The organism is Siccibacter colletis, from assembly GCF_000696575.1.
Classification (GTDB): domain Bacteria; phylum Pseudomonadota; class Gammaproteobacteria; order Enterobacterales; family Enterobacteriaceae; genus Siccibacter; species Siccibacter colletis.
In genome coordinates this window covers 228,318-285,988 of record NZ_JMSQ01000005.1, presented here as the reverse complement: position 1 = coordinate 285,988, position 57,671 = coordinate 228,318, and the positions used below count along the sequence as shown (strand labels likewise).

46 protein-coding genes and 1 pseudogene (1 of these 47 only partly in view) are annotated in these 57,671 nt (G+C 58.0%); 30 read left to right on the top strand and 17 right to left on the bottom strand.

All coding sequences use genetic code 11. From position 1 onward, the window contains the following. Positions 1–66 precede the first annotated feature (66 nt). The 11 genes from aroA to ET34_RS0105605 all read left to right on the top strand — a co-directional run bounded on the left by aroA (position 67) and on the right by ET34_RS0105605 (position 12,908). Positions 67–1,353, top strand: coding sequence for a 3-phosphoshikimate 1-carboxyvinyltransferase (aroA, locus tag ET34_RS0105660; RefSeq protein ID WP_031520206.1), 1,287 nt, complete (start codon positions 67–69; stop codon positions 1,351–1,353). A 166-nt stretch (positions 1,354–1,519) separates the two neighbouring features. Continuing rightward, entirely contained in the window at positions 1,520–2,203 is a 684-nt protein-coding gene (gene cmk / locus ET34_RS0105655) for a (d)CMP kinase (protein WP_031520204.1), read from the top strand. Positions 2,204–2,319: 116 nt separating this feature from the next. Continuing rightward, positions 2,320–3,993 carry a 30S ribosomal protein S1 gene (gene rpsA / locus ET34_RS0105650; protein ID WP_031520202.1) on the top strand — a complete coding sequence of 558 codons (1,674 nt, stop codon included), beginning with the start codon at positions 2,320–2,322 and terminating at the stop codon, positions 3,991–3,993. A gap of 115 nt (positions 3,994–4,108) precedes the next feature. Next, entirely contained in the window at positions 4,109–4,393 is a 285-nt protein-coding gene (ihfB, locus tag ET34_RS0105645; protein ID WP_031520200.1) for an integration host factor subunit beta, read from the top strand. Positions 4,394–4,598: 205 nt separating this feature from the next. Beyond that, positions 4,599–6,860 carry a ComEC family protein gene (locus ET34_RS0105635; RefSeq protein ID WP_031520199.1) on the top strand — a complete coding sequence of 754 codons (2,262 nt, stop codon included), beginning with the start codon at positions 4,599–4,601 and terminating at the stop codon, positions 6,858–6,860. Between the two features lie 36 nt (positions 6,861–6,896). Then, positions 6,897–8,645, top strand: a complete 1,749-nt coding sequence (gene msbA / locus ET34_RS0105630; protein WP_031520197.1) for a lipid A ABC transporter ATP-binding protein/permease MsbA — start codon at positions 6,897–6,899, stop codon at positions 8,643–8,645. Next, the gene (lpxK, locus tag ET34_RS0105625) at positions 8,642–9,619 is read left to right on the top strand and encodes a tetraacyldisaccharide 4'-kinase (protein WP_031520195.1); all 978 of its coding nucleotides are present in this window, start codon (positions 8,642–8,644) and stop codon (positions 9,617–9,619) included. The genes msbA and lpxK overlap by 4 nt, the downstream gene beginning before the upstream one ends. 36 nt (positions 9,620–9,655) lie before the next feature. Continuing rightward, complete coding sequence (locus tag ET34_RS0105620) at positions 9,656–10,897, top strand: winged helix-turn-helix domain-containing protein (protein WP_031520194.1); 1,242 nt, start codon at positions 9,656–9,658, stop codon at positions 10,895–10,897. A gap of 42 nt (positions 10,898–10,939) precedes the next feature. After that, positions 10,940–11,122: a protein YcaR gene (ycaR, locus tag ET34_RS0105615; protein ID WP_031520192.1), complete on the top strand. Its 183-nt coding sequence runs from the start codon at positions 10,940–10,942 to the stop codon at positions 11,120–11,122. Next, positions 11,119–11,865, top strand: a complete 747-nt coding sequence (gene kdsB / locus ET34_RS0105610; RefSeq protein ID WP_031520191.1) for a 3-deoxy-manno-octulosonate cytidylyltransferase — start codon at positions 11,119–11,121, stop codon at positions 11,863–11,865. Before ycaR ends, kdsB begins: the two co-directional genes overlap by 4 nt. 149 nt (positions 11,866–12,014) lie before the next feature. Further along, a complete protein-coding gene (locus ET34_RS0105605) occupies positions 12,015–12,908 on the top strand; it encodes a YcbJ family phosphotransferase (RefSeq protein ID WP_031520190.1) in 894 nt (297 codons plus the stop codon). Here the strand turns inward: ET34_RS0105605 and elyC are convergent. After that, entirely contained in the window at positions 12,885–13,664 is a 780-nt protein-coding gene (gene elyC / locus ET34_RS0105600) for an envelope biogenesis factor ElyC (protein WP_031520189.1), read from the bottom strand. The genes ET34_RS0105605 and elyC overlap by 24 nt on opposite strands. 135 nt (positions 13,665–13,799) lie before the next feature. On the opposite strand from elyC, the gene cmoM reads away from it, so the two are divergent. The 7 genes from cmoM to ET34_RS0105565 all read left to right on the top strand — a co-directional run bounded on the left by cmoM (position 13,800) and on the right by ET34_RS0105565 (position 24,509). Further along, positions 13,800–14,579 carry a tRNA uridine 5-oxyacetic acid(34) methyltransferase CmoM gene (cmoM, locus tag ET34_RS0105595; RefSeq protein ID WP_031520188.1) on the top strand — a complete coding sequence of 260 codons (780 nt, stop codon included), beginning with the start codon at positions 13,800–13,802 and terminating at the stop codon, positions 14,577–14,579. Positions 14,580–14,582: 3 nt separating this feature from the next. Beyond that, complete coding sequence (gene mukF, locus ET34_RS0105590) at positions 14,583–15,905, top strand: chromosome partition protein MukF (protein ID WP_031520187.1); 1,323 nt, start codon at positions 14,583–14,585, stop codon at positions 15,903–15,905. Beyond that, positions 15,886–16,596: a chromosome partition protein MukE gene (gene mukE, locus ET34_RS0105585; RefSeq protein ID WP_072001971.1), complete on the top strand. Its 711-nt coding sequence runs from the start codon at positions 15,886–15,888 to the stop codon at positions 16,594–16,596. Before mukF ends, mukE begins: the two co-directional genes overlap by 20 nt. Beyond that, positions 16,589–21,052 carry a chromosome partition protein MukB gene (gene mukB / locus ET34_RS0105580; protein ID WP_031520184.1) on the top strand — a complete coding sequence of 1,488 codons (4,464 nt, stop codon included), beginning with the start codon at positions 16,589–16,591 and terminating at the stop codon, positions 21,050–21,052. The genes mukE and mukB overlap by 8 nt, the downstream gene beginning before the upstream one ends. Before the next feature lie 201 nt (positions 21,053–21,253). After that, positions 21,254–23,098 (top strand): L,D-transpeptidase, encoded by a 1,845-nt coding sequence (ldtD, locus tag ET34_RS0105575; protein WP_031520182.1) that lies wholly within the window; start codon positions 21,254–21,256, stop codon positions 23,096–23,098. 178 nt (positions 23,099–23,276) lie between these two features. After that, positions 23,277–23,825, top strand: a complete 549-nt coding sequence (locus tag ET34_RS0105570) for a YcbK family protein (protein ID WP_031520180.1) — start codon at positions 23,277–23,279, stop codon at positions 23,823–23,825. Between the two features lie 36 nt (positions 23,826–23,861). Then, positions 23,862–24,509, top strand: coding sequence for an MBL fold metallo-hydrolase (locus ET34_RS0105565; RefSeq protein ID WP_031520178.1), 648 nt, complete (start codon positions 23,862–23,864; stop codon positions 24,507–24,509). 50 nt (positions 24,510–24,559) lie between these two features. Here the strand turns inward: ET34_RS0105565 and ET34_RS0105560 are convergent, their stop codons facing one another. From ET34_RS0105560 to pncB, 4 genes and pseudogenes are all read right to left on the bottom strand, one after another. Then, complete coding sequence (locus ET34_RS0105560) at positions 24,560–25,750, bottom strand: amino acid aminotransferase (protein WP_031520177.1); 1,191 nt, start codon at positions 25,748–25,750, stop codon at positions 24,560–24,562. A 173-nt stretch (positions 25,751–25,923) separates the two neighbouring features. After that, positions 25,924–27,058 (bottom strand): annotated as a pseudogene (gene ompF / locus ET34_RS20865) (porin OmpF). A 563-nt stretch (positions 27,059–27,621) separates the two neighbouring features. Next, a complete protein-coding gene (gene asnS / locus ET34_RS0105550; RefSeq protein WP_031520175.1) occupies positions 27,622–29,022 on the bottom strand; it encodes an asparagine--tRNA ligase in 1,401 nt (466 codons plus the stop codon). A gap of 160 nt (positions 29,023–29,182) precedes the next feature. Next, entirely contained in the window at positions 29,183–30,385 is a 1,203-nt protein-coding gene (gene pncB / locus ET34_RS0105545; RefSeq protein ID WP_031520173.1) for a nicotinate phosphoribosyltransferase, read from the bottom strand. Between the two features lie 325 nt (positions 30,386–30,710). Here pncB and pepN point away from each other — a divergent pair, with 325 nt between their 5' ends. Continuing rightward, on the top strand, positions 30,711–33,323 hold the full coding sequence (gene pepN, locus ET34_RS0105540; protein ID WP_031520171.1) for an aminopeptidase N: 2,613 nt from the start codon (positions 30,711–30,713) through the stop codon (positions 33,321–33,323). A 48-nt stretch (positions 33,324–33,371) separates the two neighbouring features. Here the strand turns inward: pepN and ssuB are convergent, their stop codons facing one another. Genes ssuB through ssuE form a run of 5 tightly spaced genes read right to left on the bottom strand, consistent with a single transcriptional unit; the run spans position 33,372 to position 37,621 of the window. Next, entirely contained in the window at positions 33,372–34,139 is a 768-nt protein-coding gene (ssuB, locus tag ET34_RS0105535; RefSeq protein WP_031520169.1) for an aliphatic sulfonates ABC transporter ATP-binding protein, read from the bottom strand. Then, complete coding sequence (gene ssuC, locus ET34_RS0105530) at positions 34,136–34,927, bottom strand: aliphatic sulfonate ABC transporter permease SsuC (protein WP_031520167.1); 792 nt, start codon at positions 34,925–34,927, stop codon at positions 34,136–34,138. The genes ssuB and ssuC overlap by 4 nt, the downstream gene beginning before the upstream one ends. 9 nt (positions 34,928–34,936) lie before the next feature. Then, complete coding sequence (gene ssuD, locus ET34_RS0105525) at positions 34,937–36,082, bottom strand: FMNH2-dependent alkanesulfonate monooxygenase (protein ID WP_031520165.1); 1,146 nt, start codon at positions 36,080–36,082, stop codon at positions 34,937–34,939. Then, entirely contained in the window at positions 36,079–37,056 is a 978-nt protein-coding gene (locus ET34_RS0105520; protein WP_031520163.1) for a sulfonate ABC transporter substrate-binding protein, read from the bottom strand. The genes ssuD and ET34_RS0105520 overlap by 4 nt, the downstream gene beginning before the upstream one ends. Beyond that, the gene (gene ssuE / locus ET34_RS0105515; RefSeq protein WP_031520161.1) at positions 37,049–37,621 is read right to left on the bottom strand and encodes an NADPH-dependent FMN reductase; all 573 of its coding nucleotides are present in this window, start codon (positions 37,619–37,621) and stop codon (positions 37,049–37,051) included. The genes ET34_RS0105520 and ssuE overlap by 8 nt, the downstream gene beginning before the upstream one ends. Before the next feature lie 248 nt (positions 37,622–37,869). Between ssuE and pyrD the strand changes: the two genes are divergently transcribed. Beyond that, entirely contained in the window at positions 37,870–38,880 is a 1,011-nt protein-coding gene (gene pyrD, locus ET34_RS0105510; protein ID WP_031520160.1) for a quinone-dependent dihydroorotate dehydrogenase, read from the top strand. Positions 38,881–39,205: 325 nt separating this feature from the next. Further along, the gene (locus tag ET34_RS0105505) at positions 39,206–39,748 is read left to right on the top strand and encodes a cell division protein ZapC (protein WP_031520158.1); all 543 of its coding nucleotides are present in this window, start codon (positions 39,206–39,208) and stop codon (positions 39,746–39,748) included. A 4-nt stretch (positions 39,749–39,752) separates the two neighbouring features. Here the strand turns inward: ET34_RS0105505 and ET34_RS0105500 are convergent, their stop codons facing one another. Continuing rightward, positions 39,753–40,862 (bottom strand): YcbX family protein, encoded by a 1,110-nt coding sequence (locus tag ET34_RS0105500; protein ID WP_031520156.1) that lies wholly within the window; start codon positions 40,860–40,862, stop codon positions 39,753–39,755. A gap of 102 nt (positions 40,863–40,964) precedes the next feature. Here ET34_RS0105500 and rlmKL point away from each other — a divergent pair, with 102 nt between their 5' ends. The 6 genes from rlmKL to rmf all read left to right on the top strand — a co-directional run bounded on the left by rlmKL (position 40,965) and on the right by rmf (position 48,886). Continuing rightward, the gene (rlmKL, locus tag ET34_RS0105495) at positions 40,965–43,082 is read left to right on the top strand and encodes a bifunctional 23S rRNA (guanine(2069)-N(7))-methyltransferase RlmK/23S rRNA (guanine(2445)-N(2))-methyltransferase RlmL (RefSeq protein WP_031520154.1); all 2,118 of its coding nucleotides are present in this window, start codon (positions 40,965–40,967) and stop codon (positions 43,080–43,082) included. A gap of 2 nt (positions 43,083–43,084) precedes the next feature. Then, positions 43,085–44,998, top strand: a complete 1,914-nt coding sequence (locus ET34_RS0105490; RefSeq protein WP_031520153.1) for an ABC transporter ATP-binding protein — start codon at positions 43,085–43,087, stop codon at positions 44,996–44,998. 15 nt (positions 44,999–45,013) lie between these two features. Continuing rightward, complete coding sequence (pqiA, locus tag ET34_RS0105485) at positions 45,014–46,282, top strand: membrane integrity-associated transporter subunit PqiA (RefSeq protein ID WP_031520151.1); 1,269 nt, start codon at positions 45,014–45,016, stop codon at positions 46,280–46,282. Beyond that, entirely contained in the window at positions 46,272–47,912 is a 1,641-nt protein-coding gene (pqiB, locus tag ET34_RS0105480) for an intermembrane transport protein PqiB (protein WP_031520149.1), read from the top strand. The genes pqiA and pqiB overlap by 11 nt, the downstream gene beginning before the upstream one ends. Next, a complete protein-coding gene (pqiC, locus tag ET34_RS0105475; protein WP_031520148.1) occupies positions 47,909–48,475 on the top strand; it encodes a membrane integrity-associated transporter subunit PqiC in 567 nt (188 codons plus the stop codon). The genes pqiB and pqiC overlap by 4 nt, the downstream gene beginning before the upstream one ends. Before the next feature lie 243 nt (positions 48,476–48,718). Beyond that, positions 48,719–48,886 (top strand): ribosome modulation factor, encoded by a 168-nt coding sequence (rmf, locus tag ET34_RS21595; protein ID WP_072001969.1) that lies wholly within the window; start codon positions 48,719–48,721, stop codon positions 48,884–48,886. 72 nt (positions 48,887–48,958) lie between these two features. On the opposite strand, the gene fabA is transcribed toward rmf, so the two are convergent. Both fabA and ET34_RS0105465 read right to left on the bottom strand, forming a co-directional pair. Then, positions 48,959–49,477: a bifunctional 3-hydroxydecanoyl-ACP dehydratase/trans-2-decenoyl-ACP isomerase gene (fabA, locus tag ET34_RS0105470; protein ID WP_031520146.1), complete on the bottom strand. Its 519-nt coding sequence runs from the start codon at positions 49,475–49,477 to the stop codon at positions 48,959–48,961. A 68-nt stretch (positions 49,478–49,545) separates the two neighbouring features. Further along, entirely contained in the window at positions 49,546–51,300 is a 1,755-nt protein-coding gene (locus tag ET34_RS0105465) for an AAA family ATPase (RefSeq protein ID WP_031520145.1), read from the bottom strand. A gap of 185 nt (positions 51,301–51,485) precedes the next feature. Between ET34_RS0105465 and matP the strand changes: the two genes are divergently transcribed. Continuing rightward, positions 51,486–51,944, top strand: a complete 459-nt coding sequence (matP, locus tag ET34_RS0105460) for a macrodomain Ter protein MatP (protein ID WP_031520143.1) — start codon at positions 51,486–51,488, stop codon at positions 51,942–51,944. A gap of 64 nt (positions 51,945–52,008) precedes the next feature. Here matP and ompA read toward each other — a convergent pair whose 3' ends face one another. Together ompA and sulA are read right to left on the bottom strand one after the other, a co-directional pair. Next, positions 52,009–53,085 (bottom strand): porin OmpA, encoded by a 1,077-nt coding sequence (ompA, locus tag ET34_RS0105455; RefSeq protein WP_152548355.1) that lies wholly within the window; start codon positions 53,083–53,085, stop codon positions 52,009–52,011. Between the two features lie 354 nt (positions 53,086–53,439). Next, positions 53,440–53,943 carry an SOS-induced cell division inhibitor SulA gene (gene sulA / locus ET34_RS0105450; RefSeq protein WP_031520140.1) on the bottom strand — a complete coding sequence of 168 codons (504 nt, stop codon included), beginning with the start codon at positions 53,941–53,943 and terminating at the stop codon, positions 53,440–53,442. Between the two features lie 194 nt (positions 53,944–54,137). Here sulA and ET34_RS0105445 point away from each other — a divergent pair, with 194 nt between their 5' ends. After that, positions 54,138–54,788, top strand: coding sequence for a TfoX/Sxy family DNA transformation protein (locus tag ET34_RS0105445; RefSeq protein ID WP_406678801.1), 651 nt, complete (start codon positions 54,138–54,140; stop codon positions 54,786–54,788). Here the strand turns inward: ET34_RS0105445 and yccS are convergent. Together yccS and ET34_RS0105435 are read right to left on the bottom strand one after the other, a co-directional pair. After that, on the bottom strand, positions 54,773–56,908 hold the full coding sequence (gene yccS, locus ET34_RS0105440; RefSeq protein WP_031520136.1) for a YccS family putative transporter: 2,136 nt from the start codon (positions 56,906–56,908) through the stop codon (positions 54,773–54,775). The two genes, ET34_RS0105445 and yccS, sit on opposite strands and share 16 nt — an antisense overlap. A gap of 18 nt (positions 56,909–56,926) precedes the next feature. Beyond that, positions 56,927–57,373: a YccF domain-containing protein gene (locus tag ET34_RS0105435; protein ID WP_031520134.1), complete on the bottom strand. Its 447-nt coding sequence runs from the start codon at positions 57,371–57,373 to the stop codon at positions 56,927–56,929. Positions 57,374–57,501: 128 nt separating this feature from the next. Here ET34_RS0105435 and helD point away from each other — a divergent pair, with 128 nt between their 5' ends. Further along, positions 57,502–57,671, top strand: partial view of a DNA helicase IV gene (gene helD, locus ET34_RS0105430; RefSeq protein ID WP_031520132.1) — the beginning only. Its footprint extends 1,885 nt past the window's final position; 170 of the gene's 2,055 nt are visible here — the first part of the coding sequence; the start codon lies at positions 57,502–57,504; the stop codon falls past the right edge of the window.

Genomic DNA, 57,671 nt, shown 5'->3' with positions numbered 1-57,671 from the left:
TTTTCTTTTTTCTCTCCCCGCGGCCCGGCTGCGGGGTTGTTATTTTGTTGAGTTGAGACATTTTTCATGCAGGAATCCCTGACGTTACACCCCATCGCGCTGGTCGACGGCACCATCAATCTTCCCGGTTCAAAAAGCGTATCTAACCGCGCGCTGCTGCTGGCGGCACTGGCCCACGGCACCACGGTGCTGACGAACCTGCTCGACAGCGATGACGTGCGTCATATGCTTACCGCACTCAGCGCGTTAGGCGTGCGCTATACCCTGTCTGAAGATCGCACCCGCTGTGAACTGACCGGCGTTGGCGGCCCGCTGCAGGCGCAGGGCAGCCTGGAGCTGTTCCTTGGTAACGCGGGTACCGCGATGCGTCCGCTTGCCGCCGCGCTGTGCCTCGGCCATAACGATATCGTGCTCACCGGCGAGCCGCGCATGAAAGAGCGCCCGATTGGGCATCTGGCTGACGCGCTGCGTCAGGGCGGCGCGCAGATCGACTATCTGGAGCAGGAAAACTATCCGCCGCTGCGGCTGCGCGGAGGCTTTACCGGTGGTGACGTGGAGGTCGACGGCAGCGTCTCCAGCCAGTTCCTCACGGCGCTGCTGATGACCGCACCGCTGGCGGAAAAAGATACCCGTATCGCCATCAAGGGCGAACTGGTGTCGAAACCCTATATCGACATCACGCTGCATCTGATGAAGACCTTCGGGGTTGAGGTCGAAAACCAGAGCTACCAGCGTTTCGTGGTGCGCGGCGGTCAGCAGTACCAGTCACCGGGCCACTATCTGGTGGAAGGCGACGCGTCGTCAGCCTCCTATTTCCTTGCTGCAGCAGCCATTAAAGGCGGCACCGTAAAGGTGACCGGTATTGGTCGCAACAGCGTGCAGGGCGATATTCGTTTTGCTGACGTGCTGGAAAAGATGGGCGCAACCATCACCTGGGGTGATGATTATATTGCCTGTACCCGCAGCGCACTGAACGGTATCGATATGGATATGAACCATATCCCTGATGCGGCGATGACTATCGCCACCACCGCGCTGTTCGCCAACGGCACGACCACGCTGCGCAACATCTATAACTGGCGCGTAAAAGAGACCGACCGTCTGTTCGCTATGGCCACCGAGCTGCGCAAAGTGGGGGCCGAAGTGGAAGAGGGGCATGACTACATCCGCGTCACGCCGCCGGCCACGCTGAATGTTGCCGAGATCGGCACCTATAACGATCACCGTATGGCCATGTGCTTCTCGCTGGTGGCGCTCTCAGATACCCCGGTCACCATTCTCGATCCGAAGTGCACCGCCAAAACCTTCCCGGATTACTTCGAACAGCTGGCCCGTATCAGCCGTCCAGCCTGATACCTTACAGGGGCTTACGAAAGTCGGCCCCGCTTTCCTGGCCAATTCTTCTGCACTCGCTGCTATTCCCGTCTATATTTCGCGGTAAAGATAACAGTCTGTGGCGTTGCGGCGTATAATGCGCGGCGTTCACGTTCAGGTACGCCTGATAATAAAGGAGAAGAAGATGACGGCATTAGCCCCGGTAATCACCATTGATGGCCCAAGCGGTGCAGGCAAAGGAACGCTGTGTAAAGCCATGGCGGAATCCCTGCAGTGGCACCTGCTGGACTCCGGCGCTATCTATCGCGTACTGGCGCTGGCTGCGTTGCATCACCATGTGGATGTGACCTCCGAAGAAGCGCTGGTTCCGCTGGCTGCCCATCTTGATGTGCGCTTTGTATCAACTAACGGCAATCTCGAAGTTATTCTCGAAGGTGAAGACGTCAGCGCGGAAATCCGCACTCAGGACGTTGCTAACGCCGCCTCGCAGGTCGCGGCGTTTCCACGCGTGCGAGAAGCCCTGTTACGCCGCCAGCGCGCATTCCGTGATGCGCCGGGTCTTATCGCTGACGGTCGCGATATGGGTACCGTGGTGTTCCCTGACGCGCCGGTAAAAATTTTTCTCGACGCCTCTTCGGAAGAGCGCGCGCATCGCCGCATGCTACAGTTGCAGGAGAAGGGCTTTAGTGTTAACTTTGAACGCCTTTTGGCCGAGATAAAAGAGCGTGACGACCGCGATCGCAACCGTCCCGTAGCGCCATTAGTGCCGGCAGCCGACGCGCTGGTACTGGACTCAACCAGTCTGAGTATCGAGCAAGTGATTGAAAAGGCGCTGGAATATGCCAGAGAGAAACTGGCACTCGCATAACGCGACCACATTCTGAAGTACCCACTGCAATGGAGTGTGAGTGGGCATGTTAAACAACCCCATCCGGCAGTGAAGCCAGGTGGACGTTAAATTGAAGAATCCTGAAGATTATCAATATGACTGAATCTTTTGCTCAACTCTTTGAAGAGTCCCTGAAAGAAATCGAAACCCGCCCGGGTTCCATCGTTCGTGGCGTCGTTGTCTCTATCGACAAAGACGTTGTTCTGGTTGATGCGGGTCTGAAATCTGAATCTGCAATCCCTGCAGAGCAGTTCAAGAACGCAGCCGGCGAACTGGAAATTCAGGTTGGTGACGAAGTTGACGTTGCCCTGGATGCAGTGGAAGACGGCTTCGGTGAAACCCTGCTGTCCCGTGAGAAAGCTAAACGTCATGAAGCTTGGATCACGCTGGAAAAAGCTTACGAAGACGCTGAAACTGTTACCGGTGTTATCAACGGCAAAGTTAAAGGTGGCTTCACTGTTGAGCTGAACGGTATTCGTGCGTTCCTGCCAGGTTCCCTGGTTGACGTGCGTCCGGTTCGCGACACCCTGCACCTCGAAGGCAAAGAGCTTGAATTCAAAGTGATCAAGCTTGACCAGAAACGTAACAACGTTGTGGTTTCCCGTCGTGCGGTTATCGAGTCTGAGAACAGCGCTGAGCGCGATCAGCTGCTCGAAAACCTGCAGGAAGGCATGGAAGTTAAAGGTATCGTTAAGAACCTCACTGACTACGGTGCATTCGTTGATCTGGGCGGCGTTGACGGTCTGCTGCACATCACTGATATGGCCTGGAAACGCGTTAAGCATCCGAGCGAAATCGTGAACGTGGGCGACGAAATCACTGTTAAAGTGCTGAAGTTCGACCGCGAGCGTACCCGTGTGTCCCTCGGCCTGAAACAGCTGGGCGAAGATCCGTGGGTAGCTATCGCTAAGCGTTATCCGGAAGGTACCAAACTGACCGGTCGTGTAACCAACCTGACTGACTACGGCTGCTTCGTTGAAATCGAAGAAGGCGTTGAAGGCCTGGTACACGTTTCCGAAATGGACTGGACCAACAAAAACATCCACCCATCCAAAGTTGTTAACGTTGGTGACGTAGTGGAAGTTATGGTTCTGGACATCGACGAAGAACGTCGTCGTATCTCCCTGGGTCTGAAGCAGTGCAAATCCAACCCGTGGCAGCTGTTTGCTGAAACCCACAACAAAGGCGATCGCGTTGAAGGTAAAATCAAGTCAATCACTGACTTCGGTATCTTCATCGGCCTGGACGGTGGCATCGACGGTCTGGTTCACCTGTCTGACATCTCCTGGAACGTTGCTGGCGAAGAAGCCGTTCGTGAGTACAAAAAAGGCGACGAAATCGCTGCCGTTGTACTGCAGGTTGACGCAGAGCGTGAGCGTATCTCCCTGGGTGTTAAGCAGCTGGCGGAAGATCCGTTCAACAACTACGTTGCATTGAACAAGAAAGGCGCCATCGTTACTGGTAAAGTAACTGCAGTTGACGCTAAAGGTGCTACAGTTGAATTAGCAGACGGCGTTGAAGGTTACCTGCGCGCTTCTGAAGCTTCTCGTGACCGCGTAGAAGACGCTACTCTGGTTCTGAGCGTTGGTGACGACGTTGAAGCTAAATTCACCGGCGTTGATCGTAAGAACCGCGTAGTAAGCCTGTCTGTTCGTGCGAAAGACGAAGCTGACGAGAAAGATGCAATCGCAACTGTTAACAACAAACAGGAAGAAGGCAATTTCTCTAACGCTATGGCTGAAGCGTTCAAGGCAGCTAAAGGCGAATAATCGTCTTGACAGATTAAGGGCTTAGGCCTGTAATCTAGCGCTAAGGGCGGCTCCGGCCGCCCTTGTTCCATCTTAGCTGTACGATAATTTTGCCTTTAAGGAAACCGGAGGAATCATGACCAAGTCAGAACTCATTGAAAGACTTGCAAGCCAGCAGTCGCATATCCCTGCGAAAGCCGTGGAAGATGCAGTCAAAGAGATGCTGGAACATATGGCCTCTACCCTTGCCCAGGGCGAGCGTATTGAGATTCGTGGCTTTGGCAGCTTCTCCTTACACTATCGTGCACCTCGCACCGGACGTAATCCGAAAACCGGCGATAAAGTGGATCTGGAAGGTAAATACGTTCCCCACTTCAAACCCGGCAAAGAGCTGCGTGACCGCGCAAATATTTATGGCTAAGCCTTATGGCTACGTCAGGAAAAACGGCATCTTCGGGTGCCGTTTTTTTTGCCTTAATTTTGCCTGTGCAAAGGCGATCGCAACAACAAATGTAACGACAGCAAATTTATAGATAGTGCTGATAACGTCTCGCATACCCGGAAGCCTGGTGCTGACTCTGGCTGCATTTCGGCGCACGCTACGCCTTACGACATGGAGGTGGCGCGTGACAATTCCGGCAACAGCACTCTGTATAATCCTCGGTATGATGCCGCTGCTGATACTGCCAGCTCTGCCCTCCGTCGGCTGGCTGGTGGCGGCTACGGCTGCCGCGCTGATCGCTCTGCGCGGGCCGCTGCCGCTGCGCTATGTGGGCGCAACGCTGCTGGCTGGTTGCTGGGGCGTCTTTATTGCCCACCAGACCCTTGCGCCAGTCAACGATAATACCTGGCGAAACCAGCAGGTGGAGGCCGTTATTCTCGCGACGGATGGTGCGACCACGCATACGGTTAACATCATCAAGCGAGAAGGCAGATGGCTACCTGGCGCTATCCCGGTCACGCTCTACGGAAGTTATCTGCCTGAACCAGCCTGCCCGGGGCAGCGGTGGGCAATGTCTGTTGCGCTTCGTCCGGTGCATGGTCAGCTCAATGAAGGCGGCTTCGATAACCAGCGTCACGCACTGTCACAGGGGAGAACGCTGACGGGGCGCATGCTGCATGCTTCTGTCCTCGACGCCGGCTGTAGTCTGCGCGGTGGCTATATCGCCTCCGTTTCATCGGCGCTGGCGCGCTATGAGTGGCGTGATGTGATACTGGCGCTCGGCTTTGGCGAGCGGCTCAACGTCAGCGACGAGGTTAAAACGCTGATGCGCGATACCGGTACCGCGCATCTGATGGCGATATCGGGGCTACATATCGCGCTTGCCGGAGGAATAGGGTGGGGAGGGGCGCGACTGCTGCAGCGAGGCTTGCCCGCCCGGCGGATAGGCCATCGGTTTCCACTCATTGCAGGCCTTGTTTTTGCCGCCCTGTATACCTGGCTTGCAGGCGGGAATCCGCCAGCGCTCAGGACCTTTATCGCATTAACGATTTGTGGCGCAATCAGTCTTAGCGGGCGTCAATGGAGCGGATGGCAGCGCTGGCTGTGCTGCATCGGCGGTATTTTGTTGCTCGACCCGCTGACTGTTTTATCACAGAGCCTCTGGCTGTCAGCACTGGCGGTAGCGGCACTGTTATTCTGGTATCAGTGGGTGCCGTTCAGGCCAGGAGCATGCTGCCGTCCGGTGCGTATTCTCTATGGCATGTTGCATCTTCAGGCCGGCATCACGCTGCTGCTCATCCCGCTGCAAATTGCTATTTTTCATGGCATCAGCCTGACGTCATTGCTTGCCAATCTTATCGCGGTGCCGGGCATTACTTTTGTCAGCGTACCGCTGATCCTGGGCGGAATGGTACTCCACCTGCTGCCGTTGCCCGCAGCAGAGCAGGGTATCTGGTGGCTCGCTGACTCTTCGCTGGAGCTACTGTTTTCTGCCCTCGGCTCTCTCCCGACAGGCTGGCTGGATGTCGACGAGCGCTGGCAGTGGCTGGCATTCGCGCCCTGGTGTGCCATTGTGTTATGGCGGCTAAAGCTTGCAGCCGCGCTGCCGGGCGTGACGGCATCTCTGTTGTGCGCCGCGCTGTTCCCGCTTTTTCGCCCGGCGGAGCAAGGACGCTGGACGGTTCATATGCTCGATGTTGGTCACGGGCTGGCGATGGTTATTGAACGCAATGGCAGGGCCATACTCTACGACACCGGGAACGCCTGGGCCGGGGGGGACAGCGGTAAGCAAACCATTATTCCCTGGTTACGCTGGCACCATTTACAGCCGGAAGGGATCATTCTTAGCCATGAGCATCTCGATCACCGCGGTGGGCTTGATTCCATTCTCACGACATGGCCAATGTTACCGGTGCGAAGCCCGCTGGGATGGGCCGGACATCTGCCCTGTGAACGAGGTCAGGCCTGGCGCTGGCAGGAACTGTCGTTTACCGTGCACTGGCCGCTGCCTGGTCAACGGCGGACCGGCAACAACGGTTCCTGTGTGGTCACGGTAGACGATGGCCAGCACAGCATGTTACTCACGGGCGATATTGAAGCCGACGCAGAGTTAGCTATGCTCAAACATCACTGGCAGTTTATGCGGGCCGACATTATTCAGGTGCCGCATCACGGCAGCCGAACGTCCTCCACCGTGGCCCTGCTGGGGCAGGTTGATGGCAGCGCGGCGCTTGCGTCGGTAGCACGGTACAACGCGTGGCGTCTGCCTTCAGAGAAGGTGGTCGCGCGCTATCGCCGGCGTGGCTATCGCTGGAGCGACACCGCTCATGCGGGGCAAATTTCTGTCAATTTTAGTGCGTATGGCTGGCAAATAGCGCGCTATCGGGAGCACATTTTACCGCGCTGGTACCATCAGTGGTTTGGCGTGTCCGCTGTAAGCGGGTAGAATGTGCGGCTATTTCAACACAAGCTGGTTTTTTGAATGCATAACGACAAAGATCTCTCCACCTGGCAGACCTTCCGCCGACTCTGGCCGATGATTGCCCCTTTTAAAGCAGGTCTGATAGTGGCTGGGGTGGCGTTAATTCTCAACGCAGCCAGCGATACGTTCATGTTATCGCTTCTGAAACCCTTGCTGGATGACGGTTTTGGTAAAGCCGACCGCTCGGTGCTTATCTGGATGCCGCTGGTGGTTATCGGTCTGATGGTACTGCGCGGCATCACCAGCTATATCTCAAGCTACTGCATCTCCTGGGTCTCGGGTCAGGTGGTGATGAACATGCGCCGTCGCCTGTTCAGCCATATGATGGGGATGCCGGTGGCGTTCTTCGATAAGCAGTCCACCGGTACGCTGCTCTCACGCATTACCTACGATTCAGAACAGGTCGCCTCTTCATCTTCCAGCGCCCTGATTACCGTGGTGCGTGAAGGGGCATCGATCATTGGCCTGTTCATCATGATGTTCTATTACAGCTGGCAGCTCTCGCTGATCCTTATCGTTATTGCCCCACTGGTTTCTTTTGCTATTCGCTTTGTGTCAAAGCGTTTTCGTAACATCAGCAAGAACATGCAGAACACCATGGGTCAGGTGACTACCAGCGCAGAGCAGATGCTGAAAGGGCACAAAGAAGTGCTGATTTTCGGTGGGCAAAGAGTTGAAAGCGATCGCTTCGACAAAGTCAGTAACCGCATGCGCCATCAGGGGATGAAGCTGGTCTCTGCCACCGCCATTTCCGACCCGATTATTCAGCTCATCGCCTCGCTGGCGCTGGCGTTTGTACTCTATGCGGCGAGCTTCCCAAGCGTGATGGAAACGCTCTCTGCAGGTACCATCACCGTCGTGTTCTCATCCATGATTGCCCTGATGCGTCCGCTAAAATCCCTGACTAACGTCAACGCTCAGTTTCAGCGCGGGATGGCGGCATGCCAGACCCTGTTCTCAATCCTTGATACCGAGCAGGAGAAAGATGAAGGCACCCGCGTTATCGAGCGCGCCAAAGGCGATCTTGAGTTCCGCAACGTAACCTTCACCTATCCGGGGCGTGAGATCCCGGCGCTGCGTGATATCAACCTCAGCCTGCCGGCAGGTAAAACCGTTGCGCTGGTGGGTCGCTCCGGTTCGGGTAAATCCACGATGGCGAGCCTGATCACGCGCTTCTACGACATCGACAGCGGGGAAATCCTGCTGGACGGGCACGATCTGCGGGAATATACCCTGTCATCCCTGCGTAATCAGGTAGCGCTGGTCTCCCAGAACGTGCATCTGTTTAATGACACCATTGCCAATAACATTGCCTACGCGCGAAACGAGCAATACTCGCGCGAAGAGATCGAGCAGGCGGCGCGCATGGCGTATGCCATGGACTTTATCAACAAAATGGATAACGGCCTCGACACGGTGATTGGCGAGAACGGCGTGCTGCTCTCCGGCGGTCAGCGCCAGCGTATCGCGATTGCGCGCGCGCTGCTGCGCGATAGCCCGATCCTTATCCTTGATGAAGCCACCTCGGCGCTGGATACCGAGTCCGAACGCGCCATTCAGGCGGCGCTGGATGAGCTGCAGAAAAACCGTACCTCGCTGGTTATCGCCCACCGTCTGTCGACCATTGAGCAGGCCGATGAAATCGTGGTGGTGGAAGATGGCCGCATCGTTGAACGCGGCTCGCACGGCGATCTGCTGGCGAACGGTGGCGTCTACGCGCAGCTGCACAGAATGCAGTTCGGCGAATGATCGATAAGATCTGGTCGGGGAAATCCCCGCTCTGGCTACTCCTGTTGCCGCTTTCCTGGCTATACGGACTGGTGAGCAGTGTGATTCGTCTGAGCTATCGCGCCGGCTGGCGTCGCGCCTGGCGCGCCCCGGTGCCGGTAGTGGTGGTGGGGAATCTCACGGCCGGGGGCAACGGCAAAACCCCGGTGGTGATCTGGCTGGTGGAGCAACTTCAGCAGCGCGGCATCAGGCCCGCAGTCATCTCACGCGGCTACGGCGGTAAAGCGGCACGCTATCCGCTGATCCTGACGCCCGACACCACCACCGCCGAAGCGGGTGACGAGCCGGTGCTTATCTATCAGCGTACCGGTGCGCCGGTGGCGGTATCGCCAAAGCGCGCTGAGGCAGTGCAGGCGCTGCTGGACGAAGCTAAACCGCAAATTATTATTACCGATGATGGCCTGCAGCATTACGCGCTGGCGCGTGACAAAGAGATTGTGGTGGTAGATGGCGAGCGCCGCTTCGGCAACGGCTGGTGGCTCCCCGCCGGGCCGATGCGCGAGCGTGCTGGTCGCCTGAAATCCGTGGATGCGGTGATAACCAACGGCGGTAAGGCGCAGCCGGGTGAGATCGCCATGCGCCTGCAGCCAGGCCTTGCCGTCAATCTGCTGACCGGCGAGCAGCGCCCGGTCGCGAGCCTGCCTGAGGTCGTCGCGATGGCGGGCATTGGGCATCCGCCGCGCTTTTTCGCCACGCTGCGGGCCTGCGGTGTGGAGCCGGTTCACTGTATCGGCCTCGCCGATCATCAGGCGTTGACCGAGTCAGATGTGCAGGCGCTGGCGCATGACACCCAGACGCTGATCATGACTGAGAAAGATGCCGTTAAGTGCCGGGGTTTTGCCCACACTAACTGGTGGTATCTGCCGGTGGAGGCAACGCTTAGTCAGCCTGAAGCCGACCGTTTGCTTGACGACATCCTGGCGCTGCTTCACTGAGAGCGTGGCGCGGGACATCACTGACAGGATGCTGATATGCCCGTGCCATACCTTTCCCTGCGCGCTGCGCGCCATCTCCATCTTGCCGCTCAGGGGCTGCTGAAAAAACCGCGCCGTCGCGCGCGACCCGATGATATTCTCGCCACCATTACCCGCATGTCGCTGCTGCAGATCGACACCATTCATATCGTGGCGCGTAGCCCTTATCTGGTGCTGTTCAGTCGGTTAGGTGATTATCCTCAACGCTGGCTTGATGAGGCGCTGGCGCGCGGCGAACTGATGGAGTACTGGGCGCACGAGGCGTGTTTCCTGCCGCGCAGCGATTTTGGCCTGGTGCGTCACCGCATGCTCAGCCCGGAAAACATGGGCTGGAAATATCGCCCAGGCTGGATGGAGGATAACGCCGAGGAAATCGCCCATCTGCTTACCCATATTGAGCAAAACGGCCCGGTGCGCTCTGCGGATTTCGAGCATCCGCGCAAAGGTGCCAGCGGCTGGTGGGAGTGGAAACCGCACAAGCGCCACCTGGAAGGATTGTTTACCTCAGGCCGGGTAATGGTGGTGGAACGCCGCAATTTTCAGCGCGTCTATGATTTAACCTCCCGCGTTATGCCGCACTGGGACGATGCGCTGCATCTTTCCGATGAGGCCGCTGCTCAGGCCGTGATGCTGGAGAACAGCGCGCGTAGCCTGGGCATTTTTCGCCCCGAGTGGCTGGCGGATTACTATCGCCTGAAAAAAATCGATGCCAAAGCAACGGTAACCCACTGGCAGGAGCAGGGGACAGCGCTGCCGGTGCAGGTCGAGGGGCTGGGTGCGATGTGGGTCCATCGCGACTGGCAGCCCGAGCTGGCGCTGGCTGAACAGGACAAACTCCATGCCAGCCACAGCGCCGTGCTGTCGCCGTTCGATCCGGTGGTCTGGGATCGCCGGCGGGCCGAACAGCTCTTTGATTTCGCATACCGCCTTGAATGCTATACCCCGGCGCCAAAGCGCAAGTACGGCTATTTTGTCCTGCCGCTGCTGCACAAAGGGACGCTGGCTGGCCGCATGGATGCAAAGATGCACCGCAAGACCGGCACGCTGGAGGTTATCGCGCTGTGGCTGGAAGAGGGCGTTAGCGTCACCTCTGGTCTGGCTGCGGGCCTGCACGCGGCTATCAGCGACTTTGCCCGCTGGCAGGGCGCGTTGCGCGTTGACTGTAAACGGCTTCCTGCCGCGTTGGAGGCCGAGTGGGGGCCGGGATGGGAAATTACGTCACCCTCAGGCGGGTTATGATATTCTCCCCGCACTGACTTATCGGGTTTATCCGGAGGATTTATGGATCATCGCCTTCTCGAAATCATTGCCTGCCCCGTGTGCAACGGCAAACTCTATTTCAATCAGGAAAATCAGGAACTCATTTGCAAGCCCGACGCCCTGGCGTTCCCGCTGCGTGACGGCATTCCGGTACTGCTGGAAAATGAGGCCCGTTCGTTAAATCTGGAAGAGAGCAAGCCATGAGTTTTGTGGTCATTATTCCCGCCCGCTATGCTTCAACCCGTTTGCCGGGGAAACCGCTGGTGGATATCAACGGCAAACCGATGGTCGTGCACGTGCTGGAGCGCGCCCGCGAGTCCGGGGCTGAGCGTATTATCGTCGCGACTGACCACCCGGACGTGGCGCGCGCCGTCGAAGCCGCCGGGGGCGAAGTGTGCATGACCCGCGCCGATCACCAGTCCGGTACCGAGCGTCTGGCGGAAGTGATTGAGGCCTGCGGCTTCAGCGATGACACGGTAATCGTCAACGTGCAGGGCGACGAGCCGATGATCCCGCCAGTGATTGTGCGTCAGGTGGCAGAAAATCTCGCTGCCAGCGAAGCCGGTATGGCGACGCTGGCCGTGCCGGTGCACTCTGCTGAAGAGGCGTTCAACCCTAACGCGGTAAAAGTGGTGACCGACGCGAACGGCTACGCGCTCTACTTCTCACGCGCCACCATTCCGTGGGATCGCGACCGCTTTGCGCAGTCGCGCGAAACCATCGGCGACAGCTTCCTGCGTCATATCGGCATCTACGGCTACCGCGCCGGATTTATCCGCCGCTACGTCACCTGGCAGCCGAGCCAGCTGGAGCAGATCGAAATGCTCGAACAGCTGCGCGTGCTGTGGTACGGCGAGAAAATTCACGTCGCCGTTGCGAAAGCGGTACCGGGTACTGGCGTAGACACCGCGGAAGATCTGGAGCGCGTGCGTCTCGAAATGCGTTAATCCCGCCTGGCACCCCGCTCACGGGGTGCCACGTACTGCTTTTCTGGTCCTTTCCTCCCTTTCTGGCTGCTTATTGATCTCCACCGGGTGACATCCCTGCCACAGGCGCTCATTATTAAAAGCATTGTGCTTTGTAAGGGTAACGGCAAATGGATCGACTTCGCGCAGAACTTAGCCATCTGCTGGGTGAAAAACTCAGTCGTCTCGAATGCATCAATGAAAAAGCGGATACCGCGCTCTGGGCGTTGTATGACAGCCAGGGGCATGCCATGCCGCTGCTGGCGCGCAGCTTTAGCTCGCCGGGCGTGGCGAAGCAGGTAGCCTGGAAAATCTCGCTGCTGGCCCGATCGGGCAACGTGCGTATGCCGGTGGTGTACGGCGTGCTGACGCATGAGGATCATCCGGGGCAGGACGTGCTGCTGATTGAGCGCCTGCGCGGCGTGCCGGTTGAAGCCCCGGCCCGTACCCCGGAACGCTGGGAGCAGCTTAAAGAGCAGATCGTCGAAGCGCTGCTGGCATGGCATCGGGTGGACAGTCACGGCTGCGTGGGGGTAGTGGACAGCACCCAGGAGAACATCTGGCCGTCGTGGTATCGCCAGCGGGTGGAAGTGCTGTGGAGCACGCTGAATCAGTACCACAACACCAGCCTGACGATGCAGGATAAACGGCTGCTGTTTCGCAGCCGGGAGTGCCTGAGCCAGCTGTTTGCCGGCTTCAACGATAACAGCGTGCTGGTGCACGGCAACTTTACCCTGCGCAACATGCTGAAAGACGCGCGCAGCGACCAACTGCTGGCGGTAGTCAATCCCGGCGTTATGCTCTGGGCGCCGCGCGAGTACGATCTGTTTCGTCTGCTGGATGATGGCCTGTCAGAGAGTCTGTTCTGGTCCTATCTCCAGCGCGCGCCGGTAGCAGAATCCTTTATGTGGCGGCGCTGGCTCTATGTGCTGTGGGATGAGATTGCGCAGCTGCTGCAGACCGGGCGCATGAACCGCCAGGCCTTTGACACCGCCTCAAAATCACTTCTCCCCTGGCTCACCTGATACTCCTTTCAGCAACTGCCAGATGCGTCCCAGCGTTTCATAGGCAACGCGATCGCTGTGCATCAGCCAGGTGGGTGACGGAATAATGCGTTCCCAGAAGTTAAGCGGTGAGGCGATCGCCAGCTGATTTGCCGGGGCCGGGATCGGGTTTAGCCCCTGCTGACGGAAGAAGATCATGGCCCGCGGCAGGTGTGACGCAGAGGTAATGAGAATGAAAGGTTCCTTACCAATCGCCGCTGCCACCGCAGCCGCTTCCTCCTCGGTGTCTTTCGGCGTATCCAGCGTCATGATGCTGCTGCGCGGCACGCCAAGACTTTCGGCCACGCGCGCCCCCGCTTCGGCGGTGCTTACCGGGTTAGTGCGGGCCGGCGCGCCAGTGAAAATCATCTTCGCACCGGGATTAGCCAGCCACAGGCGTACGCCCTCGGTGACCCGCGGCAGGCTGTTACCGATCAGGTTAGAGCTGGGCGCCCAGTCCGGATTCCAGGTGTAGCCCCCGCCCAGTACCACGATGTGCTTCACCGGCTGGCTGGTGTGCAGCGTCGGGTAGCGATTTTCGATCGGTTTCAGTAGTCCGTCGGCCACCGGTTGCAGGCTAAGCAGCAGTAATATCACCCAGCTCGCGGTCATCAACCCCTTGCCGGTTTTCTGAAAACGGCTGAACCAGAGCAACGCAATGGCCAGGCCCATCATTAACAGCAGAAAGGGTAACGGTAGCAACAGGCCTCCTGTCACTTTCTTCAGCGTGAAAAGCATCTTATCCGGTTCCTTTTTTAACCATACGGCGGGTAAACAGTGCTGATATTACACCAGACGGGTTCATTCTCCGTCTGGCTGTGACAAAATAGCGCTTTTGCCATTCTCCCCCCATTACGTTGTGGAGTTGTACCCATGCGGGATCGCAATTTTGATGACATCGCGGAAAAATTTTCGCGCAACATTTACGGTACAACGAAAGGGCAGCTGCGGCAGGCCATCCTGTGGCAGGATCTGGATGCGCTGCTGGCGACGCTGCCCGCCGGTCCGCTGCGGGTGCTGGACGCCGGCGGCGGGGAGGGGCAAACTGCCTGTCGCATGGCAGAGCGCGGGCATCACGTTACCCTGTGTGACCTGTCCGGTGAAATGATCCTCAGGGCGCAGCAGTTTGCTGCCGATAAAGGTGTGAGCGGCAACATGCATTTTATACAATGCGCCGCCCAGGACATCGGTCAGCATTTGGAATGCCCGGTTGATCTGATATTGTTTCACGCTGTGCTGGAATGGGTCGCCGACCCGGAAGCGATGCTCAACATTTTGTGGCAAAACCTTAAGCCCGGCGGCGCGTTGTCGCTGATGTTTTACAACGCTAACGGGCTGCTGTTGCACAACATGGTGGCCGGGAATTTCCCCTACGTTGAGCAGGGAATGCCCAAGCGCAAAAAGCGTACGCTGTCGCCGGACTACCCGCGTCAGCCGCATGACGTTTACCGCTGGCTGGAGCACACCGGCTTTCAGATCGCTGGCAAAACCGGCGTGCGCGTGTTTCATGATTATCTGCGCGAGAAAAATAAGCAGCGAGAGTGCTATGACGAGCTGCTGGAGCTGGAGACCCGCTACTGCCGGCAGCAACCCTGGATCGAACTCGGGCGTTATATCCACGTCACCGCGTTGAAGCCGCAGAGCCAAGGATAAGATATGAGTGATTTTTCCCAGACAGTCCCCGAACTGGTTGCCTGGGCCAGAAAAAATGATTTTTCCATCTCGCTGCCGGTCGACAGACTGGCTTTTCTGCTTGCTATCGCCACCCTGAACGGCGAGCGCATGGACGGCGAGATGAGCGAAGGCGTGCTGATTGACGCGTTCCGACACGTCAGTGAGGCTTTTGAGCAGACCAGCGAGACGATTGGCGTGCGTGCCAACAATGCCATCAATGACATGGTGCGCCAGCGTCTGCTCAACCGCTTTACCAGCGAACAGGCTGAAGGCAACGCTATTTACCGTCTGACGCCGCTTGGGATCGGCATCACCGACTACTACATTCGCCAGCGCGAATTTTCCACCCTGCGCCTGTCGATGCAGCTTTCCATTGTGGCAAGCGAGCTGAAACGCGCCGCTGATGCGGCCGTCGAAGGCGGGGATGAGTTCCACTGGCACCGCAATGTGTTTGCGCCGCTGAAGTACTCCGTGGCAGAGATTTTCGACAGCATCGATCTCACCCAGCGCGTGATGGACGAGCAGCAGCAGCAGGTCAAAGATGATATTGCGCAGCTGCTTAACAAGGACTGGCGCGCGGCGATCTCCAGCTGTGAACTGCTGCTCTCGGAAACCTCCGGCACGCTGCGCGAGCTGCAGGACACCCTGGATGCTGCCGGCGATAAGCTGCAGACCAACCTGTTGCAGATTCAGGACGCGACGTTAGGACGTCACGATCTCGATCTGGTCGATCGTCTGGTGTTCGATCTGCAGAGTAAACTCGACCGCATTGTCAGCTGGGGCCAGCAGGCCATCGACCTGTGGATCGGTTACGACCGCCACGTGCACAAATTTATCCGTACCGCTATCGATATGGATAAAAACCGCGTCTTCGCCCAGCGCCTGCGCCAGTCGGTACAGACTTACTTCGACGCACCCTGGACGCTCACCTACGCCAGCGCCGAGCGCCTGCTCGATATGCGCGACGAAGAGATGACGCTGCGCGATGACGAAGTTACCGGCGAACTCCCGCCGGACCTGGAATATGAAGAATTTAACGAGATCCGCGAACAGCTGGCGGCGATGATCGAAGCGCAGCTGGCGATCTTCAAAACCGAGAAACGGCCGCTGGATCTCAGCGTGGTGATGCGTGACTATCTGGCGCAGCATCCGCGGGCGCGTCACTTCGACCTCGCGCGTATTGTCATCGACCAGGCCGTGCGCCTCGGGGTGGCAGAAGCAGATTTCTCTGGCCTGCCGGCAAAATGGCAGACCATTAATGATTACGGAGCCAAGGTACAGGCGCATGTCATTGACAAATATTGAACAAGCGATGCCGGTAAAACTGGCACAGGCGCTGGCGAATCCGTTATTTCCGGCGCTCGACAGCCAGCTGCGCGCCGGACGCCATATCGGCCTCGACGAGCTGGACAACCACGCCTTTTTGATGGATTTCCAGGAGTACCTGGAAGAGTTTTATGCCCGGTACAACGTGGAGCTGATCCGCGCGCCGGAAGGGTTCTTCTACCTGCGTCCGCGCTCCACCACGCTTATCCCGCGCTCGGTGCTTTCTGAGCTCGACATGATGGTCGGCAAAATCCTGTGCTACCTCTATCTCAGCCCGGAGCGTCTGGCCAACGAAGGTATTTTCACCCAGCAGGAGCTGTACGACGAACTGCTCACCCTGGCCGACGAGAACAAGCTGCTGAAGCTGGTCAATAACCGCTCCACCGGCTCGGATCTCGATCGCCAGAAGCTGCAGGAAAAAGTGCGCTCATCGCTGACGCGCCTGCGCCGTCTGGGCATGATCTGGTTTATGGGGCATGACAGCAGCAAATTCCGCATCACCGAGTCGGTGTTCCGCTTCGGTGCTGACGTGCGCGCCGGGGATGACGCCCGGGAAGCGCAGCTGCGCATGATCCGCGATGGCGAAGCGATGCCGGTAGAAAACCATCTGCAGCTCAATGATGAGAGCGATGAACAACAGGCGGAAAACGCGGAGGAAGACAATGATTGAACGCGGTAAATTCCGTTCCCTGACGCTGGTTAACTGGAACGGCTTCTTCGCTCGTACCTTCGATCTCGATGCGCTGGTCACCACGCTTTCCGGCGGTAACGGGGCGGGGAAATCCACGACCATGGCGGCGTTCGTGACGGCCCTGATCCCGGATCTGACGCTGCTGCACTTCCGTAACACCACGGAAGCGGGCGCTACCAGCGGGTCGCGTGATAAAGGGCTGCACGGTAAGCTGAAAGCGGGCGTCTGTTATTCGGTGCTGGACGTCGTCAACTCCCGCCATCAGCGCGTGGTGGTCGGCGTGCGTCTGCAGCAGGTCGCCGGGCGCGATCGTAAAGTCGACATCAAACCCTTCGCCATTCAGGGACTGCCAACGGCGATCCAGCCGACTGAGCTGCTGACCGAAACGCTGAACGAGCGCCAGGCGCGCGTGCTGTCGCTGCAGGAGTTGAAAGACAAGCTCGACGCGATGGAAGGGGTGCAGTTCAAACAGTTCAACTCCATCACCGACTACCACTCGCTGATGTTCGATCTCGGCGTGGTGGCGCGTCGCCTGCGTACCGCTTCGGACCGTAGCAAGTACTATCGCCTGATTGAGGCCTCGTTGTACGGCGGGATCTCCAGCGCCATCACCCGCTCGCTGCGCGACTACCTGCTGCCGGAAAACAGCGGCGTGCGTAAAGCGTTCCAGGATATGGAAGCGGCGCTGCGCGAAAACCGCATGACGCTGGAAGCGATCCGCGTCACCCAGTCCGACCGCGATCTTTTCAAGCATCTTATTTCCGAAGCCACCAACTACGTGGCGGCGGACTACATGCGCCATGCCAACGAGCGGCGCATTCATCTTGATAAAGCGCTGGAGTATCGGCGCGAGCTGTTTACCAGCCGCCAGCAGTTGGCTGCCGAGCAGTACAAGCATGTCGATATGGCGCGTGAGCTGAGCGAGCACGCCGGAGCGGAAGGGGATCTGGAGACCGACTATCAGGCCGCCAGCGATCACCTCAACCTGGTGCAGACCGCCATCCGCCAGCAGGAAAAAATTGAGCGCTACGAAGCGGATCTTGATGAGCTGCAGATCCGCCTCGAAGAGCAAAATGAAGTGGTGGCCGAAGCCGCTGAACTTCAGCATGAAAACGAAGCGCGCGCCGAAGCCGCCGAACTGGAAGTGGACGAGCTGAAAAACCAGCTGGCCGACTACCAGCAGGCGCTCGACGTGCAGCAGACGCGCGCCATTCAGTATCAGCAGGCGATTCAGGCGCTGACGCGCGCCCGCGAGCTGTGCCATCTCCCGGATCTGACGGCGGACAGCGCAGAAGAATGGCTCGACACCTTCCAGGCGAAAGAGCAGGAGGCCACCGAACGCCTGCTGTCGCTTGAGCAGAAGATGAGCGTGGCCCAGACCGCGCACAGCCAGTTTGAACAGGCGTATCAGCTGGTCGCCGCCATTAACGGACCGGTGAGCCGCAGCGAGGCCTGGGACGTGGCGCGGGATCTGCTGCGCGATGCCAGCAACCAGCGTCACCAGGCGGAGCAGGTGGCGTCGCTGCGCGGACGTCTTAACGAGCTGGAACAGCGCCTGCGCGAGCAGCAGGAAGCCGAGCGCATGCTGGCTGAGTTTTGCAAGCGACAGGGCAAAAACGTCGATCCCGATGAGCTGGAAGCATTGCACCAGGAGTACGAAGAGCGCATCGCCGCGCTCTCTGACAGCGTCTCTCAGGCCGGTGAACAGCGCGTGGCGCTGCGCCAGGAGCTGGAGCAGCTGCAGGCCAGCATCAAAACGCTGACCCAGCGCGCCCCGGTCTGGCTGGCCGCGCAGAGCAGCCTGACCCAGCTGAGCGAGCAGAGCGGCGAAACCTTCGAATCCTCCCAGGAGGTGACCGAGTATCTGCAGCAGCTGCTGGAGCGCGAGCGCGAAGCCATCGTTGAGCGTGATGAAGTCGGTGCCAGCAAGCGTGCGGTAGATGAGGAAATCGAACGCCTGAGCCAGCCGGGCGGCGCAGAAGATCAGCGCCTGAACGCGCTGGCGGAACGTTTCGGCGGCGTGCTGCTGTCGGAAATCTACGACGACGTCAGCTTTGAAGATGCGCCGTACTTCTCCGCACTTTACGGCCCGTCTCGTCACGCCATCGTCGTGCCGGACCTGTCCCGGGTGCGCGATCTGCTCGACGGCCTCGATGAGTGCCCGGAAGATCTCTATCTCATTGAAGGGGACCCGCAGTCCTTTGATGACAGCGTTTTCGCCGCCGATGAGCTGGAAAAAGCGGTGGTGGTGAAGGTTGCCGACCGTCAGTGGCGCTACTCGCGCTTCCCGGCGGTGCCGCTGTTTGGCCGCGCGGCGCGGGAGAGCCGTATTGAGATCCTGCACAGCGAACGCGAAGCGCTCTCTGAACGCTACGCCACGCTGTCGTTTGACGTGCAAAAAACCCAGCGCCTTCATCAGGCGTTCAGCCGCTTCATCGGCAGCCATCTGGCGGTAGCCTTTGATGCCGACCCGGAGATGGAGATCCGCACGCTGAACACCCGCCGCGGCGAAGTTGAGCGCGCCATCAGCAATCATGAAAACGACAATCAGCAGCAGCGCACCCAGTACGATCAGGCAAAAGAAGCGGTCGGACAACTCAACCGCCTGTTGCCGCGTCTTAGCCTGTTGACTGACGAGACGCTGGCTGACCGGGTTGAAGAGATTCAGGAACGTCTCGATGAGGCGCAGGAAGCCGCGCGCTTCATCCAGCAATACGGCAATCAGCTGGCGAAGCTGGAGCCGGTGGTGTCGGTGCTGCAGAGCGACCCGGAGCAGTATGAACAGCTGAAAGAGGATTACGAGCAGGCGCGGGCGACCCAGCGCGAGGCACGCCAGCAGTCCTTCGCCCTGAGTGAAGTGGTACAGCGTCGGGCGCACTTCAGCTACACCGATTCGGCGGAAATGCTGAGCGGTAACAGCGATCTCAACGAAAAACTGCGTCAGCGTCTGGAGCAGGCCGAGGCCGAGCGCGCCCGCGCCCGTGAAGCGCTGCGTACCCACAGCAGCCAGCTTGGACAGTACAACCAGGTGCTGGCGTCGCTGAAAAGTTCGTTCGACACCAAAAAAGAGCTGCTCAACGATCTGCATAAAGAGCTGCAGGATATCGGCGTGCGCGCCGACAGCGGGGCAGAAGAGCGCGCCCGTCTGCGCCGCGACGAGCTGCACACGCGGCTTTCCGGCAACCGCAGCCGTCGTAACCAGCTTGAGAAACAGCTGACCTATTGCGAAGCGGAGATGGATAACCTGACCCGCAAGCTTAAGCGTCTGGAGCGGGACTATCACGAAACCCGCGAGCATGTTGTCACCGCGAAAGCGGGCTGGTGCGCGGTGATGCGCATGGTGAAAGATAACGGCGTCGAACGTCGCCTGCACCGTCGCGAGCTGGCGTATCTCTCCGGGGATGAGCTGCGCTCGATGTCGGATAAGGCGCTCGGCGCGCTGCGCCTGGCGGTGGCGGATAATGAGCATCTGCGCGATGTGCTGCGCATGTCCGAAGATCCGAAACGGCCGGAGCGTAAAATTCAGTTCTTCGTCGCGGTCTATCAACATCTGCGCGAGCGTATCCGTCAGGACATCATCCGCACCGATGATCCGGTGGAAGCCATCGAACAGATGGAAATCGAACTGGGCCGCCTGACCGAAGAGCTGACTTCCCGCGAGCAGAAGCTGGCGATCAGCTCCCGCAGCGTGGCGAACATCATCCGCAAAACCATTCAGCGCGAGCAGAACCGTATTCGTATGCTCAACCAGGGGCTGCAGAGCGTCTCCTTCGGCCAGGTAAACAGCGTGCGGCTGAACGTCAACGTGCGTGAAAGCCACGCCACGCTGCTGGATGTGCTCTCCGAGCAACACGAGCAGCATCAGGATCTGTTCAACAGCAACCGCCTGACCTTCTCGGAAGCGCTGGCGAAGCTTTACCAGCGCCTGAACCCGCAGGTGGACATGGGGCAGCGCACGCCGCAGACCATCGGCGAGGAGCTGTTGGATTACCGCAACTATCTTGAGATGGAAGTGGAAGTTAACCGTGGCTCCGACGGCTGGCTGCGTGCAGAGAGCGGGGCGCTCTCTACCGGGGAAGCGATCGGGACCGGGATGTCGATTCTGGTGATGGTGGTGCAGAGCTGGGAAGACGAATCCCGTCGTCTGCGCGGCAAGGACATTTCGCCGTGCCGCCTGCTGTTCCTCGATGAAGCTGCGCGTCTGGATGCCCGCTCTATCGCCACGCTGTTCGAGCTGTGCGAGCGTCTGGATATGCAGCTGATCATCGCCGCGCCGGAAAACATCAGCCCTGAGAAAGGCACTACCTACAAACTGGTGCGTAAGGTGTTCCAGAACACCGAGCATGTGCACGTGGTGGGGCTGCGCGGTTTCGCTACGCCACAAGCGCAGCCGCAACCTCAGGCGCTGCCGGACGAGACGGAAGAGATCTCCTGACCATCAGCATCAGTCACAAGCGCGGCCTGGCCGCGCTTTTTTTTGCCTGTTTTTCAGGTTTCACCGCCGCGCGCCGATAACCCTGCTGCGGGTTTAACTTTCTTTACATAAGGTAAGGAAAATGATGTGCAGAATTTATATACTGAAATCATGTTCGCACGTAGCGGACGCCGTTGAAAAATAAAGAACAGGGGGCAAGGGATGTTGCTAAAGAATTTACGTGGTCGCCAACTGCTGGCACTGAGCGTGTGTCTGGGGTTAGGCGTTGCTCCGCTGTTTTCCGTCCAGGCTGACGAGCCTGAGGCTGTGCCGATGGACAGCTCTGCGCAGAGCGTGGAGCAGCCTGGCGTACTGGTTCAGCCGCTGGCCCCCTCTGCGGCAATGGTGGCGCTCTCCGGCAGTGCGTCGGACGCTGACGCTGCGCAACATCGCGCCAGCCTGACGGCGCTTTTGCCCTCCGGTTATACCCCGGTGTACATGAATGCGCTGGTGGCGCTCTACGGTGAACGCGACCTGAAGCCGATGTGGGAAAACCGCGACGCGGTGCAGGCGTTCCAGCAGCAGCTGGCCGAAGTGGCGATTGCTGGCTTCCAGCCGCAGTTTACCCGCTGGGTGGAGCTGCTCACCGATCCCGCCGTCAGCGGCATGTCCCGCGATCTGGTGCTCTCAGATGCCATGCTGGGCTATCTGCACTACGTTTCCGGGCTGGCAACCAACGGCACCCGCTGGCTCTACAGCAGCAAACCCTACAAGCTGACCACACCGCCGCTGTCGGTGATTAACCAGTGGCAGGTCGCCCTGGATAACGGCAGCCTCAGCGCATTCGTTACCGCGCTGGCTCCGTCCCATCCGCAGTACAGCGCGATGCATGCCTCGCTGCTGACGCTGGTGGCGGACACCCGCCCGTGGCCGACGCTGAACGACAGCGCGAAGCTGCGCCCCGGTCAGGCGAGCAATGATATCGGCGCACTGCGCGAAATACTGCAGCGCACCGGCATGATGGACAGCTCCCCGGACATCGTCCTGCCGGGCGACAGCGCACCGCAGCATAATAATGAGGTGGTGAGCCCGTCAGCGGCGATTGTCACCCAGAGCGATACGCCACGCACCGCGCCGGCAAAAGCGCGCTCTGGCGCGCGTGGGGTATACGATCGCGAGCTGGTCGCGGCAGTGAAGCGTTTCCAGAAATGGCAGGGGCTGTCGGCGGACGGCGTCATCGGTGCCTCGACGCGCCAGTGGCTGAACGTCACCCCGGCCCAGCGCGCCTCGCTGCTGGCGCTCAATATTCAGCGTCTGCGCCTGCTGCCGGGCAAAGTGAACACCGGCATTATGGTGAACATCCCGGAATATTCGCTGGTCTACTACCTCAACGGTAACCAGGCGCTGGCCTCGCGGGTCATCGTCGGGCGTCCGGATCGTAAAACGCCGCTGATGAGCAGTGCGCTGAATAATGTGGTGGTAAACCCGCCGTGGAATGTGCCGCCGACCCTGGCGCGCAAGGATATTCTGCCGAAGGTGTGGAATGACCCCGGCTATCTGGAGCGGCATAACTACACCGTGCTGCGGGGCTGGAGCAGCAATGAAACCATCGACCCGTGGATGGTGGACTGGGCGACCATTACGCCATCTAACCTGCCGTTCCGCTTCCAGCAGGCACCGGGCGCGCACAACTCACTGGGGCGCTACAAGTTCAACATGCCCAGCTCCGATGCGATCTATCTGCACGACACGCCAAACCACACGCTGTTCCAGAAGGATGAGCGCGCGCTGAGTTCGGGCTGCGTGAGGGTGAATAAAGCCTCTGAACTGGCGAATATGCTGTTGCAGGATGCTGGCTGGAATGACACGCGCATTTCTGATGCCCTGAAGCAGGGCAATACGCGCTACGTCAATATTCCACAAAATATTCCGGTAAACCTGTATTACCTGACGGCGTTTATTGGCGAGGACGGTCGCCCGCAATATCGTACAGATATTTACAATTACGATCTCACGGCGCGATCGGGTGCACAGATCCTCGAAAAAGCGGAAAAACTCATCAGGTAAATGCAGCATTTCTAATGTATTAATGGTCAACACCATGACGATAAACGCGCCCGGCGACCGTTCCGGGCTCGTTTATATCAGGGGAACGGTGCCTTGACTCGCCAGGTTATGGCAGTTAATGTGCCTTTCGTGCGCCAGAAGTGCATCTTGTTTTCACTTACCAGTAGACCTGAATATTATGGACCAATTTAACGCTACTCGCCGCAAACTGCTGGCGTGGGGCGGCGCTGCTCTGGGAGCTTCTCTGCTGCCGGGAACCGCATTCGCCACCCTCTCCACGCCGCGTCCGCGTATATTAACGCTCAGCAATCTGAATACGGGCGAATCCATTAAAGCCCAGTTTTTCGATGGCAAAGGCTATATTCAGGAAGAATTAGCAAAGCTTAATCATTTTTTCAGGGACTATCGTTCTAATAAAATTAAAGCGATTGATACCTCATTATTCGATCAGCTCTATCGTCTGCAAAGCCTGCTGGATACCCACAAGCCAGTGCAGTTGATTTCCGGCTATCGCTCCGTTGATACCAATAAAGAGCTGCGTTCGCACAGCCGCGGTGTAGCGAAAAATAGCTATCACACCAAAGGCCAGGCGATGGATTTCCATATCGAAGGCATCTCTTTAAGCAATATTCGCAAAGCGGCGTTATCAATGCGCGCGGGTGGTGTAGGATATTACCCTCGTAGCAACTTTGTGCATATTGATACCGGGCCCGTGCGGCACTGGTAAGTACGGTATCCTGCTCAGGCAGGCTAAAGGAGCGGCATGAATTACCATATTATTCCCGTGACGGCGTTCGCCCAGAACTGCTCGCTTATCTGGTGTGAAGAGACACAGCAGGCGGCGCTGGTCGATCCCGGCGGTGATGCGGCACGTATCAAACAGGAAGTGGCCGGCAAGCCAGTCACCGTCACGCAGATCCTGCTGACTCACGGTCACCTCGACCACGTCGGTGCGGCGGCGGAACTGGCGCAGCACTATAACGTTCCGGTGATCGGCCCGCAGAAAGAAGACGAATTCTGGCTGCAGGGGCTGCCCGACCAGAGCCGCATGTTCGGCCTGGAAGAGTGCCAGCCGCTGACGCCGGATCGCTGGCTGGAAGAGGGCGACAGCGTCGCGCTGGGTAACATCACCCTTGAGGTGCTGCACTGCCCGGGCCATACGCCAGGCCATATCGTGTTCTTTGACCGGGCGTCGCGTCTGCTGGTGTCCGGCGACGTGGTATTTAAGGGTGGCGTCGGGCGCAGCGATTTCCCGCGCGGCGACCACGGACAGCTGATCGATGCCATCAAGCGTAAGCTGTTACCGCTCGGCGATGACGTCACCTTTATTCCCGGCCACGGGCCGATGTCCACCCTGGGCTATGAGCGGCTGCATAATCCGTTCCTGCAGGATGAACAACCCGTCTGGTGATCCCCATAAAAAAGGGCCGCATAATGCGGCCCTTATTGTTTCTGTCGCGATTACAGCACGGCAACGATAGCTTCGCACAGCGGCGCCATGTTGTCCGGCGTCATCCCCGCCACGTTCACACGCCCTGATGCTACCGCATACACGCCAAACTCCTCACGCAGACGCAGCACCTGCTCTTTGGTCAGGCCGCTGAAGGAGAACATGCCGTTCTGCTTCGTGATAAAGCTGAAATCGCGGTTAGCGCCTTTCTCTGCCAGGGTGTTGACGAACAACTGACGCATACGCTGAATACGCTGGCGCATATCGTTCAGCTCCTGTTCCCAGATGGTACGCAGGGCGTCATTGCTGAGAATGGTCGCGACTACCGCGGCGCCGTGTGCCGGCGGGTTAGAGTAGTTAGCGCGAATGCAGGACTTCATCTGGCTGAAAGCGCGATCGGCTGCGTCAGCATCGGCAGCTACCAGCGTGCAGGCACCCACGCGCTCATTGTACAGGCCAAAGTTCTTTGAGAAGGAGCTGGCAACAATCAGTTCCTGATGCAGCGCGGCGAAAGCACGCAGGCCTTCCGCATCCTCTTCCAGTCCGCGAGCAAAGCCCTGGTAGGCGAAATCGAACAGCGGCAGCCAGCCTTTCTCCACAGACAGCTTCGCCAGCTGTTCCCACTGCTCAAGCGTTGGATCGATGCCGGTCGGGTTGTGGCAGCAGCCGTGGAACAGCACCACGTCGCCCGCCTGGGCTTCGTTCAGGCTGCTCACCAGACCGTCAAAATCCAGCGCATGGTTAGCCGCGTCGTAGTAAGCGTACTCGCGCACTTCCAGACCGGCAGAGTTGAACACGCCTTTGTGGTTCGGCCAGCTTGGGTTCGATACCCAGACGCGCTTCACCTCGGTGTTTTTAGCGAGAAAATCTGCTGCCACGCGCAGGGCACCGGTACCGCCAGGGGTTTGCGCCGTGCGGGCGCGTTTCGCATCAATCAGCGCGCTGCCTTTACCGAACAGCAGCTCCTGGGTGCAGCGGCCAAATTCGGGAATACCGTCGATACCGAGGTAGTTTTTGGTGGTTTCATTTTCCAGCAAATATTGTTCTGCTTTTTTTACGCTGGTGAGCACCGGTGTTTTACCGGTTTCATCTTTATAAACCCCAATACCCAGGTTGATTTTGGTCGGGCGATCGTCGGCACGAAACAGATCGGCCAGACCTAAGATAGGATCGGCCGGAGCGGCAGTTATGTTCTCAAACATGACGAGGTTCCATTGTGATTGCAGAAGGGAATTCCGCTATCAGGTTAACGGGTGTCACCGTAAATGCCAACCGTTTGCCATGAAAAGAGCGGGATTCATCATCATTCAAATTTCAGGCGTAAAAAAACAGGGCCGAAGCCCTGTTTTTATCATCAACTATCGAAGGATAGTGATTAGAACTGGTAAACGATACCCACTGCAACGGTGTCGTCAGACGCTACGCCCAGGGCGTTGTCGCTGTCGATCTGGTTGATGATGTAATCAACATAGGTAGACATGTTTTTGTTGAAGTAGTAGGTAGCGCCAACTTCGAAGTATTCTACGAGGTCAACACTGCCGATACCGTCGATGTCTTTACCTTCAGACTTGTTATAGGAGATAGACGGGCGCAGACCGAAATCGAACTGGTACTGAGCAACGATGAAGTAGTCTTTAGTTTTGTTCGCGTAACCGTTGATGCTGTCAGAAAGCGAAATTGGGGTAGCGTTACGGGTTTCGCTGTAGGTCGCTGCCAGGTACAGGTTGTTGGCATCATACTTGATAGACGTGCCCCACTGCTCAGCTTTCGCGCCGCTACCCATTGCCAGAGCTTCCTGAGCATTGGTGCGGTCAGCCGCGCCATAAGCACCAACGATACCGAAGCCGTTCATCTCGTAAGCGAGAGAGGTTGCCCAGCCGTCGCCGTTAGAACGCTGAACATCGCTCAGGTTAGTAACGTCGCCAGTCTCTTCATCAATCGCGAGGCTGCTTGCACGCTCATTTTTGCCCAGGTACTGCACGCCGAAGCTCAGGCCGTCAACCAGACCGAAGAAGTTCGAGTTGCGGTAGGTAGCGAGGCCACCCTGACGGCCAGCGAAGAACTGGTCAGAGCCAGCAGTGTCGCCGCCGAATTCTGGCAGCATATCGGTGTAACCCAGCGCGTCATAAACCAGACCGTAGTTACGACCATAGTCGAAGGAGCCGAAATCACCGAATTTCAGACCAGCAAATGCCAGACGGGTTTTGTTACCAGCCTGTGCATCGCTACCGCCTTCAGAACGGTTGCCCTGGAAGTTATATTCCCACTGGCCGTAACCGGTCAGCTGGTCGTTGATCTGCGTTTCGCCTTTGAAGCCAAGACGAGCATAGGTTTTATCGCCATCGCTTGCATAACCATCATCATCAGAGAAGTAGTGCAGGCCAACCGCTTTACCGTAGATATCAATTTTATTGCCGTCTTTATTATAAACTTCAGCGGCGTTTACGGTGCCAGCAGCCAGAAGCCAGCAGTGCAGGGATAACCACTGCCAGAATATTGCGCTTCATCATTATTTATTACCCTCATTGGTTTTTATGAACACCTGCCACTGCCGTCAATGAATTCCGTCAATAAATGTTTACGGAACTATTGATGAAAGTTTGGTGTCTTTCTGTGTCTGAAAGGCATCTTTCCATTCAAAACCATGTTTCGCTACCATGAAAGTGCTACAAATGTCTAAAACAGGTAACCAAAAGAAATAATCTGTAACATTGTATGAATTTTGGGGAACTTTGTGAACCACCTCAAATTTCACCTTGTAACCGGTCATTATTCGCGCGAAGCATCTATATATATATGAATTACTTATAATTAATTCAGATAACCCCTTTTCTTATGCTCCGGCCGGGCACCGCGCAGTTTTTCTTATAGTGTAAATTTGTTGCAGAACCCCGCCAGGGTAAATTAGCCAAATTGTGCTAAGTCAAACCCGGCGAGAAATTTGCAATGGGGAGCTGGCGTAAAAATTTCAGAAGGATGTTTCAGGGATTAACGGAAGAGGGCAGGCGTCAGGATTTTTTGACAAGGCGTCTTAAGTGCAAAAAAAGGCCAGCACGCGGCTGGCCTTAAATCATCAGAAGCTCGCGTTGCGCGGCGTTCTCGGGAACGGGATGACGTCGCGGACGTTCTGCACGCCGGTGACGTAAGCGATAAGACGCTCGAAGCCAAGACCGAAGCCGGAGTGCGGCACCGTGCCGTAGCGACGCAGATCGCGATACCACCAGTAGTCCTCTTTATTGAGGCCCATCTCGGCCATACGCGCATCCAGCACGTCAAGACGCTCTTCACGCTGCGAGCCGCCGATGATTTCACCGATACCCGGTGCCAGCACGTCCATCGCCGCCACGGTTTTGCCATCGTCGTTAAGCCGCATATAGAACGCTTTAATGTCTTTCGGGTAGTTTTTCACCACCACCGGCGCTTTGAAGTGTTTTTCAGCCAGATAGCGCTCGTGCTCGGAGGAGAGATCGACACCCCAGTACACCGGGTTTTCGAATTTCTCACCGCACTTCTCAAGGATGGCGACCGCATCGGTGTAATCCACCTGGGCGAAGTCAGCGGAAATGAAGCGCTCCAGACGTTCGATGGCTTCTTTATCCACGCGCTGGGCGAAGAACTGCATGTCGTCCATACGCTCATCCAGTACCGCTTTGAACACGTACTTCAGCATCGCTTCGGCGAGGCCGGCGACGTCATTGAGACTGGCGAACGCCACTTCCGGCTCCAGCATCCAGAACTCCGCCAGGTGGCGGCTGGTGTTGGAGTTTTCTGCGCGGAAGGTCGGGCCGAAGGTGTACACCTTCGACAGCGCACAGGCGTAGGTTTCGCCGTTGAGCTGGCCGGAAACGGTGAGGAACGCTTCTTTTCCGAAGAAGTCCTGATCGTAATCCACTTTGCCCTGGTCGTTACGCGGCAGGTTTTCCATGTCCAGCGTGGAGACGCGGAACATCTCACCAGCACCTTCGGTATCAGACGCGGTGATCAGCGGAGTGGATACCCAGAAGTAGCCCTGCTCGTGGAAGAAACGGTGCAGCGCCTGGGCCAGAGTGTGACGTACGCGGGCCACCGCGCCGATCATGTTGGTACGCGGACGCAGGTGCGCAACTTCACGCAGGTATTCGATGCTGTGGCGCTTCGCCGCCATCGGGTAGGTGTCCGGATCTTCAACCCAGCCGCTCACTTCTACGTGGCTTGCCTGCAGCTCGAAGCTCTGGCCTTCGCCCGGCGACTCCACCACTTTCCCGGTGACGATCACCGAGCAGCCGGTGGTCAGACGCAGAATTTCATCATTGTAATTGGGCAGAGAATTATTGATGACAGCCTGTACAGGATCAAAGCAGGAACCGTCATAGACGGCGAGGAAGGAGATGCCAGCTTTTGAATCTCGGCGAGTACGTACCCATCCGCGCACGGTGACTTCACTGTCAACGGCTACGCGGCCCTGGAGTACGTCGGCTACAGGCACAACGCTCATAATGTTCTCTCTGTGTAATGGTGAAATGTAAATTCATTATCCCACCCGGAGGGGGGTTATCTATGTTACCTGGCGTGCGCCATCAGACAAGCAGAATTCATACCAGACGGGAAGAAAATTTTAGGGGGGAATGGGCGGGAGCAGCGTGCTCCCACCGGGATCAGCTGGCTTTTTTAACCTGGGGTAAATCGAAGGCCTCGCGCAGGGCGCGCACAAAGGCTTTATCATGGCAGATGGTCTTGCCGGGGCTGTCGGAGAGCTTCGCCACCGGTTTGCCGTTGCACTCCACCAGTTTGATCACGATATTGAGCGGCTTCACGCCGGGAATATCGCAGGTAAGGCGCGTGCCGATACCAAACCCGAGGTTCACGCGGTCGGCAAAGTGGCGATAGAGATCGACTGCCTTCGGCAGATCGAGGTTATCGGAAAACACCAGGGTTTTGCTCAGCGGATCGATACCGAGCGACGCATAGTGCGCAATGGCTTTTTCGCCCCACTGCACCGGGTCGCCGGAGTCGTGGCGCAGCCCCTGATAGCGGGTAGCAAATTCCGGCCCGAAGTCGCGCAGGAAGGCATCCATTGTGATGCAGTCGGTGAGGGCGATGCCGAGCATGTCCGGGTACTCATCCAGCCACGCCTGCAGGGCCGCACGCTGGCTTGACGCCAGGCTGGGGCTGATCTGCTGATGGGCCTGGAACCACTCGTGGGCCTGGGTGCCCATTGGCGTCAGGTTGAGGCGACGGGCAAGATCGTAGTTGCTGGTGCCCACAAACCAGGGCTCCTGCTGCAGGCGCTCAACAATGGCCTGCTGCACGTCGCGGGAGAAGCGGCGGCGGGTGCCAAAATCCATCAGGCGAAACGCACTGAGATCGACGTCAGAAGTAAAGTGGGCGAAGTTATCCAGCTTGGCGTCAAGGTGCGCCAGCGCCATCTCCACCGTGGCCTCCGGCGAGCGGTAGTGGTGCACCAGTTCGCTTATCACCGCCAGCAGCGGCACTTCCCACATAATCACTTCCCGCCACGGGCCGGCAAGGCGGATATCAAGCTTGCCGTTGACGTTGCGCACGGTGACCTGCGAGGCGTCGTAGCGGAAATCGCGCAGCCAGTCGAGATAATCCTGTCTGAAGAAGGGCAGGGAGGCGAGCCACTGGTACTCGCTGTCGCTGAGGGCGAGCTGCTGCATCGCCTCAATCTGCTCGCGGATGGCATCAGCATAAATGCCTAACAGGTCATCACCACGGCAGCGGAACTCCGCCGCAACGTGCACATCGGCATAGTGGTGAAAAACCGCCTGCTGCATGTGCAATTTATAGGCGTCGGTATCCAGCAGCGAGTGTAAAACAGGGGAAGCGTATTGTGTCATGGTGCGTTACTGGCATCCTCTAACAGGAGCGTTTCCATCAGTGGCGAAAGCAGATAAAGACGCAGGAGTATACCCTGATTATCGGTTTATTGAAGCAGGATCACAACATAACCCTGTAACCGGGTCGAGGGCTATTTGTGCCTCATTACGGTGAAAACCAGGGCTGCCGCACCGTCAGGCTTAAAAGATAATTATTCTGCATGGCAACATTGTTGCAACAGGAATAGACTGGAATGCTAAGCCCTTCATCTGCCACGGCGTCACCGCCACGCGCGTGGTAAGAACAATCGGGTTCAATCTTACGGATGATGTAAAAAGGTTTTCTATGACACAACAGCCACAAGCCAAATACCGCCACGACTATCGTGCGCCGGATTACCAGATCAGCGATATTGACTTGACCTTTGAACTCGATGCCGCCAGTACGCGGGTTACCGCCGTCAGCCAGATTACCCGCCAGGGCGCAGCTGATGCGCCGCTGCGTCTTGATGGGGAAGATCTTACCCTCGTCTCACTGGAGGTGAATGACGCCCCCTGGCAGGATTACCGCCTTGATGAAGGCGCGCTGGTGCTGGAAAACCTGCCCGAGCGCTTCACGTTACGCATCGTTAACGACATCAGCCCGGCAACCAACACCGCGCTGGAAGGGCTGTACCAGTCCGGGGATGCGCTCTGCACCCAGTGCGAAGCAGAAGGCTTCCGCCACATCACCTGGTATCTCGACCGCCCGGACGTGCTGGCCCGCTTCACCACGAAACTGATTGCGGATAAAACCCGCTACCCGTACCTGCTGGCAAACGGTAACCGCATCGCCCAGGGCGAGCTGGACAACGGCCAACACTGGGTGCAGTGGGAAGACCCGTTCCCGAAACCCTGCTACCTGTTTGCGCTGGTCGCGGGCGATTTCGACGTGCTGCGCGACAACTTCGTCACCCGCTCCGGGCGCGACGTGGCACTGGAGCTGTATGTCGATCGCGGCAATCTCGATCGCGCCTCCTGGGCGATGACCTCGCTGAAAAATTCCATGAAGTGGGACGAAGACCGTTTCGGCCTCGAATACGATCTCGACATCTATATGATCGTCGCCGTCGACTTCTTTAATATGGGCGCGATGGAGAACAAAGGGCTGAACGTCTTTAACTCCAAATTCGTGCTGGCTCGCGCCCAGACCGCCACCGATAAAGACTACCTCGATATCGAACGCGTCATCGGCCACGAATATTTCCATAACTGGACCGGCAACCGCGTCACCTGCCGCGACTGGTTCCAGCTCAGCCTGAAAGAGGGGCTGACGGTGTTCCGCGATCAGGAGTTCAGCTCCGACCTCGGCTCCCGCGCCGTGAACCGCATCAACAACGTGCGCACCATGCGCGGTATGCAGTTCGCCGAAGATGCCAGCCCGATGGCGCACCCGATCCGCCCGGATATGGTTATCGAAATGAATAACTTCTATACCCTGACGGTGTATGAGAAAGGGTCGGAAGTGATTCGTATGCTGCACACTCTGCTTGGGGAAGCGAATTTCCAGAAGGGGATCCAGCTCTATTTCGAACGTCACGACGGCAGCGCAGCCACCTGTGACGACTTCGTGCAGGCGATGGAAGATGCCTCCAACGTCGATCTCTCGCATTTCCGCCGCTGGTACAGCCAGTCCGGTACGCCTGTCGTCAGCGTGCGCGACGACTACAACCCGGAAACCGAACAGTACACCCTGACCATCAGCCAGCACACGCCGCCCACCGCCGACCAGGCTGAGAAGCTGCCGCTGCACATCCCGTTCGATATCGAACTGTATGACAACGAAGGCAAGGTGATCCCGCTGCAAAAGGGCGGTCATCCGGTGCACAACGTGCTGAACCTGACCCAGGCGGAGCAGACTTTCGTCTTCGACAACGTCTACTTCCAGCCGGTGCCGTCGCTGCTGCGCGAGTTTTCCGCCCCGGTGAAGCTGGAGTATAAATGGAGCGACCAGCAGCTGACCTTCCTGATGCGTCATGCCCGCAACGACTTCTCCCGCTGGGATGCAGCGCAGAGCCTGCTGACCACCTACATCAAGCTCAACGTTGCCCGTCATCAGCAGGGGCTGCCGCTCTCTCTGCCGCTGCACGTGGCCGATGCGTTCCGCGCGATCCTGCTGGATGATCAGCTCAGCCCGGCGCTGAAAGCCGAGATCCTGACCCTGCCGTCAGCTAATGAAATGGCGGAGCTGTTCCAGATCATCGATCCGGTGGCTATTGCCGCCGTGCGTGAAGCCCTGACCCGTACACTGGCGAAAGAGCTGGCGGATGAGTGCCTGGCGGTTTACAACGCCACTAAGCTGGACGAGTACCGCGTCGATCACGCCGACATCGGGCAACGCGCGCTGCGCAACACCTGCCTGCGTTATCTGGCCTTCGGCGACGCGCAGCTGGCTGACAAACTGGTCACCACCCAGTATCAGGACGCGGACAACATGACCGATGCGATGGCCGCGCTCTCTGCCGCCGTAGCGGCGCAGCTGCCGTGCCGTGAAGCGCTGCTCGCCGAGTACGACGAGCAGTGGCATCAGGATGGTCTGGTGATGGATAAGTGGTTTGTACTGCAGGCCACCAGCCCGGCGACGGACGTGCTGAACACCGTGCGTGGGCTGCTCAACCACCGCTCGTTCACCTTTGGCAACCCGAACCGCGTACGCGCGCTGATCGGCGCTTTCGCCAGCAGCAACCCGGCGGCGTTCCATGCGGAAGACGGCAGCGGCTACCAGTTTATGGTGGAGATGCTGAGCGAGCTTAACAGCCGCAACCCGCAGGTGGCCTCGCGTCTGATTGAGCCGCTGATCCGCCTCAAGCGCTACGACGAAAAACGTCAGGCGCTGATGCGTAACGCGCTGGAGCAGCTGAAAGCGCTGCCAAACCTGTCCGGGGATCTGTACGAGAAAATCAGTAAAGCGCTGGCGTAATCCGGCACCGGTGGTTCATAGGCGGGTGCATTGCGCACCCGCTTTTTTTTATCCCGCTTTGACTTCCCGCACCGGTTGCGGCGCCTTGCGCATCACCCGATCCAGCACTTCCGCCTCCAGCTCCGCCAGGCGCACCGAGCCATGACGACGCGGGCGCGCGATGTCCACCGTCAGATCCAGGCCGATCCGTCCATCCTCTATCAGCAGCACCCGATCCGCCAGCGCGACCGCCTCGCTCACATCGTGCGTGACCAGCAGCACGGTAAAGCCGTGCTCCAGCCACAGGGATTCGATCAGCGCCTGCATCTCCAGGCGCGTCAGCGCATCCAGTGCGCCAAGCGGTTCGTCCAGCAGCAGCAGACGCGGGCGATGGATCAGCGCGCGAGCCAGCGCCACGCGCTGCTTCTGCCCGCCGGATAGCGCAGCAGGCCACTCGGCGGCGCGGTTTTCCAGCCCCACTGCCGCCAGCGCGTTGAGCGCGTCCTGGCGCCAGTTGCCTTTCAGTCCGAGGCCCACGTTGTCGATCACTTTCTTCCACGGCAGCAGGCGCGCATCCTGAAACATCAGGCGGGTATCGTCCTGGGTCTGGCGCAGGGGCGTATTGCCCGCCAGCAGCTCGCCGTGATTGGGATTTTCCAGCCCCGCCAGCAGGCGCAGCAGGGTGCTTTTCCCGCAGCCGCTGCGGCCCACCACCGCCACGAACTGTCCGGCGGGAATGTGCAGGTTAAGGTAATCAAGCACGGTTTTACTGCCGTAGCGTCTGGAGACCCCGCTGACCAGCAGCGGCGTGCCAGGGGTGAGTCGTGCTGTATTCATGCGGCTTCCTCCTTCTTCTGCCACGCCGGGTGCCAGCGCAGCCAGATACGCTCCAGCAGCTGGGCGCTGACGTCCGCCAGCTTGCCGAGCAGGGCGTAAAGTATGATGGCGACCACCACCACATCGGTTTGCAGAAATTCACGGGCGTTCATCGCCAGATAGCCAATGCCTGAGTTGGCAGAGATGGTTTCGGCGACGATCAGCGTCAGCCACATCAGCCCCAGCGCGAAGCGCACCCCGACCATGATCGACGGCAGCGCGCCGGGCAGGATGACGTGCACAAACAGGCTGAAACCCGACAGGCCATAGCTGCGCGCCATCTCCAGCAGGCCGCGATCGATATTGCGGATGCCGTGCCAGGTGTTGATATAGACCGGGAACAGCGTACCCAGCGCCACGAGAAAGATCTTCGCGCTCTCATCGATGCCGAACCAGAGGATCACCAGCGGGATCAGCGCCAGATGCGGCACGTTACGCAGCATCTGAATCGAGGTATCAAGCAGGCGCTCACCCCAGCGCGACAGGCCGCTGATAAGCCCCAGCAGCAGGCCGAGCGAGCCGCCAATCGAGAAGCCGATCAGCGCCCGCCAGGAACTGATGGTCAGGTGCTGCCACAGCTCGCCGCTGGCCGACAGGCTCCAGAACGCTTTCACCACGCCCTCCGGAGAGGGCAGGATGCGCGTCGACAGCCAGCCGGTCTGAGAAGCGACCTGCCAGACGACAATAATCGTCAGCGGAAGCAGCCAGGGCGCAAGGCGCTGCAGCAGCCGGCGTGCGGTAAGTGACATAGCGCCTCCTTAACTCTGCGCCACGTTGCGCGGAATAAACTCGTTTGCCACCGCTTCGCCCTGCGCCTTCAACGGCTGTGACTGCGGCACGTCCGGGATAGCGACATCCAGATGCGGGAACAGCAGTTCGCCGACGCGCCAAGCCTCTTCCAGATGCGGATAACCGGAAAGGATAAAGCTGTCGATGCCGAGATCGGCATACTCATTGATGCGTGCCGCCACGGTGGGGCCGTCGCCCACCAGCGCCGTGCCCGCACCGCCGCGCACCAGGCCGACCCCGGCCCACAGGTTCGGCGCAATCTCCAGCCCTTCACGGCTGCCGTTATGCAGGGCCGCCATACGCTGCTGACCGACCGAGTCCTGGCGGGCGAACGCCGCCTGCGCTTTGGCGATGGTGTCGTCATCAAGATGCGAGATAAGCCGATCCGCGGCCTGCCACGCCTCTTCGGTGGTTTCACGCACGATAACGTGCAGGCGAATACCGAAGCGGACCTTGCGCCCGTGGGCGGCGGCTTTGGCCCGCACCTGGGCGATTTTTTCTTTCACCAGCGCCGGCGGCTCGCCCCAGGTGAGGTACAGATCGACCTGCTCAGCGGCCAGATCCTGCGCCACGTCCGACGATCCGCCAAAGTAGAGCGGCGGCCGCGGCTGCTGCACCGGCGGGAACAGCAGCTTCGCGCCGCGCACCTGAATATGCTTGCCGTCAAAGTCCACCGTCTCGCCTTCCAGCAGGCGACGCCAGACGCGGGTAAATTCCGCCGACGCCTCGTAGCGCTCGGTATGGTCGAGGAACACGCCGTCGGCAGCCAGCTCCTGCGGATCGCTGCCGGTGACCAGGTTGAACAGCGCGCGGCCATTCGAGAGGCGATCCAGCGTCGCCGCCTGGCGCGCCGCCACGGTGGGGGAAATCACGCTGGGTCGAAGGGCTACAAGGAACTTCAGTCGCTGTGTCACCGGGATCAGAGAAGCGGCCACCAGCCAGGCATCCTCGCAGGAGCGCCCGGTCGGGATCAGCACGCCGGTAAAACCAAAGCGATCCGCGGTCTGCGCAATCTGCTGCAGGTAACTGTGATCCACCGGGCGTGCGCCCTCATCGCTGCCCAGATAGTGGCCGTCGCCGTGGGTCGGTAAAAACCAGAACAGATTCAGACTCATGATTTCGCTCCTTTCGTGAGGGTGGGGTGCCAGATGCGGTCGCGGATGTCGAGCTGCTTCGGCACCAGGCGGTTCTCGTAGAACAGATCGGCGGTTTGCTGCTGACGCGCGGTGGTTTCTTCATTTACCGGGGTAATCGATGTCGGCGGTCGATGATCGAGATAGGTGGCGATCACCTTTTCCGGCAGCCCCATGCTGGTCGCCAGCAACGTGATGCTCTGCTGACGCTGTGAAAGGGTCAGGGCATCGGCATCGCTGAAGGTTTTCAGTACCCCGAGCAGTAAATCGCCGTTGGCCTCAGCGTAAGGGCGCGCGGCTAAATAGAAGGAGCCGGTCTGCTTAAGTCCTTCACCGTCCTTCAGCACCCGCACGCCGCCGTGCAGCAGAGCTGCGGAGTAGTACGGGTCCCAGATGGCCCAGGCATCGACGTTGCCCTGCTGGAAGGCGGCGCGGGCATCGGCCGGCGACAGATAAATCGGCTGAATATCCTTAAAGGTCAGCCCGGCCTGCTGAAGGGCGCGCAGCACCAGGTTGTGGGAGCTGGAGCCTTTCTGGAACGCAACCTTTTTGCCTTTCAGATCGGCGACATTTTTCAGCGCGCTGTTCTCCGGCACCAGAATCACTTCGGCTTTCGGTTTCGCCGGTTCGGAGCCGATATACACCAGGTCCGCGCCTGCCGCCTGGGCAAAGATCGGCGGAATATCCCCGGTGCTGCCGACATCAATGCTGCCGACGTTCAGCGCTTCCAGCATCTGCGGCCCGGCCGGGAACTCGACCCAGGTGATGCGGGTGTTGGGGTAGCGCTGTTCGAGGAATTTATGGCTTTTCGCCAGCACCATGCTGACGCTGCCTTTCTGGTAGCCGATGCGCAGCGCCTCGGGGGCCGCCGATTCAGCGGCCTGGCTTAGGGTACTAACGCCCAAAAGGGCACCAAGCGCCAGCCCGACAGCCCGGCGTGAAAGGGAACTAAACATGGACGGCTCCTTGCGTTGTCAGGGACGGAATAACAGCTTGCGGGCGGTGCAGCGCCTGCCAGAAGGTTTCCAGCGCGTTATCGAGGCGCAGCTGGAGAGACGGCGTAAACGCCGGCTTGTGCTGGTAATCGGCGATCTGGCTGTCATCGGCGTAGACCCCATGCAGGATCTCCTGCGCTTTCAGCGCATTGAGGACCGGTTTCAGGGCGTAATCCACCGCCAGCAGATGGGCGACCGTGCCGCCGGTAGCCAGCGGCAGCACCACTTTATTTTGCAGGGCGCGTTCAGGGAGCAGATCGAGCAGGGTTTTTAGCGCTCCGGAAAAGGACGCTTTATAGATGGGCGTCGCGACGATAAGTCCGTCGGCGTCCTCGAGCTGCTCAATAAGCGCGAGCAGGGCCGGACTGTCGAAGCGGGCATGAAGCAGATCCTCCGGCGCGAAATTTTGCAGATGCCAGTGGCACACCTCAATATCGCGGGCGCTGAGCTTATCCCGGGCATATTCCAGCAGGGCGCTGGAGCGGGAGGGGAAGCGCGGGCTCCCCGCCAGTGTAATAACGCGCATGGCGGCTCCTTATAACCAAAAGTTCGCATATGAAACACATTGATAACAATTTGAGTTATCCTGGCAGAGGCGCGGGGTTCCACTAAATGATTTATCTGGCGTTTTTATGCCGGATTTTGAATAAGTGGTGGTCGGGGAGGAAAACGTTTGCTTTGTGGGGGCGTTTTTTGCCCTGAGTCAATTCCCTTCGGGCGTGAGATCGCTGATAATACCGCCCCGGTTTGCACACCGGGAATCCAGGAGAGTTCATGTACTACCCCTTCGTTCGTAAAGCCCTTTTCCAGCTCGACCCCGAGCGCGCGCATGAAATGACGTTTTCGCAGCTTCGTCGTGTTACCGGCACCCCGCTGGAGTTTCTGGTGCGCCAGAAGGTTCCCGCTAAGCCGGTGACCTGCATGGGGCTGAATTTTAAAAATCCGCTTGGCCTTGCAGCAGGCCTCGATAAAAACGGCGAGTGCATCGACGCGTTTGCTGCGATGGGGTTTGGATCGATTGAGATCGGTACCGTGACGCCGCGTCCGCAGCCGGGTAACGACAAGCCGCGCATTTTCCGGCTGGTGGCGGCTGAAGGGCTGATCAACCGCATGGGCTTCAATAACCTCGGCGTCGACAACCTGGTTGAGAACGTTAAAAAAGCCCATTTCGACGGGGTGCTGGGGATCAATATCGGCAAGAATAAAGATACGCCGGTGGAGCAGGGCAAGGATGACTATCTGCTCTGTATGGATAAGGTCTATGCCTATGCCGGTTATATTGCCATCAATATATCGTCGCCTAACACGCCGGGGTTACGCACCCTGCAATATGGTGACGCGCTGGACGATCTGCTGATGGCCATTAAAAATAAACAGCAGGCGCTGGCAGAAAAGCATCATAAATATGTGCCCGTCGCGGTGAAGATCGCCCCGGATCTAAGCGAAGAAGAATTGATCCAGGTGGCAGATAGCCTCGTCCGACATAATATTGAAGGCGTTATTGCCACCAATACCACCCTCGATCGCTCACTGGTGGAAGGGATGAATTATGCCAGTGAAACCGGTGGGCTGAGCGGGCGTCCGCTGCAGCTAAAAAGCACCGAGATTATTCGCCGGCTCGCTGGCGAATTAGCCGGCCGCTTACCCATTATTGGCGTAGGGGGAATTGACTCGGTGATGGCCGCGCGGGAGAAAATGGCCGCCGGCGCGAGTCTGGTGCAGATCTATTCCGGCTTCATTTATAAAGGGCCGCCGCTGGTAAAAGAGATCGTCACCTACCTCTGATATTTGCCCGCCTCCAGCAATGATATTCGGCCCGTGCGGGCCGTTTATATCCTTAACGTAAATTTTCTCCCGCCTGCTTTTTATCCGCTTTCCGTTACATTTATTTACCGGTTTGTAAATTTACCGCTTCGTTATTGGTGCAAAAATAACGATTTGCTGCCTGAATTATCACTCAGGCTGCTGAGTGCTTTATTTTTATATCTGGTTGTTTTATATTCCGCTGATGTTGCAAATTTGAACATATTGCGCTTTTCTTATTTTGGCAGTAAACGAAACGGCGACAGGGACGATAATTAGTCGGCGATTGGGTGGCGGAGAGAATGTAATGCGAATAAAACCGGACGATAATTGGCGCTGGTATTTTGATGAAGAGCACGATCGTATGATGCTCGATCTGGCCAATGGTATGGTGTTTCGCTCGCGCTTCGCCCGAAAAATGCTCACGCCGGATGCCTTCAATCCATCAGGTTTTTGCGTGGACGACGCGGCGCTTTACTATGCGTTCGATGAGCGCTGCCGCGAGATGGCACTAAGCCACGCCCAGCGCGCGGAACTGGTGCTGAATGCGCTGGTGGCGATTCGCTTCCTGAAACCGCAGATGCCGAAAAGCTGGCACTTTACCTCTCATGACGGCTACTGGCAGCCCGCCTGCGCTGACGGTGCCGCGGTATGGTTGAGCGATAATCTCGAACAGGTGAATTTGCTGGTGGTGGAAGCGGGCGATAACGCCACGCTCTGTCTGGTTGCCCAGCCGGAACTGACGCTGGCCGGGCGCAACATGCAGCTTGGCGACGCGATTAAAATCATGAACGACCGCCTGCGCCCGTTAGCTGACGTCGAGCGCGTGGCGCTCGACCAGGCCGTCTGACGTACTAGGCGTCTAAACGAATATTTCCCGCCGGAATACAGCTGCAGGTCAGAATGGTGCCGTCATCTCTGATGGCGCTCTGCTTGAGCGGCGTCACTTCCCCTTCAACTAATCGCACGCGACAGCTACCGCAGATGCCCGCGCGGCAGGAGTAGGGGATGCGAATGCCCTGTTGCTCCAGCTGCTCCAGCAGCACCTGCTGATTATTACCGCGGAAGGTCTGGCTCTGCCAGGCGATTTCAAGCGCGCTTTCCGGCTGCGCTTCCACCTCCATGGCTTCACTTTCCGGGCCGGCCCCGTAGAGACGCGCCGGTTTACGCGCCAGCACCTCCACGCTATCGCCGCTGCGGATAACGCCGCTTGCCCGGGCGATCAGGTTAAGCCCGAAATCGACGTCGCCGTTATCCTGAGCGGTACGAAAACGCTGCAGCGTGGCCAGCGGCTCGCCGGACGGGTGCTTGCGGCCCTTCTCGGGACTGACGGTGGTGAAGATACAGCGGCTGCACGGTTTCACCACGTCAAAAGTCACCTCGCCGATACGCACCGTCTGCCAGGTATCTTCGTCCCAGGCGCTGGCCCCGGACACCACCAGATTCGGGCGGAACTGATCCATGCGTACGCCCGCGGGGCAGCGGTTTTGTAAATCACGCAGCGAGGCCTCGCTGGTCAGCAGATAGGGATAGCCGTCGGCGAAGGAGAGCGGCACCGCCGCATGGTTCTTGACCCGGCGCGTCAGTTCCGGCCCGACCCAGCGCAGCTGGACGTCGCGACCAAAGAAGCCGCTCAGCCAGCGGTTAATGGCCTCAGGGGCAATCAGCGCGGTGAAATGGTTGCCCCACACCTCGGTGGGCGCGCCGCTGGCATCAAAGTCGGCAAAGCGCACGATGGCGCTGCTGCCATCCGGGGCTGTGAGGTGCAGACCATCGTGCAGCGGTGCCGGGGTGAACAGCACCATCTGCGGATGCTGACGGGCGGTAATAAAGGTGCCATCGGTTTCCGTCACCATAAAAATTCGATCGAACGCGAAGCCGCTCTCCGTCGCCAGGGCGTGAGATTGCTGAATTCCGCGCATGGATTTAACAGGATGGACATAAAGACGAGTCAGAGTGAGCACTGCGGCCTCCGTGCAGAATGAAATAAGCGGGGCAACTTTATGACATGCGTTGCGGATTAGCTATAATGCGCAACAATTTTCTTTATCTAAGTAAGTGACGATATGATTTCTCTGTTTGCCAGTACTGCCCGTGGCCTGGAAGAGCTGCTAAAAACTGAACTTGAAACCCTGGGCGCCAGCCAGTGCCAGGTAGTTCAGGGGGGTGTGCATTTTGAAGGTGATGCGCACCTGCTCTACCAGAGCCTGATGTGGAGCCGGCTTGCGTCACGAATCTTAATGCCGCTGAGCGAATGCAAGGTCTACAGCGATCTTGACCTCTACCTCGGCGTGCAGGCCATTAACTGGACCGAACTCTTTGCCCCGGATGCCACCTTCGCGGTGCACTTCAGCGGCCTGAACGACACCATCCGCAACAGCCAGTACGGCGCGCTGAAGGTCAAGGACGCCATCGTTGACGCCTTTACCCGTAAAAACCTGCCGCGTCCGAACGTCGATCGCGAGATGCCGGATCTGCGCATTAACGTCTGGCTGAACAAAGATACCGCCAGCATCGCCATCGATCTCAGCGGTGAAGGTCTGCATCAGCGTGGCTACCGCGATCGTACCGGCCAGGCACCGATCAAAGAGAACCTCGCCGCCGCCATCGTAATGCGCTCTGGCTGGGAAGCGGGTACGCCGCTGCTCGATCCGATGTGTGGCTCCGGTACGCTGCTGATTGAAGCGGCAATGCTCGCCACCGATCGCGCGCCGGGCCTGCACCGCACCCACTGGGGCTTTAACGGCTGGGCACAGCACGATGAAACCCTGTGGAAGAGCGTGAAAACGGAAGCCCAGCTGCGCGCTCGCCGCGGTCTGAGCGGCTATCAGGGCCGCTTCTACGGTTCAGATAATGATGCCCGCGTCATCGAGCGCGCGCGCACTAACGCCCGACGCGCCGGCCTGGGTGACGTGATTACCTTCGCGGTGAGCGATGTGGCAAACCTGCGCAACCCGCAGCCGGAAGGCCCGCATGGCACCGTCATCAGCAACCCGCCTTACGGCGAGCGTCTGGAGAGCGAACCGGCGCTGATCGCGCTGCACAGCATTCTTGGCCGCATTATGAAAAGCCAGTTTGGCGGCTGGAACCTGTCGCTGTTCAGCGCCTCACCGGAACTGCTGAGCTGTCTGCAGCTGCGCGCCGACCGCCAGTTCAAAGCGAAAAACGGCCCGCTCGACTGCGTACAGAAAAACTATCAGCTGGCGGAAAACACCAGCGGCGCGGTGCCGGGCCAGCTGGCGGAAGACTACGCCAAACGCCTGCGCAAAAATATTAAGAAGCTCGACAAGTGGGCGCGTCAGGAGGGCATTGAGTGCTACCGCCTGTACGACGCCGATCTGCCGGAATATAACGTGGCGGTGGATCGCTACGCCGACTGGGTGGTTGTTCAGGAGTATGCTCCGCCGAAAACCGTCGATCCGGCAAAAGCGCGTCAGCGCCTGTTCGATATCATTGCCGCCACCCTGTCAGTGCTGAACCTGCCGACCAATAAGCTGGTACTGAAAACCCGCGAGCGCCAGAAAGGCAGCAGCCAGTATCAGAAGATGGGCGAGAAGGGCGAGTTTATGGAAGTGCGTGAATATGACGCGCGCCTGTGGGTCAACCTCACTGATTATCTCGATACCGGCCTGTTCCTTGACCATCGCATCGCGCGCCGCATGCTCGGCGAGATGAGCAAAGGGAAAGATTTCCTCAACCTCTTCTCCTACACCGGCAGCGCCAGCGTGCACGCCGGGCTGGGCGGGGCCAACAGCACCACGACCGTGGATATGTCGCGCACCTACCTGGAGTGGGCCGAGCGCAACCTGCGTCTTAACGGCCTGAGCGGCCGCGCGCACCGCCTGATCCAGGCCGACTGCCTCGGCTGGCTGCGTGAGTCCACCGAGCAGTTCGATCTGATCTTTATCGATCCGCCGACCTTCTCTAACTCCAAGCGTATGGAAGACTCGTTCGACGTGCAGCGCGATCACCTGACGCTGATGCGCGATCTGAAACGTCTGCTGAAACGCGGCGGCACCATTATGTTCTCCAACAACAAGCGCGGCTTCAAACTCGATCATGAAGGTATGGCGGCGCTGGGCCTTAGCGCTCAGGAGATCACCCAGAAAACCCTGTCACCCGATTTTGCCCGCAATCGCCAGATCCATAACTGCTGGCTCGTTACCCATGCCGGGAAGGAATAAGAATGTCTTTAATTAGTATGCACGGCGCCTGGCTCTCATTCAGCGACTCGCCGCTTCTGGATAACGCTGAACTGCACATCGAAAACAGCGAACGCGTCTGTCTGGTAGGGCGCAACGGCGCCGGTAAATCGACGCTGATGAAAATCATCAACCGCGAACAGGGTCTGGACGATGGCCGCATCGTGTACGAGCAGGATCTGGTGGTGGCGCGTCTGCAGCAGGACCCACCGCGTAACGTGGCGGGCAGCGTCTATGATTTCGTTGCCGAAGGCATCGAAGAGCAGGCGGTCTATCTCAAGCGTTACCACGAACTCTCCCACACGGTAATGACCGACCCGAGCGAGCGCAATCTCAACGAGCTGGCGAAAGTGCAGGAGCAGCTGGATCACCACAACCTGTGGCAGCTGGAAAGCCGTATCAACGAAGTGCTGCTTCAGCTCGGTCTCGATGCCGATACCGCGCTGGCCTCGCTCTCCGGCGGCTGGCTGCGTAAAGCGGCGCTGGGCCGCGCGCTGGTGAGCAACCCGAAGGTGCTGCTGCTCGACGAACCCACCAACCACCTCGATATCGAAACCATCGACTGGCTGGAGGGTTTCCTGAAAACCTTCCCGGGCACCATTATCTTTATCTCGCACGACCGTTCGTTTATCCGCAACATGGCGACCCGCATCGTCGATCTCGACCGCGGTAAGCTGGTTTCTTATCCGGGCGACTACGATAAATACCTGCTGGCTAAAGAAGAAGCGCTGCGCGTTGAAGAGCTGCAGAATGCCGAGTTCGACCGCAAGCTGGCGCAGGAAGAGGTGTGGATCCGCCAGGGCATCAAGGCACGTCGCACCCGTAATGAAGGGCGCGTGCGCGCGCTGAAGGCGATGCGTCGCGAGCGCGGCGAGCGCCGTGAAGTGATGGGCAGTGCGAAGATGCAGGTGGAAGAAGCCTCCCGCTCCGGAAAAATCGTGTTTGAGATGGAGAACGTCGATTACGCGATGGCCGGCAAACAGCTGGTGAAAGATCTCTCTGCTCAGGTGCAGCGCAGCGATAAAATTGCGCTGGTTGGCCCGAACGGCTGCGGTAAAACCACGCTGCTGAAACTGATGCTCGGTCAGCTTAAGGCTGACAGCGGACGCGTGCACGTCGGAACTAAACTGGAAGTGGCCTACTTTGACCAGCACCGCGCCGAGCTGGACCCGGATCGCACCGTGATGGACAACCTCGCGGAAGGCAAGCAGGAGGTGATGGTCAACGGTAAACCGCGTCACGTACTCGGCTATCTGCAGGACTTCCTGTTCCACCCGAAACGCGCTATGACGCCGGTGCGTGCGCTGTCGGGCGGTGAGCGTAACCGCCTGCTGCTGGCGCGTCTGTTCCTCAAGCCCAGCAACCTGCTGATCCTCGATGAACCGACCAACGACCTTGACGTCGAAACCCTGGAACTGCTCGAAGAGCTGATCGACGGTTATCAGGGCACGGTCCTGCTGGTGAGCCACGATCGTGAGTTCGTTGATAATACCGTGACGGAGTGCTGGATTTTCGAAGGCGAAGGGCATATCGGCCAGTACGTGGGCGGCTATCACGACGCGCGCGGTCAGCAGGCGGCTTCTCAGGCGCATCGCCAGAGCCAGCCTGTCGCAAAAAAATCGGAAGATGACGCGGTCAGCAAACCACAAACTGTAAAACGCAGCAGCAACAAACTAAGCTATAACATGCAGCGCGAACTGGACCAGCTGCCGCAGCGTCTTGAAACGCTGGAGGCCGAGCTGGACACGTTGCAGTCGCAGGTCAGCGACCCGTCATTTTTCAGCCAGTCGCATGATGTCACTCAGGCCATGCTGGACAAACTCGCAGCCACCGAAGCGGAACTGGAAGCCGCGTTCGCGCGCTGGGAAGAGCTTGAGTCACTCAAGAACGGTAGCTAATTAGGGAGAACGGGCATGTGTGAACACCACCACGCCGCAAAGCATATTTTGTGCCCACAATGCGACATGATGGTGACCCTGCCGTCGCTGCCGCACGGGCATAAAGCCAACTGCCCGCGCTGCGGCACCACGCTGACTACGCGCTGGGAAGCGCCGCGTCAGCGTCCTACCGCCTGGGCGCTGGTGGCGCTGTTCATGCTGCTGCTGTCGAACCTGTTTCCTTTTGTGAATATGAAAGTGGGCGGTATCGTCAGCGAAGTGACGCTGCTGGAGATCCCCGGCGTCATGTTCTCTGAGGATTACGCCAGCCTCGGTACCTTCTTCATGCTGTTTGTACAGGGGGTGCCGGTTTTCTGTCTTATCTCAATCCTGCTGCTGGTCAACCGCGCCTCGCTGCCGCGCAGCGTCAGCCACTTCCTTGCCCGTTCACTGTTTAGCCTGAAAAGCTGGGGCATGGCGGAGATTTTTCTCGCCGGCGTGCTGGTGAGCTTCGTTAAGCTGATGGCCTACGGCGATATCGGCGTAGGCAGCAGTTTTGTGCCCTGGTGTCTGTTCTGCTTTGCCCAGCTGCGGGCGATGCAGTGCGTGGATCGGCGCTGGCTGTGGGATGACATCGAACCGATGCCGGTGGTCGAGCGGCCGCTGCGCGTTGGCGTGCCGGGCATCCGCCAGGGGCTACGCTCCTGCGCCTGCTGTACGGCCATTCTGCCCGCGGAACAAAAAATCTGCCCGCGCTGCGGCGTGAAGGGCCGGGTGCGACGTAAGAACAGCATTCAGTGGACCATGGCGCTGTTGGTCACCTCCATCATGCTCTACTTCCCGGCCAATATGCTGCCGATCATGATCACCAGCCTGCTGGGGGACGACATGCCCTCGACCATTATTGCCGGGGTTGTGCTGCTGTGGAGCGACGGCTCGTATCCGGTGGCGCTGGTGATTTTTATCGCCAGCATTATGGTGCCAACGCTGAAAATGATCGCCATCGCCTGGCTATGCTGGGATGCCAGGGGCCACGGCAAGCGCGACAGCGAACGTATGCATCTGATTTATGAAGTGGTGGAGTTCGTTGGCCGCTGGTCAATGATTGATGTATTTGTAATTGCCGTGCTCTCTGCGCTGGTACGCATCGGCGGACTGATGAATATCTATCCGGCCATTGGCGCGGTGATGTTTGCACTGGTAGTAATTTTGACAATGTTTGCAGCGATGACATTTGATCCGCGTTTGTCATGGGATCGTGCAGCAGACCCAGGCCATGAGGAGCCTACAAAGCATGGAAAATAACAGCGGGGACGCGAAGGTGCAGAAGGTGAGAAACTGGTCACCGGTATGGATCTTCCCCATCGTCACGGCGCTTATTGGTGCCTGGATCCTCTTCTATCACTACAGTAATCAGGGGCCGGAAGTCACGCTCATTACCACCAACGCCGAAGGCATTGAAGGCGGGAAAACCACCATCAAGAGCCGGAGCGTTGATGTTGGCGTGGTAGAGAGCGCGGTGCTGAGCGACGATCTGCATCATGTTGAAATTAAAGCGCGGCTGCATGCGGGTATGGAAAAACTGCTGCACGGCGACTCGGTGTTCTGGGTGGTAAAACCGCAGATTGGCCGCGAAGGGGTGTCCGGGCTGAACACGCTGCTGTCGGGTGCCTATATCGAGCTGCAGCCGGGCAGCAAGGGCAGCCAGCCGGAACAGTATAAGCTGCTGGATTCGCCGCCGCTGGCACCGCCGGATGCGAAAGGTATCCGCGTGGTGCTCGACAGCGCCAAAGCAGGGCAGCTGAATCCCGGCGATCCGGTGCTGTTCCGCGGGTATCGCGTTGGTTCGGTAGAGACCAGCACCTTCGATCCCCAGAAACGCGCCATGAGCTATCAGCTGTTTATCAACGCGCCGAACGATCGGCTGGTGACCAGCAACGTGCGCTTCTGGAAAGACAGCGGCATTGCGGTGGATCTTACCGCCGCCGGGATGCGCGTAGAGATGGGGTCGCTGACCACGCTGTTCTCCGGCGGCGTCAGCTTCGACGTGCCGGACGGCATGGAGCTGGGTCAGCCGGTGGCAGAGAAGAGCGAATTCCGTCTTTACGACGATCAGAAGAGCATTCAGGAGTCGCTGTATACCGATCACATTGACTATCTGCTGTTCTTCAAAGATTCGATTCGCGGCCTGCAGCCGGGTGCGCCGGTTGAGTTCCGCGGCATCCGTCTGGGTACCGTAGGACAGGTGCCGTTCTTTGTGCCGGGCCTGCGCCAGGCGCTGCACGGCGACTACCGTATTCCGGTGCTGATCCGCATTGAGCCGGAGCGCCTCAAGCAGCAGCTGGGGGAGAATCCGGAAGTCGATAAGCATCTGCAGGATCTGCTTAAGCAGGGTCTGCGCGCGTCGCTGAAAACCGGGAACCTGGTGACCGGGGCGCTGTATGTCGATCTCGACTTCTATCCAAACGCCAAAAGTAAGGATGAGCGCATCACCTTCAACGGCTATAAGGTTATCCCGACCGAAAGTAGCGGGCTGGCGCAGATCCAGCAGCGCCTGATGGATACCCTGGATAAGATCAACAACCTGCCGCTGAATCCGATGATTGAACAGGCGACCAATTCGCTGTCTGAAAGCCAGCGCACCATGCGTCATCTGCAGCAGACGCTGGATAATCTGAACAAGATCACCGCCAGCCAGTCGGCGCAGCAGCTGCCGCAGGATATGCAGTCCACGCTCCGGGAGCTGAACCGCAGCATGCAGGGCTTCCAGCCAGGCTCGGCCGCCTATAACAAGATGGTGGCGGATATGCAGCGTCTCGATCAGGTGCTGCGCGAACTGCAGCCGGTGCTGCGTACGCTCAACGAGAAGAGCAACGCGCTGGTGTTTGAAGCGAAGGATAAAAAGGATCCGCAGCCGAAGAGGGCGAAACAATGAAGAAATGGCTTCCCGTAGTGGCCGCTATGCTGCTGAGCGCCTGTAGCAGCAGCGAAGAGGATAAGACGTACTACCAGCTGCCGTCGGCAACGCAGAGCTACGCGGCAAACCAGACTGCTCAGGACAACCGCCTGCTGTGGGTTGAGCAGGTCTCGGTGCCGGACTATCTCGCCGGTAACGGCGTGGTGTATCAGACCACCGACGTGCAGTACGTTATCGCCAACAGCAACCTGTGGGCCAGCCCGCTGGATCAGCAGCTGCGCAATACGCTGGTTGCTAATCTGAGTAGCGCCCTGCCGGGCTGGGTCGTCTCCTCCCAGCCGCTCGGCGCGACCCAGGATACGCTGAACGTTAACGTCACCGGCTTCCACGGGCGCTACGACGGGCATGTGATCGTCAGTGGGGAGTGGCTGCTTAATCATCGCGGCACGCTGACCAAACGCCCGTTCCACGTTGAGCTGACTCAGCAGGAAGATGGCTACGACGCCATGGTGAAACAGCTGGCTGCCGCCTGGCAACAGGAAGCGCAGTCGATTGCCCGCGAGCTGACGCGTCTGCCATAAAAAAATGCTATAGAAAAAAAGCCGCAGCCTTCTGGTTGCGGCTTTTCTTTTTATCTCCGGCAGTTAGCCTGTGCCATGCATATTTCAGCAAAATTTGTCCCGTGCATACTTCACATTTATGACATTGGCGTGAATTTTGCGCATTGACCATCACCTCTTTTCCGCGTATTGCTTAAGCGTGATTGCGCATTTTGTAATCACTGTTTTCTTTTCCACCAGACTAACGCATGAGGGAAACGAGGCATGAAGAGACAAAAAAGAGATCGCCTGGAACGGGCTCATCATCGTGGATATCAGGCCGGGATCACCGGACGGTCAAAAGAGATGTGTCCGTATCAGACTCTGAACCAAAGATCTTACTGGATGGGAGGCTGGCGAGAAGCCATGGAGGACAGGGCTTTAATCGCCTGACTCAGTCTCTTTAAAAAGAAACCTCCGCACTGCGGAGGTTTCGCCTTTATGAGACCTGTCACTAACGCGGGATCAGAACGCTGAAGTATCTTTGAACAGGCCGACTTTCAGATCGTTAGCGGTATAGATCAGGTTGCCATCTACCAGCACTTCGCCATCGGCAACGCCCATGATCAGGCGGCGGTTTACCACACGCTTGAAGTGAATACGGTAGGTAACTTTTTTCGCGGTCGGCAGAACCTGACCGGTGAATTTCACTTCACCAACGCCCAGGGCACGGCCTTTGCCTTCGCCGCCCAGCCAGCCGAGGTAAAAACCAACCAGCTGCCACATGGCGTCAAGACCAAGACAACCCGGCATCACCGGATCGCCAATAAAGTGGCAACCAAAGAACCACAAATCCGGATTGATATCGAGCTCGGCTTCAACATAGCCTTTATCGAAGTTACCGCCGTCTTCGGTCATTTTGACCACGCGGTCCATCATCAGCATGCTGGGAGCTGGCAACTGCGGGCCTTCAGCACCGAACAGCTCACCACGGCCAGAGGCAAGAAGATCTTCTTTTGTATAGGATTCGCGTTTATCTACCATGTTTAAAGTATGCCTTATTTTAGTGAAGGACGCAGGTTAGCTAACACGTGTACGCTGAACAAGTCCGATCAGTTGTGGTTGAACCAGTTTAGCCAGCGTAACGGCCAGGGACGCACACGCGCGTCCTGCTGCGTAGCCTGATTAATTCGCTCCTGAATGGCTTGCAGAAGGGTAGTTTGCCCTTCGCTATCCCACGGCAGGGTTGTCAGTAAAGGTAGCGCATCGCGCACATCTTCTATGGCCCAGACAGAGAATTTTTCCTCTTTTACCGCGTCGAGTACGCTCTGGCTCAGGCTGAGATGACGCACGTTTGCAGCAGGAATAATCACGCCCTGCTCGCCGGTAAGACCGCGGGCTTCACAGATGGTGAAAAACCCTTCGATTTTTTCATTCAGACCGCCGACCGGCTGAGCGCGGCCAAACTGGTCCACCGAACCGGTGATCGCCACGCTCTGTTTAACCGGAACTTCCGCCAGTGCGCTGATGAGGGCGCAGAGTTCAGCCATTGATGCGCTGTCACCATCCACTTCGCTGTAGGACTGCTCGAAGGTCAACGACGCGGAGAACGGGATCTGCTGGTCGAGCTGCAGCTCGGTCATCAGAAACGCCTGCATGATCATCATGCCTTTGGCGTGGATGTTGCCGCCCAGTTCGGCTTTGCGTTCGATATCGTTAAACTCGCCGTCGCCGATGTGCACCACACAACTGATGCGCGAGGGTTCGCCGAAGGCGCGCGGATGACCAGGGAATTCCACCACCGACAGGGCGTTTATCTGACCAACACGTTCGCCTTCGGTTTCAATCAGGATCTGATCGAGCAGGATTTCGTCCTGCATGCGCTCGGCAAGGAAGCCTTCGCGCCATGCCCGGGCAGTCAGCATCTCTGTAAGATGCGAGGCGGTGAAAGGTTCACTGCCGCTGAATGCAACGACATCGCGCAGCTGGCGCGTCAGCCAGAGCGGACAGAGCGGTAGCGTTTGCTGGTCGCCGGTATAGCGCACGGCTTCGTGGATCAGCACCGGCCAGCTATCATCGCCGGGCAACGGCAGCTGATGCAGCCGCGCGGTAGCGCACACCCAGCCAGCCCAGAGCGCCATGTCGCTCTCTTCAGCAATCTGCAGCGTATCTTCATATTCGCTGTAGATGGCCTGCTCGGCGAGCATTGGTTCTGTTTCCTGGAAATCAGCCAGCGATTCGCGGTCGCCAACCAGAATGACTTTCAGATCCAACGGGAGGGAAGGGACCGCGACCGGCAGCGGGCGACTTTCATCGATGGGCAGCCAGTCGAAACGACGCTGGATCACCATCTGCTTGAGACGCAACCACAGCAGCGGCTGCGCCAGTACAGCACGCAGGGAAAGCACCAGTGTGCCGCCGTTAGCGCGATGGATCAGGCCTGGTTGCAGGCTCAGCTCGGCCCCAAACTGACGCACACAGCCAAACAGCTGCTCGCTTTCGATCCAGTCAGCAACCACCACGTCGCCTTTAGCGGCGAAATCATCTGCAGGAGATAGTGCGGTGTGAAGGGTAACCTGATGGCCATTAATAACATAGCGTCCGCCAGCAGCCGCCGTATTCGGGGAGGCATACTGTTCGGCTAACTGCGCCACCAGGTGAAGGTATTCAGAGGCTTCCAGCGCTTTAACCAGCATCCATGATGAGGACGCCCGGGGCTGATTGAACTGTTCAAGTCCATAGCATAAACGCGGCTGGATAGCGGTGAAATCAACGTCATCATCATGCGTTGTCGGCGTGGTCAACACTTCAGCAAAGCTGTCGGTGTCCGGCTTGAGCGCCTGCCAGTCTAATCGGGTAATGGTCAAAGTCGATGTTTTTTCAGTCAGATTTCAAAAGCGGGATTATACCGTAACCGGCGAGGCAGCACACCGCTAAAGCGCCACCCGACGCTAAGATTCTTACGCGGTTTCACATCCAGACGATTTATGCTCAGCGAAATGCTAAAAAACTGATATTCTGAAATGAGTTACGCGGTCACACTGAGATTACGATGAAATATCAACAACTAGAAAATCTCGAGAGCGGCTGGAAATGGAAATATCTGGTGAAAAAGCACCGGGAAGGTGAGCTTATTACTCGCTATATTGAATCCAGCGCGGCGAAAGAGGCAGTTGATCTGTTACTCAGCATGGAGAACGAGCCGGTAAAAGTGCTGGGATGGATTGATAAGCACATGAATCCGCAACTCGCGAACCGGATGAAGCAGACCATTCGTGCGCGCCGCAAACGTCATTTCAATGCTGAACATCAGCACACCCGCAAAAAATCCATCGACCTTGAATTTATGGTCTGGCAGCGGCTCGCCGATCTGGCGCAGCGACGCGGCGTGACGTTGTCAGAAACCATCGTCCAGCTGATTGAGGACGCGGAGCGCAAAGAGAAATACGCGTCGCAGATGTCCACGCTCAAGCAGGATCTAAAGGCGATGTTGGGTAAAGAGAAGCCTTAACGTTTTTACCGACGCCTGAAATAAAAAACCCCGCCGAAGCGGGGTTTTTTTAAGAGCGGGTAACTTAAGCCTGCGGCTGAGTTACAACGTCTTTGATGCCTTTAACTTCGATTTCTACGCGACGGTCCGGCGCCAGGCAATCGATCAGCGCAGCACGCGCTTTCACGTTGTCACAGGTGTTGCCAGTAACCGGGTTGGATTCACCCATGCCACGTGCAGAGATCTTGTTAGACGGGATACCTTTAGAAACGAGGTAGTCAACTACGGACTGAGCACGTTTCTCAGACAGACCCTGGTTGTAGGAGTCAGAACCGATGCGGTCAGTGAAGCCCAGAACCACTACGGAACCGTCTTTCGGATCCAGGTTGCTCAGCTGGGTGTACATCTGATCCAGCGCCTGCTGACCTTCCGGTTTCAGGGTTGCTTTGTTGAAGTTGAACAGAACGTCAGACTTCAGAGTGAAGTGCTTGGTCTGTACTTCCGGAGCCGGAGCCGGAGCCGGAGCTACAACTGGAGCCGGAGCTTCTTCCTGACCGAAACGGTAGGAAACGCCAACGCTCAGCATGCCGTTGTCCGGACGGGTACCAACGGTGTTACGGTCACCGATGTTGTTGGTCCACTGGTATTCCAGACGGGTAGCGATGTCGCGGGTAACTGCCCACTCAACACCACCAGCAGCCAGCGGGGATACGCCGGTGTCGTGGTCTTTCAGACGAACGCCTTCCGCGTTAACAGCGGTAGCGTCTGCACGCCATACCATACCACCGAGACGGGTGTAAACGTCCAGCTCGTCAGTAACCGGGTAGCTAAGTTTGGTAGTCAGCTGGATGCCCTGAGCTTTCAGCGCGCCGTTTTCTGGCTGACCTTTATACTCCATGCGTCCCAGCCAGTCGTAGCCGATTTCGAAACCAACATACGGGTTAACCTGATAACCTGCGAAGGCACCTGCGCCCAGCTGGTTTTCGTGGGTCGGACCACTACCGATACCATTGTCGTAGCCGTTACCGTCGAAACCGGTGTCGTGGTACTGGGACCAACCCAGCTTAGCACCAGTGTACCAGGTGTTATCTTTCGGAGCGGCTTGCGCTACGGTAGCGAAGCCAGCCAGTGCCACTGCAATCGCGATAGCTGTCTTTTTCATTTTTTGCGCCTCGTTATCATCCAAAATGGCCATGAACGCCTTAAAAGAGCTCACGGTTAAATCCTTACACCGGGGTTATTGGCTCATTTGTAACTCTACCGATAAGTTCGGTTTATGATGAGCAACCCTGGCGATGTAAAGTCTACAACGTAGTTGGAAACTTACAAGTGTGAACCCCGTCAGGCATATGAAAAAAAACAGATTGCAAACATATTTTTTAACATTTATGCCTTTTTTTTGGACAACGCATTTTGATGAAAACCCCAGCAAACCTAAGCAGGAAGGGAACTATTGCTTAATTGTTAATGGCCTGGCCGTGACAAAAATATTACGTGGGAATTCTCTTAAATTTACTTAATGATACAAACTCGAATGAATCTTTAGGCCAGAAAGTGGTCCGTGGCTGTACGATGTGCTCTGTAATGGACGCATCACAAAGCCTACCGCATTACCCATTTCTGCCGCTTCAGTGAGTGTTTTTTGCTCATCGCGGGTGAGTTCATGAGGCAGCCAGCCAATCACGACGCTGTAGTTACCGGTACGTAGCGCGCGCGCCATCGTCTCTACCGTAAATTCCGGAGCCATCTGACTCACCTGCATCACTTTAGTTAACGGCAGGCCAGCGGTTTGCACCCATGAACGGCTCAGCTTTTGCTGCGGCGTTAACCACAGCTGCCAGCGCGATTGCTTACCAAGCTGTTGCAGCAGCGGCAGCAGCACCATCTGCGTTACCCACGGCTGGTCTTCACGGTAAACCACTTCACTGATCATACCTTTTACCGTCTCGCCGGAAGCGTGACGATCCTGCGAAAGAGGTTGTTTGTAGTCAGGGTGTGTTTCATAACCAGATACGTACATAATGAATCCCGCCTGTGGGTTACTGTATGCATATACAGTACCGCTGCTTCGCATAAAGATCAATCAAAAATTTCGGAAGCGGCTCGCAAAATTCATCGCTACTTTCGGAACAGATTAAATTCCGGTTGCTGTTATCCCCTAAGTTAAATATTTTCCTGTTAAAGGCTCTACTAATTACATGAAAAGAGTCTTATATGATGATTAATAAGGAAATTATCATGAAATCTTTATCTTATGACAGAATCAATAAATCTCGGGAATACCTCAAGTCGCTGGGCAAGATTGACTGTCGGGCGCTGTTTGGGGGCTACAGTCTGGCCATCGACAACACTGTGTTCGCGATGGTCTGTGAAGGCGAGCTCTATCTGCGGGCCTGCGAAGCTTGCGCCGAATACCATGTGGGTACAAAGCCAAAATTGCTGTGCTTGCCCAAGCGGGGCAGACGCATCTCACTCAATTATTTTCTGGTGGAGGAGCAGCTGTGGCAGGAACCGGCAACGCTATTGCAGCTTTCAACGCGCGCCTTACAGGATGCCCGCCGGGAAAAGTTCAAACGCGAATCGATAAAGCGGCTGAAGGATCTGCCAAATATTACTTTTCAGCTTGAGGCGCAGCTGTGCGCGGCTGAGATTCGCGACGCCCAAACCCTTCAGGCCTGTGGCCCTCAGGAAGCCTGGCTGCGTATTCGTCAAATCAACAAACATGCCGGACTGCGGGCGCTGATGGCGCTGGCGGGCGCGGTGGCAGGGCTTCACTCCGCCGCGCTGCCATCTGACACACGTAACGCCCTGCATGAGTGGTATCACCGTGTCACGCGCGGTGACCAGACTCATGCCGGCGAGTGATCGATCTGCTGTTGCAGGGAGCTGAGTTCCGGCAGGAGCGAAATCAGTAAGCCAATCTGCTGAAGAACCAGCGGCTCTTTACTGTCTGCGCGTGGTTCAAGGTGGTTGATGCGCTGCGCCAGGTCAGCAAGTGCTGTCTGCACGCGCTGTTTGTCTGCAGGCGCGTGATGCAGCGCATCATCGACGTAGCATACGGCATCGTCCAGCAGTTGCAGGATCGCCGTATTGGTCAGTTTTTCACGGTGCGCACCGAGCGCAGAAATATAGCTGGTGAAGGTATGATTCAGGCATAACAGGCGAAACGCGGTTTCACGTAGCGTGGCGCTGGCCTGCGGTTCTGTAGCCATGTTCGACACTACCGAGGCCAGCTCCGCATCGCGGTTATGAGCATCGCGGCGGGCGATACGGTATTGCAGGCGGTTATCACGCCCCTGGTGATACTGCTCCAGAATGGCATCCAGGTAACGGCAGTTAGCATTAAGCGCCTGGCTAATCACCTGCGGCAGGCGGCGGAACTGCCAGTCTGGCCAGATAAAACTGACCGCCGCCCAGGCAATAGCACAGCCCACCAGCGTATCAAAGATGCGCGGCATCGCTACCACAAAGCCTTCGCCCAGCAGGTTGAAGCACAACAGTACCAGCAGCGTGATGAACATCGTGGCGTGGGCGTACTGCACGTTACGGAAGGCAAAAAACAGCACGCCGGTAATAACGATCAAAATAAGCTGTCCTTCAAGCGAGGGAACGAAGTACAGCACCGGAATGCCGATGGCGACACCAATCAGCGTCCCGAGCACGCGCAGCCGCAGCCTGTGCCGCGTGGCGTTGTAGTTGGGCTGGCAGACAAACAGGCTGGTCAGCAATATCCAGTAGCCATGCTCAAGGCCGGTAAGCTGAATAAAGGCATAGCCGACGCACAATACGATGGACATGCGCACCGCGTGGCGGAACAGCGCTGATTCCGGGGTGAAATTACGGCTCAGGCGCAGCCAGACATCGCTGAAGCCGTTCAGGCCGTCGTCGGCGAGCTGATGCTCAGATTCGACGCGCGGCGCGGCCAGTGCCTGTTCCGATTCAATGGTTGCCAGTTGCGCGTCGATAGCCTTGAGGTTGCTTATCAGATAGCCCACCGCTTTCATCTCTGCGGGAGAGGTTCCGCTGGCGCGGATGCGGTCGAGCGCGGCATCCAGGTGGCTGAATACGCGTTCGAAGCGTGGGTTATGCTGATAGGGCGTTCGCAGTAAAATAGAGCGTGATAACTGTGCGCACGCCTGGGACTGCATGGAAAGCAGGCGCTGGAAGCGGAACATGACGTCGCTGTAGCGAAATTTTTCACGCAGGGCCTGGTACTGGATGTGCGACGAGCTGGCACGCTCGTGAATATCCTGGGCGACGAAATAATAGTGCAGCGTGCGCCGGGTACCGCGTTGGCCCCGATCGCCTCGCAGCCGTGTCAGTAACGAGGCTTTGGTCTGATTAAGGGTGGTAACCAGCTTGCTGTTAGCCAGCGCCAGCTCGACAACCGGTGCATCGCGGTCGCTTTCGATATCCGGGTCATACAGGTGTGATTTAATCTCAAGATAGGCGGCAAGCTGCTCAAAGCAGCGGGCAAGATTGTCCTGCAGCGGGCGGATAGGAAACAGTAAATGCCCGGCCAGCGTCAGCAGGTTGTACCAGACCGCACCGGCAATCAGCAGCAGCGGTTGCTGATACCAGTGATCGTAGAGCGAGACCCCGAGCATGGTGTAGATCGCGATCAGCAGGGCGCCAAAAGCGATGGTGGCATAGCGCTGGCCAAGGCCGCCGAGCAGAATAAATCCGCTGGTGGATAGCGTCAGACCAAAAGCAAACAGCCACGGCCAGTCAAATAACAGCTCGACGGAGGCCGAGGCGATAAAAAAGCTGATCAGGGTGATCAGCAGATTGCGTAGCCGCCCACTTAACCGGTCGTCCAGATCCGCCAGTGCGGCGGCAACCACCCCGAGGGTGAGCGGGATGGTCAGCTTTACCTCGCCCAGCCACCACGGCAGCGCAGCGGTGCCGCTGAGCGCAATAAAGATCCGTAGGTTATAGAGCCAGGCGCTGTTCCATGTATAACGGCGTAGCAGGGGGCTGAGCATAAGCGGGCGTTCCTTGTGTTACCCGAAACGACGACGGGCGTTGGCTTCCCGGGCTGCGCGTGCGGTTTCAACGCTGACTACGCGGCGTCCAACCGGCCAGAGCGCAATGCCGGCAATCTTAAAGTTGGCAATGCCCACCGGGATGCCGATAAGCGTAACGCACTGGGCAATGCCTACCACAATATGCATCACGCACAGCCACCAGCCGAAAAAAATCACCCATAACACGTTAAGCAGCGTACCGCCGGTGTTGAGCAGCACATTTTTACTGTCCGGGTTCAGTTCATCAACGTGGATGGGTTCATTGCCGTAGGGCACCAGCGACAGTTTAGTAATTTCCCAGCACGAGCGGGTAAGCGGTAGCGTAACGATACAGATGATGCTGACCAGTGTAGCCAGCAGCCATGACAGCGTGGTGGCAAACCCACCCAGAACAAAATTAAGGATATTAAGAACGGTGCGCATATCGCCTCCCCGGCGTGTCGTCTGAGCCAAATCACTAACCGCAGCAATTGTAACGCGTTTTTGCTCTGGAGCGTGATCTCTGTGACGGGTAAACTGACGGCTCATTTTGCGTTTACTCTGGCATCGACATGGAACTCAAAGCAACGTCTCTTGGCAAACGTCTCGCGCAGCACCCCTACGATCGCGTCACGCTGCTTACGGCAGGGGTGAAAGTGGCCGGCGATAAGCACGAATATCTGATCCCGTTCAATCAGTTGCTGGCGATAAACTGCAAACGCGGTCTGGTCTGGGGCGAACT

What these genes read in the sequence shown, in the direction of transcription:
- rmf (WP_072001969.1), top strand. Translation starts at nt 48,719, where the DNA reads ATGAAGAGACAAAAAAGAGATCGCCTGGAACGGGCTCATCATCGTGGA.
- mukE (WP_072001971.1), top strand. Translation starts at nt 15,886, where the DNA reads ATGTCATTGACAAATATTGAACAAGCGATGCCGGTAAAACTGGCACAG.
- ssuB (WP_031520169.1), bottom strand. Translation starts at nt 34,139, where the DNA reads ATGAATACAGCACGACTCACCCCTGGCACGCCGCTGCTGGTCAGCGGG.
- ET34_RS0105520 (WP_031520163.1), bottom strand. Translation starts at nt 37,056, where the DNA reads ATGTTTAGTTCCCTTTCACGCCGGGCTGTCGGGCTGGCGCTTGGTGCC.
- ldtD (WP_031520182.1), top strand. Translation starts at nt 21,254, where the DNA reads ATGTTGCTAAAGAATTTACGTGGTCGCCAACTGCTGGCACTGAGCGTG.
- pepN (WP_031520171.1), top strand. Translation starts at nt 30,711, where the DNA reads ATGACACAACAGCCACAAGCCAAATACCGCCACGACTATCGTGCGCCG.
- msbA (WP_031520197.1), top strand. Translation starts at nt 6,897, where the DNA reads ATGCATAACGACAAAGATCTCTCCACCTGGCAGACCTTCCGCCGACTC.
- pncB (WP_031520173.1), bottom strand. Translation starts at nt 30,385, where the DNA reads ATGACACAATACGCTTCCCCTGTTTTACACTCGCTGCTGGATACCGAC.
- ssuE (WP_031520161.1), bottom strand. Translation starts at nt 37,621, where the DNA reads ATGCGCGTTATTACACTGGCGGGGAGCCCGCGCTTCCCCTCCCGCTCC.
- yccS (WP_031520136.1), bottom strand. Translation starts at nt 56,908, where the DNA reads ATGCTCAGCCCCCTGCTACGCCGTTATACATGGAACAGCGCCTGGCTC.
- ET34_RS0105505 (WP_031520158.1), top strand. Translation starts at nt 39,206, where the DNA reads ATGCGAATAAAACCGGACGATAATTGGCGCTGGTATTTTGATGAAGAG.
- cmk (WP_031520204.1), top strand. Translation starts at nt 1,520, where the DNA reads ATGACGGCATTAGCCCCGGTAATCACCATTGATGGCCCAAGCGGTGCA.
- fabA (WP_031520146.1), bottom strand. Translation starts at nt 49,477, where the DNA reads ATGGTAGATAAACGCGAATCCTATACAAAAGAAGATCTTCTTGCCTCT.
- ycaR (WP_031520192.1), top strand. Translation starts at nt 10,940, where the DNA reads ATGGATCATCGCCTTCTCGAAATCATTGCCTGCCCCGTGTGCAACGGC.
- ET34_RS0105435 (WP_031520134.1), bottom strand. Translation starts at nt 57,373, where the DNA reads ATGCGCACCGTTCTTAATATCCTTAATTTTGTTCTGGGTGGGTTTGCC.
- ihfB (WP_031520200.1), top strand. Translation starts at nt 4,109, where the DNA reads ATGACCAAGTCAGAACTCATTGAAAGACTTGCAAGCCAGCAGTCGCAT.
- cmoM (WP_031520188.1), top strand. Translation starts at nt 13,800, where the DNA reads ATGCGGGATCGCAATTTTGATGACATCGCGGAAAAATTTTCGCGCAAC.
- ssuC (WP_031520167.1), bottom strand. Translation starts at nt 34,927, where the DNA reads ATGTCACTTACCGCACGCCGGCTGCTGCAGCGCCTTGCGCCCTGGCTG.
- pqiC (WP_031520148.1), top strand. Translation starts at nt 47,909, where the DNA reads ATGAAGAAATGGCTTCCCGTAGTGGCCGCTATGCTGCTGAGCGCCTGT.
- ET34_RS0105620 (WP_031520194.1), top strand. Translation starts at nt 9,656, where the DNA reads ATGCCCGTGCCATACCTTTCCCTGCGCGCTGCGCGCCATCTCCATCTT.
- sulA (WP_031520140.1), bottom strand. Translation starts at nt 53,943, where the DNA reads ATGTACGTATCTGGTTATGAAACACACCCTGACTACAAACAACCTCTT.
- ompA (WP_152548355.1), bottom strand. Translation starts at nt 53,085, where the DNA reads ATGAAAAAGACAGCTATCGCGATTGCAGTGGCACTGGCTGGCTTCGCT.
- mukF (WP_031520187.1), top strand. Translation starts at nt 14,583, where the DNA reads ATGAGTGATTTTTCCCAGACAGTCCCCGAACTGGTTGCCTGGGCCAGA.
- matP (WP_031520143.1), top strand. Translation starts at nt 51,486, where the DNA reads ATGAAATATCAACAACTAGAAAATCTCGAGAGCGGCTGGAAATGGAAA.
- pqiB (WP_031520149.1), top strand. Translation starts at nt 46,272, where the DNA reads ATGGAAAATAACAGCGGGGACGCGAAGGTGCAGAAGGTGAGAAACTGG.
- elyC (WP_031520189.1), bottom strand. Translation starts at nt 13,664, where the DNA reads ATGCTTTTCACGCTGAAGAAAGTGACAGGAGGCCTGTTGCTACCGTTA.
- ET34_RS0105605 (WP_031520190.1), top strand. Translation starts at nt 12,015, where the DNA reads ATGGATCGACTTCGCGCAGAACTTAGCCATCTGCTGGGTGAAAAACTC.
- aroA (WP_031520206.1), top strand. Translation starts at nt 67, where the DNA reads ATGCAGGAATCCCTGACGTTACACCCCATCGCGCTGGTCGACGGCACC.
- pqiA (WP_031520151.1), top strand. Translation starts at nt 45,014, where the DNA reads ATGTGTGAACACCACCACGCCGCAAAGCATATTTTGTGCCCACAATGC.
- rpsA (WP_031520202.1), top strand. Translation starts at nt 2,320, where the DNA reads ATGACTGAATCTTTTGCTCAACTCTTTGAAGAGTCCCTGAAAGAAATC.
- ET34_RS0105560 (WP_031520177.1), bottom strand. Translation starts at nt 25,750, where the DNA reads ATGTTTGAGAACATAACTGCCGCTCCGGCCGATCCTATCTTAGGTCTG.
- asnS (WP_031520175.1), bottom strand. Translation starts at nt 29,022, where the DNA reads ATGAGCGTTGTGCCTGTAGCCGACGTACTCCAGGGCCGCGTAGCCGTT.
- kdsB (WP_031520191.1), top strand. Translation starts at nt 11,119, where the DNA reads ATGAGTTTTGTGGTCATTATTCCCGCCCGCTATGCTTCAACCCGTTTG.
- lpxK (WP_031520195.1), top strand. Translation starts at nt 8,642, where the DNA reads ATGATCGATAAGATCTGGTCGGGGAAATCCCCGCTCTGGCTACTCCTG.
- ET34_RS0105570 (WP_031520180.1), top strand. Translation starts at nt 23,277, where the DNA reads ATGGACCAATTTAACGCTACTCGCCGCAAACTGCTGGCGTGGGGCGGC.
- ssuD (WP_031520165.1), bottom strand. Translation starts at nt 36,082, where the DNA reads ATGAGTCTGAATCTGTTCTGGTTTTTACCGACCCACGGCGACGGCCAC.
- ET34_RS0105490 (WP_031520153.1), top strand. Translation starts at nt 43,085, where the DNA reads ATGTCTTTAATTAGTATGCACGGCGCCTGGCTCTCATTCAGCGACTCG.
- ET34_RS0105445 (WP_406678801.1), top strand. Translation starts at nt 54,138, where the DNA reads ATGATGATTAATAAGGAAATTATCATGAAATCTTTATCTTATGACAGA.
- ET34_RS0105565 (WP_031520178.1), top strand. Translation starts at nt 23,862, where the DNA reads ATGAATTACCATATTATTCCCGTGACGGCGTTCGCCCAGAACTGCTCG.
- rlmKL (WP_031520154.1), top strand. Translation starts at nt 40,965, where the DNA reads ATGATTTCTCTGTTTGCCAGTACTGCCCGTGGCCTGGAAGAGCTGCTA.
- pyrD (WP_031520160.1), top strand. Translation starts at nt 37,870, where the DNA reads ATGTACTACCCCTTCGTTCGTAAAGCCCTTTTCCAGCTCGACCCCGAG.
- mukB (WP_031520184.1), top strand. Translation starts at nt 16,589, where the DNA reads ATGATTGAACGCGGTAAATTCCGTTCCCTGACGCTGGTTAACTGGAAC.